The organism is Bifidobacterium choloepi, from assembly GCF_010667615.1.
Taxonomy (GTDB): domain Bacteria; phylum Actinomycetota; class Actinomycetes; order Actinomycetales; family Bifidobacteriaceae; genus Bifidobacterium; species Bifidobacterium choloepi.
Genome location: NZ_VYSG01000001.1, coordinates 859,649 through 917,319, shown reverse-complemented (window position 1 = coordinate 917,319; position 57,671 = coordinate 859,649). Strand labels below are relative to the sequence as shown.

Annotated in this window: 39 protein-coding genes and 2 tRNA genes; 36 read left to right on the top strand and 5 right to left on the bottom strand. The window is 65.6% G+C overall.

Annotation, left to right across the window (positions count from 1 at the left end; all coding sequences use genetic code 11):
- Positions 1 to 653: 653 nt before the first annotated feature.
- The 6 genes from F6S87_RS03765 (at position 654) to F6S87_RS03740 (ending at position 4,061) form a co-directional block, all read left to right on the top strand.
- Complete coding sequence (locus F6S87_RS03765) at positions 654 to 962, top strand: type II toxin-antitoxin system Phd/YefM family antitoxin (RefSeq protein WP_163227272.1); 309 nt, start codon at positions 654 to 656, stop codon at positions 960 to 962.
- Complete coding sequence (locus tag F6S87_RS03760; protein WP_163227271.1) at positions 962 to 1,282, top strand: type II toxin-antitoxin system RelE family toxin; 321 nt, start codon at positions 962 to 964, stop codon at positions 1,280 to 1,282. Before F6S87_RS03765 ends, F6S87_RS03760 begins: the two co-directional genes overlap by 1 nt.
- A gap of 99 nt (positions 1,283 to 1,381) precedes the next feature.
- Positions 1,382 to 1,573: a hypothetical protein gene (locus tag F6S87_RS03755; protein ID WP_163227270.1), complete on the top strand. Its 192-nt coding sequence runs from the start codon at positions 1,382 to 1,384 to the stop codon at positions 1,571 to 1,573.
- A complete protein-coding gene (locus F6S87_RS03750; protein ID WP_163227269.1) occupies positions 1,573 to 2,274 on the top strand; it encodes a thioredoxin family protein in 702 nt (233 codons plus the stop codon). Before F6S87_RS03755 ends, F6S87_RS03750 begins: the two co-directional genes overlap by 1 nt.
- Positions 2,275 to 2,930: 656 nt before the next feature.
- Positions 2,931 to 3,425 carry a helix-turn-helix domain-containing protein gene (locus tag F6S87_RS03745; RefSeq protein WP_163227268.1) on the top strand — a complete coding sequence of 165 codons (495 nt, stop codon included), beginning with the start codon at positions 2,931 to 2,933 and terminating at the stop codon, positions 3,423 to 3,425.
- A gap of 72 nt (positions 3,426 to 3,497) precedes the next feature.
- Positions 3,498 to 4,061 (top strand): PIN domain-containing protein, encoded by a 564-nt coding sequence (locus F6S87_RS03740; protein ID WP_163227267.1) that lies wholly within the window; start codon positions 3,498 to 3,500, stop codon positions 4,059 to 4,061.
- A 676-nt stretch (positions 4,062 to 4,737) separates the two neighbouring features.
- On the opposite strand, the gene F6S87_RS08835 is transcribed toward F6S87_RS03740, so the two are convergent.
- Positions 4,738 to 4,869: a hypothetical protein gene (locus F6S87_RS08835; protein ID WP_269202065.1), complete on the bottom strand. Its 132-nt coding sequence runs from the start codon at positions 4,867 to 4,869 to the stop codon at positions 4,738 to 4,740.
- Positions 4,870 to 5,193: 324 nt separating this feature from the next.
- Here F6S87_RS08835 and F6S87_RS03735 point away from each other — a divergent pair, with 324 nt between their 5' ends.
- The 6 genes from F6S87_RS03735 to F6S87_RS03710 all read left to right on the top strand — a co-directional run bounded on the left by F6S87_RS03735 (position 5,194) and on the right by F6S87_RS03710 (position 15,588).
- Positions 5,194 to 5,568, top strand: a complete 375-nt coding sequence (locus tag F6S87_RS03735; protein WP_163227266.1) for a helix-turn-helix domain-containing protein — start codon at positions 5,194 to 5,196, stop codon at positions 5,566 to 5,568.
- Entirely contained in the window at positions 5,565 to 6,863 is a 1,299-nt protein-coding gene (locus F6S87_RS03730) for a type II toxin-antitoxin system HipA family toxin (protein WP_163227265.1), read from the top strand. Before F6S87_RS03735 ends, F6S87_RS03730 begins: the two co-directional genes overlap by 4 nt.
- Before the next feature lie 675 nt (positions 6,864 to 7,538).
- Positions 7,539 to 10,595 (top strand): SpaA isopeptide-forming pilin-related protein, encoded by a 3,057-nt coding sequence (locus F6S87_RS03725; protein ID WP_163227264.1) that lies wholly within the window; start codon positions 7,539 to 7,541, stop codon positions 10,593 to 10,595.
- A 785-nt stretch (positions 10,596 to 11,380) separates the two neighbouring features.
- Positions 11,381 to 13,138 carry a SpaH/EbpB family LPXTG-anchored major pilin gene (locus F6S87_RS03720; protein WP_163227263.1) on the top strand — a complete coding sequence of 586 codons (1,758 nt, stop codon included), beginning with the start codon at positions 11,381 to 11,383 and terminating at the stop codon, positions 13,136 to 13,138.
- A 174-nt stretch (positions 13,139 to 13,312) separates the two neighbouring features.
- Positions 13,313 to 14,215 carry a class C sortase gene (locus F6S87_RS03715; protein WP_331270746.1) on the top strand — a complete coding sequence of 301 codons (903 nt, stop codon included), beginning with the start codon at positions 13,313 to 13,315 and terminating at the stop codon, positions 14,213 to 14,215.
- A gap of 137 nt (positions 14,216 to 14,352) precedes the next feature.
- Positions 14,353 to 15,588: a Cna B-type domain-containing protein gene (locus F6S87_RS03710; protein ID WP_163227262.1), complete on the top strand. Its 1,236-nt coding sequence runs from the start codon at positions 14,353 to 14,355 to the stop codon at positions 15,586 to 15,588.
- Positions 15,589 to 15,845: 257 nt separating this feature from the next.
- Here the strand turns inward: F6S87_RS03710 and F6S87_RS03705 are convergent, their stop codons facing one another.
- Positions 15,846 to 16,427, bottom strand: a complete 582-nt coding sequence (locus tag F6S87_RS03705; protein ID WP_163227261.1) for a hypothetical protein — start codon at positions 16,425 to 16,427, stop codon at positions 15,846 to 15,848.
- A 352-nt stretch (positions 16,428 to 16,779) separates the two neighbouring features.
- On the opposite strand from F6S87_RS03705, the gene rplU reads away from it, so the two are divergent.
- The 10 genes from rplU to rplA all read left to right on the top strand — a co-directional run bounded on the left by rplU (position 16,780) and on the right by rplA (position 25,577).
- Complete coding sequence (rplU, locus tag F6S87_RS03700; protein ID WP_163227260.1) at positions 16,780 to 17,088, top strand: 50S ribosomal protein L21; 309 nt, start codon at positions 16,780 to 16,782, stop codon at positions 17,086 to 17,088.
- A 152-nt stretch (positions 17,089 to 17,240) separates the two neighbouring features.
- The gene (gene rpmA, locus F6S87_RS03695; protein ID WP_163227259.1) at positions 17,241 to 17,504 is read left to right on the top strand and encodes a 50S ribosomal protein L27; all 264 of its coding nucleotides are present in this window, start codon (positions 17,241 to 17,243) and stop codon (positions 17,502 to 17,504) included.
- A gap of 339 nt (positions 17,505 to 17,843) precedes the next feature.
- Positions 17,844 to 19,619 carry a GTPase ObgE gene (obgE, locus tag F6S87_RS03690; protein ID WP_163227258.1) on the top strand — a complete coding sequence of 592 codons (1,776 nt, stop codon included), beginning with the start codon at positions 17,844 to 17,846 and terminating at the stop codon, positions 19,617 to 19,619.
- 79 nt (positions 19,620 to 19,698) lie between these two features.
- Complete coding sequence (locus tag F6S87_RS03685; protein ID WP_163227573.1) at positions 19,699 to 20,925, top strand: pyridoxal phosphate-dependent aminotransferase; 1,227 nt, start codon at positions 19,699 to 19,701, stop codon at positions 20,923 to 20,925.
- Positions 20,926 to 21,120: 195 nt separating this feature from the next.
- A tRNA-Trp gene (locus F6S87_RS03680) sits at positions 21,121 to 21,196 on the top strand.
- A 208-nt stretch (positions 21,197 to 21,404) separates the two neighbouring features.
- Entirely contained in the window at positions 21,405 to 21,635 is a 231-nt protein-coding gene (gene secE / locus F6S87_RS03675) for a preprotein translocase subunit SecE (RefSeq protein WP_163227257.1), read from the top strand.
- 279 nt (positions 21,636 to 21,914) lie between these two features.
- A complete protein-coding gene (gene proB, locus F6S87_RS03670; protein ID WP_163227256.1) occupies positions 21,915 to 23,066 on the top strand; it encodes a glutamate 5-kinase in 1,152 nt (383 codons plus the stop codon).
- Positions 23,067 to 23,252: 186 nt separating this feature from the next.
- On the top strand, positions 23,253 to 24,173 hold the full coding sequence (nusG, locus tag F6S87_RS03665; RefSeq protein WP_163227255.1) for a transcription termination/antitermination protein NusG: 921 nt from the start codon (positions 23,253 to 23,255) through the stop codon (positions 24,171 to 24,173).
- 261 nt (positions 24,174 to 24,434) lie between these two features.
- Positions 24,435 to 24,866, top strand: a complete 432-nt coding sequence (gene rplK / locus F6S87_RS03660) for a 50S ribosomal protein L11 (RefSeq protein ID WP_163227254.1) — start codon at positions 24,435 to 24,437, stop codon at positions 24,864 to 24,866.
- 21 nt (positions 24,867 to 24,887) lie between these two features.
- The gene (gene rplA, locus F6S87_RS03655) at positions 24,888 to 25,577 is read left to right on the top strand and encodes a 50S ribosomal protein L1 (RefSeq protein WP_163227253.1); all 690 of its coding nucleotides are present in this window, start codon (positions 24,888 to 24,890) and stop codon (positions 25,575 to 25,577) included.
- A gap of 370 nt (positions 25,578 to 25,947) precedes the next feature.
- Here the strand turns inward: rplA and F6S87_RS03650 are convergent, their stop codons facing one another.
- Entirely contained in the window at positions 25,948 to 26,736 is a 789-nt protein-coding gene (locus F6S87_RS03650) for a PucR family transcriptional regulator (protein ID WP_163227252.1), read from the bottom strand.
- Between the two features lie 135 nt (positions 26,737 to 26,871).
- On the opposite strand from F6S87_RS03650, the gene F6S87_RS08700 reads away from it, so the two are divergent.
- The 3 genes from F6S87_RS08700 (at position 26,872) to F6S87_RS03630 (ending at position 31,483) form a co-directional block, all read left to right on the top strand.
- Positions 26,872 to 29,214 carry a DUF6020 family protein gene (locus F6S87_RS08700; protein WP_231129317.1) on the top strand — a complete coding sequence of 781 codons (2,343 nt, stop codon included), beginning with the start codon at positions 26,872 to 26,874 and terminating at the stop codon, positions 29,212 to 29,214.
- Positions 29,215 to 29,348: 134 nt separating this feature from the next.
- Entirely contained in the window at positions 29,349 to 30,314 is a 966-nt protein-coding gene (locus F6S87_RS03635) for a biotin--[acetyl-CoA-carboxylase] ligase (RefSeq protein WP_163227251.1), read from the top strand.
- A gap of 11 nt (positions 30,315 to 30,325) precedes the next feature.
- Positions 30,326 to 31,483, top strand: a complete 1,158-nt coding sequence (locus F6S87_RS03630) for a biotin--[acetyl-CoA-carboxylase] ligase (protein WP_231129316.1) — start codon at positions 30,326 to 30,328, stop codon at positions 31,481 to 31,483.
- Between the two features lie 194 nt (positions 31,484 to 31,677).
- On the opposite strand, the gene F6S87_RS03625 is transcribed toward F6S87_RS03630, so the two are convergent.
- Complete coding sequence (locus tag F6S87_RS03625; protein WP_163227250.1) at positions 31,678 to 32,361, bottom strand: biotin transporter BioY; 684 nt, start codon at positions 32,359 to 32,361, stop codon at positions 31,678 to 31,680.
- A gap of 244 nt (positions 32,362 to 32,605) precedes the next feature.
- Between F6S87_RS03625 and F6S87_RS03620 the strand changes: the two genes are divergently transcribed.
- From F6S87_RS03620 to F6S87_RS03565, 11 genes are all read left to right on the top strand, one after another.
- Positions 32,606 to 34,570, top strand: coding sequence for an ATP-binding protein (locus F6S87_RS03620; RefSeq protein ID WP_163227249.1), 1,965 nt, complete (start codon positions 32,606 to 32,608; stop codon positions 34,568 to 34,570).
- A 35-nt stretch (positions 34,571 to 34,605) separates the two neighbouring features.
- Positions 34,606 to 36,198 (top strand): acyl-CoA carboxylase subunit beta, encoded by a 1,593-nt coding sequence (locus tag F6S87_RS03615; RefSeq protein ID WP_407925109.1) that lies wholly within the window; start codon positions 34,606 to 34,608, stop codon positions 36,196 to 36,198.
- Between the two features lie 85 nt (positions 36,199 to 36,283).
- Complete coding sequence (locus F6S87_RS08925; RefSeq protein WP_231129315.1) at positions 36,284 to 46,633, top strand: type I polyketide synthase; 10,350 nt, start codon at positions 36,284 to 36,286, stop codon at positions 46,631 to 46,633.
- A gap of 302 nt (positions 46,634 to 46,935) precedes the next feature.
- Entirely contained in the window at positions 46,936 to 47,397 is a 462-nt protein-coding gene (locus F6S87_RS03600; RefSeq protein ID WP_163227571.1) for a holo-ACP synthase, read from the top strand.
- A gap of 40 nt (positions 47,398 to 47,437) precedes the next feature.
- Positions 47,438 to 47,511: transfer RNA gene (locus tag F6S87_RS03595), tRNA-Gly, on the top strand.
- A gap of 224 nt (positions 47,512 to 47,735) precedes the next feature.
- On the top strand, positions 47,736 to 48,503 hold the full coding sequence (locus F6S87_RS03590; RefSeq protein ID WP_163227247.1) for a 3'-5' exonuclease: 768 nt from the start codon (positions 47,736 to 47,738) through the stop codon (positions 48,501 to 48,503).
- Between the two features lie 77 nt (positions 48,504 to 48,580).
- A complete protein-coding gene (locus tag F6S87_RS03585; RefSeq protein ID WP_231129314.1) occupies positions 48,581 to 49,258 on the top strand; it encodes a hypothetical protein in 678 nt (225 codons plus the stop codon).
- 142 nt (positions 49,259 to 49,400) lie between these two features.
- Positions 49,401 to 49,670, top strand: coding sequence for a 30S ribosomal protein S15 (gene rpsO / locus F6S87_RS03580; protein ID WP_163227246.1), 270 nt, complete (start codon positions 49,401 to 49,403; stop codon positions 49,668 to 49,670).
- A 323-nt stretch (positions 49,671 to 49,993) separates the two neighbouring features.
- Positions 49,994 to 52,753, top strand: a complete 2,760-nt coding sequence (locus F6S87_RS03575; RefSeq protein WP_163227245.1) for a polyribonucleotide nucleotidyltransferase — start codon at positions 49,994 to 49,996, stop codon at positions 52,751 to 52,753.
- A 259-nt stretch (positions 52,754 to 53,012) separates the two neighbouring features.
- Positions 53,013 to 53,582: a LemA family protein gene (locus F6S87_RS03570; RefSeq protein ID WP_163227244.1), complete on the top strand. Its 570-nt coding sequence runs from the start codon at positions 53,013 to 53,015 to the stop codon at positions 53,580 to 53,582.
- Between the two features lie 6 nt (positions 53,583 to 53,588).
- Positions 53,589 to 55,925, top strand: a complete 2,337-nt coding sequence (locus F6S87_RS03565) for a DUF2207 domain-containing protein (protein WP_163227243.1) — start codon at positions 53,589 to 53,591, stop codon at positions 55,923 to 55,925.
- Between the two features lie 7 nt (positions 55,926 to 55,932).
- On the opposite strand, the gene F6S87_RS03560 is transcribed toward F6S87_RS03565, so the two are convergent.
- Positions 55,933 to 57,495: a peptidase U32 family protein gene (locus F6S87_RS03560; protein WP_163227569.1), complete on the bottom strand. Its 1,563-nt coding sequence runs from the start codon at positions 57,493 to 57,495 to the stop codon at positions 55,933 to 55,935.
- Positions 57,496 to 57,671: the final 176 nt, after the last annotated feature.

Sequence of the window (57,671 nt, the reverse complement as noted above, 5' to 3'; positions counted from 1 at the left end):
CCTCGGAGGTGAGTTGGTCTGCCCATCTTGAGGGAGTGTGCGAAGTCGGGCAATTGAAGCAAGAAGGCATGTGGATGAGGGGGAGTGAGGGGCGACAACCATGACACGAATGTGGGCGATTAGACGCCTTTCCACATATTGACTTTTGACGGAACAGGAATGCTGCAATATTGAGGTTGAAGCCTGGGGCTGGCACGTCCGAAAGAGAGATGTGGCGGGACGCGCGGGAGGATGCACATGCCGGGCGAAACGAGGAAAATAGGGGGTAGGAACAAACTGGACGGATCGTCAATGGTGACGGTCCGATTCGCGACGTTCAATGAGCCGGGTTGGCCGGCGTCGCTGGAACCCCAACCGCCAGCGGCGACCGGACGGCCCGGGGACGCCGGCACGATCCCTCGCCAGCGCCAGGACAGGCGGCGCGGCGTCGGCTATCGGCGGCGACCGGCGGCGTGGCTCCGGAATCCCAGAGGGAATCGTGCGATGCTCCCTTCACCTCGCACCTCCCGCCCGGAGCCGCCGCCGGTTTTTCATGCGCGGGGCACTTCCTTCCTCTCTTTTCGCAAAACGCAAGCATGAAATGATACAAAATAATGATCATCAGGAGTATCATTATTCGTATTCACTCAAGCTCGCCAAGAAAGGAACCGGTCATGGCTGGAACGATTTCGCTGGACAACCTCGTCTCCGTCTCCGACTTGAGCCACGGAGGAGCCAGCAAGACGCTGAATCGTGTCGCCGACAACAATCCTGTCGTCGTCATGCGCAACAACCGGCCGGCCGCAGTCATGATCACGCCAGAGGACTACAAGCGATTCACCGAGGCACAGGAAGACTTCGCTCTCTACCTCGAAGCGCTCGAGCGCGACAAGAACGACGACGGCACGCTGCTCACTACCGACGAAGTCTTCGGCGAGAACTATCGGCCAGTCGATGACGGATTCGAGCCGGAGTTCGAGTAATGGAAGCGTGGGATGTTCGCTACACTCGCGAGGCGCAGAAGGACATTGCCAAGCTTCGCGAGCCTGCCAAGAGCCATGTGCATGTCATGCTGGAGCGCGTGCGGCAGAATCCACTGCCGGCCACCGAGGGCGGATACGGCAAGCCGCTAGGGCACAAGCGCGACGGCAACCTCACCGGCTACTGCAATGTCAAGCTGAAAGGCGACGGGTTGCGGGTGGTCTACCGACTCGAGCGTCGTGATCACGAGATGGTCGTTGTCGTCGTCTCCGTTCGCGACGACAACGTCGTCTACCGCGAAGCCGTTCGCCGGATTACCTGATTCCGCGCGGTGGCTGTCTTTTCTGGCGGCGAACATTCCTGTTCATGTGGACAGGCGTGACCCATTATGGCCAATGAACGATATCTGAAGGGGGTATCCATGGCAGATGACATCACGCCGGCCGCCGCGAAGGCCACCATGAACGCCGGCAGGAAGACCGCAGTACGCACGCCGTTCTGCTCCGCGCCCGCGGGGATCAAGCCGACGCATCTCAAGGCATCGCTTGACGAAGCACTCAGCGAAGGCGTCGGCACTGCCGCCGCGCACCTGGCGTCCAAGGAGGAACACTGATGGATGAAGACATGCTCACCGACGAACAAATACAGCAGCTGGAAACGCTATTCGCGTCCCTGACCGTCCCGGTCGAGTTGCGGCTCTCGCTGGACGGCGGCGAGGCGTCCGAACAGACGCACGCCCTGGCTAATCAGCTTGCGGACGCGTCGCGCGGCAAGCTGACCGTGCATGCCGAGGAAGTGTCGTCGGAAGACGGTGGCGGCGACATTTCCGACCCGACTGCGCCGTTGCCGCATGCGCTGCCGACGACGCGCGTGCTGGCGGCCGACCGTTCGGGCACGATGCGCGAGACGGGCATCGCGTTCCATGGCGTGCCTGGCGGCCGGCAGTTCGTCGCGCTGCTGGCCGGCATCCTGGACGCCGGCGGCAACGGACAAGGGGTCGCGTCCGACGAGTTGGCGCGTATCGACTCCCTCGAGCAGGATGTGGACATCCTGCTGCTCGTGTCGCTGACCTGCCCGTACTGCCAGGCCACCGTCGAGGCGTGCGACCGCATCGCCACGCTGACCGGCCACGTGCGCGCCGAGGCCTACGACATCGCCGAGTATCCGCAGCTGGCCGATGAATACCAGTCCGACGGTGTTCCCGTCGTCGTCGTGACGCCGCGGGCTGGTGCCGACGGTTCCGAACCCCTGATGGCTGTTGGCGGCCGAGACGTTTCCGGCATCCTCGACCTGATCGACCAGACCCTCGGCTGAGCCCGAGGCCCGGTTCCTCTGTGCCGATCATGCCGACCATGCCGGCCGTGCTGTCGACCGTGCTGCCGCCCGCGTGCGTGCGTTCGCGAAGAATGGCCGGCGCGGTTCTGTGTTTCCGCACGTCCGTGCCGATCGTGTGCGTGCGACTTCTGGGACGGGACCAGTGCTGTTCTTCGTTTTCGCACACCCTGCCTCCCGCGAGCGTGCGATTTCTGGGACGGCCCAGTCTGCGTTCCCTCCGAACGCACGCGGACTGGCCTGTTTGCGTGCGGAAGTTGGGAAGGGGTTGCGGGGCATCCCTTCAACTGCACGGAAATCGCCCCGCCCGCATGCGTTCAGTGGGAACCTGTGCTGCTGATCCCCGGAAAACGCACGCTGCCGTTCCTCTTTGCGTGCAGACGCCGAGAAGGAACGCTGATTATATGGAAGACCTCATCGGCAATGTTGATTATTTGCCACATTCCGTGATGTGGCAAATAATCAACAGCCATGAGATGTATTGCGGCCTCTGTTGCAAGCCCTGGCGGCGAGTTCGGGTTTGCTTTAGTGATGTCTGTTTTGTCCGTGCTGTCCGTTTTGTCGGTTTGTGATAGAATGGTTCGCATCGCAAATGACGATGGATGCTCAATGGCGAGCGCGGATGACGGGAGGCTGCGATGGCACTCAGGATTGTTGACGATTCGGCGCCGGTGCAATTTGCGCTGCGCGGGAACGGCATGACGTACGAGCTGGACGAGCGCGCCTATGAAGCGGCGTTGAAGGCAGCCGAGGAGGCGATGGCCGATGAGCTGGCTTCATCAGTCGAGGATCGGCTGACGCATGCGGTTACCGGAATTTCCGGGACTGCCGGTGTCGACGATGCTGCCCTGGAGCCTCATGTTGACGAGTCCGACAGGATGGTCACGACTGGAAAGGCGGCGAAGATCCTGCATGTTTCCACACGTACGGTCGCGCGGATGGTAGATGCGGGAAAGCTGGTGGCGTTCCGCTATGGCGAGACCGGGCATCGGCTGATTTCGCTCGAATCGTTGCTGGCCTATCGTGACGAACATCTGCGCCGGTGCGAACTGCTGTCGCAAGCCCGTGACCTCGCCGATGACGCTGGCCTGCATGACGATGATCCGGCATCGCTGCCGAAGAGGACAAGGTAGCACAAGACCGGGCCGCGGACGTGAAACATCGTTTGCGTTTCCGGGCTTGGTTTGCGGGACGGAATCGTGGCCATGGAAAAAGTTGTCATCGATGCCAACATCGTTGTCAGGACGTGGCTGTTGGATCCGCTGCTCTGCCTTGCGGAAGCATATTTCTTCGAGCCGAAGTGGTCGGATGCCATCATGAACGAAGCGTATCGGGCCATGATTGCCCATCGCCACCGGCAGGATGCCCGCGAGATTCATCAGTATATCGTGACGGTCGAGGCCGCTTTCCCTGACAGCATGGTGACCAACTGGCGCGGATACGGAAACACGGTAAGGCTGCCCGATCCCGACGACCAGCATGTCGTTGCTGTTGCCTTGGTTTCCGGTGCGTCGTCCATTGTCACCTACAATCTGGAGGATTTTCCGTCATCCGTACTCGAGCCGTACGGCATTCGCGCCATCCATCCCGATGAATTGCTGGTTCGTTGCTATGAAGAGGATTCCGAGTCCTTTGTTGAAATTCTTCGGGAAATGGTTGCCACCAAGAAACATCCGACTCGCACCGTTCGCGATCAGATCGAGTATTTTGCCGCGGCTGGCTGTAATGGTATTGCCGATAAGCTTGCCGCTTGTTTTCCGGGGTTGTAGAGCCAGTTGACGGCGGATCCGGAGAATGGCTGGCATCCTTCTCCGGGTCCGCACGTCCGTGCTGCCCGTGTGCGTGCGATTGCAGGGATGGCCCGCCCTGCATTCCCTCTGAACGCACGCGGAGTGGCCTGTTTGCGTGCGGAAGTTGGGAAGGGGTTGCGGGTCATCCCTGCAACTGCACGGAAATCGCGCCGCCCGCGTGCGCTTGGTGGGAACCCGTGCCGCGGCTTCCCGGATTCCGCACGCTGCCGCCCTCGTGCGCGTGCGTTTGTAGGGAACGGCCGGACTGCTTCCCGGATTCCGCACGCTGCCGCCCTCGTGCGCGTGCGTTTGTAGGGGAACGGCCGGACTGCTTCCCGGAAACCGCACGCTGGAGGTCGTGCGCAATACCGTGGTCCGGAGTGGCATTGCCTGATTCGCGTTTTTTGGAAGTCGTCTAGTGGCTGCCTTCCGAAATCCGTCCGATGGAACCAGTTCCCGCGGATTCCTGAAGGGCTGTACTGGGTCCCTCGCTAAGTCCACGCAACGGATCCTGTTCCCGCGGATTCCTGAAGGGCTGCGCCGGACCCCTTCCAAATTGCGCGCAGCAACCCCTGTTGTCGCGGATTATGGAAGGATTCGGCCGTGGCATGATAGGGGAGCGAAACCGCGAAACGTGCGCTTTGGACTTGATGGCCTACTCCTCTTCCAGCAGCCACTCCGGGGCGTACTCGATCCGGATGCCTTCGTCGGTGATGCCGGTGTCGTAGTGGTTCAGCGTCAGCACCTTGATCAGCCCGTTATCGCGATACTGCTCCAGATACGCCATCAATTTCGGTCGCTCGGTAAACATAATTTTCAGTATGCTGAAAATTTCGCACGATTCTCGCCAAAATTTTCAATATGTTGAAATTTTTATCTCGCTAGGCCTCTGTTTCTTCCGTCCATTTCCTCGCTTTCTGTTCCTCTCCTTTGATGATGTCACGGAGGCCGGGCTGCCGGCTCGGGCCTGCGACATCCAGACGAGAGTGAGGGGTGGATGGTTGCGCTTCTCCCGCTGTAGATTATTTGCTACATTACGTAATGTGTCATATAATCTACATTTATCGGGCGGCCACAGGGAAAGATGACGCAAGGAAAACGGAGGTAGGCCGTGACGGATTACGGGTGCGTGCCCAATCTGCTGCTCCTGGGGCAGATTGTGCGCGATGCGCGGAAACAAGAAGGACTTACGCAGCAACAGTTGGCCGACAAGATCGGAGCGGATCGTACCTGGATTAACCGTCTGGAGAAGGGATTGCTGATGAACCCCGGGATGAATCGTCTCTTCGACGTCTTCGAAACCCTCCACCTCGCGATGTTTCTCCGCCGCGACGACGCTGCCGGCATCCCCGCCGCCAACATGCCGGCCGCCGACCCTGCCGCGCCGCGGCCGTTGCTGCAGAATCTCACCTACGAAGAAGCCCGCGCCGCCATCCTCGCCGCGAAGGCTTCCGCCGGGGAAGTCGGGGAGGAGGGAGCGAAATGAGTGTCAAGGAACTGCATGTCTTCCTCTCTGGCGAGCATGTCGGCGTTCTGTCGGAAAACGCCGGCGGTCGGCATGAGCTTGAGTATGACGATGGCAGCGGTCCTGCACTGTCGGTGGCGCTGCCGCGCGGCAACCGGCATTGGTCGGGATTGCCGGTGGAAGCTTATATTGACGGGATCTTGCCCGACGATCCTGCGGTTCGTGCGCACATTGGCGCCATGCATGCCGTTAACCCGAGGAATCCTTTTGCGCTGCTGACGGCGGTTGGCCTGGACTGTGCCGGCGCCGTCCAGTTTCTGCCAGAGGATCGTCTGGGTGAGCTTGACCGCCCTGAGCTCCTGCAGCCCATCGACGAACAGCAGATTGCGGAACGACTCAGCCGTCCGGCGCATGCTGAAGGCGGCGTCTGGCAAACTGCCGAAGAGCGGTGGTCCCTCAACGGTGCCCAGGACAAGATAGCGTTGCGGCTTGATCCGTTCACGGCGCAATGGCAGGAAGCGCTGGGGGCCGCGGCGACCACGCACATCTTGAAGCCCGGAGTGACCAGTGTCGCCGAACATGCGTTCAACGAGACCGTGTGCATGAATGTCGCTGGCAGGCTTGGGCTTGAATCCGCCGCGACGACGTATCGTGTGTTTGTCGGCGTGCCGGCCATCGTGAGCGAACGCTGGGACAGAAGTTATGGGCTGGGCCCCGACGGGCTGATCGTGCAGCGAATTCATCAGGAAGACATGTGCCAGGCATTGTCCGTCATGACCGACAACAAATATCAGTCCGACGGCGGTCCGGGAACCGACAGGATTCTCGCGCTGCTTGCGTCCATTCGAGCCGGCGAGGAGAGTGAGCGATTGTTCCTGCAGGCGCTCGCCTTCAACTACTTGATCGGCGGCACCGATGCCCATGCCAAGAACTACGCGCTGCTCGAGCCCGGAGATGGTTCCGTCAGACTGGCGCCGCTATATGACATCGCCTCGATTTTCCCGTATGGTCCGCAACGTCGTGACCGTCGCATGGCGATGAGCATCGGCAAGCAATACCGATGGGATTGTCTGGAAGAATGTCACTGGCGTCGTCTTGTGGATGGCCATGCGCAGTATGTTGACGGAGACGAGATGCTGCGGATGCTTCACGACATGGCCGAGCGACTCCCGGATGTGTTGTCGCAAGTGCTTGATGAACAGCTGGCTGCGCTCGCTCATGCTAGAGTTTCGGAAGATTCTCTGAGCGACAAGCGTCATCTGGGTGATCTCATGGTGGAGGGCGCTATTGCGCAATGCAGGGCGATCGCTGGGTGATATCTCTTGGTGCGTTGATTCCTGATATGCGTGGATTTCGGAAGGGGCCTAGTGGTGGCCTTCCGGAATCCGCAATCAGGGGCTGGTTTTCGTGGATTCTGGAAGGGCTGTACCGGGTTCCTTCCGGATTGCTCGCAACGGATCGTGTTTCCGTGGATTCTGGAAGGTTCCCGCTGGGTTCCTCTGGAAATCTACGCAGCGGCGGAGGTGGGGAATGAGTCATTCGCGGCGCTGATGTGTGATTGCGTATCGGTGATGGCGAATTTTTTATGTGACTATTTCATATGTTATGCCACTCGAAAATCTCTTTTTATTTATGCATGAATTTAATTTTTGGCGAGTGAATTATTTTTTAATTTGTGCATAATTAAAACCTGAGAGAAGAGATTTATGCGCAGGGATGCGCGATAGAGGGGAATGACGATGAAGCATGCGAGTCGCCGTGGGGAAGTGTATCCATCAAGCCCAGTATCCGTGCGGAAAATTCATGGTATCCATGACGACTCGCAAATAATCGGATCATTAAACTCTCAAATAACGGAGCAAATTCCCGATAAAAAATGTCTTCCGCGCGTTCCTTTCCGCCCGCTCCTCCGTACTTTCTGTACTTTCCGTGCTTCCCGTGCTTCCGGTCACGCCGCGGCCTGGTCCCGCCTGACCGGCGCCGTCGTCGTCATGCTGCTGACCGTGGCGGCGCTGCTGGTCTCGCCGCTCGCCGCCGACGCCGAGCAGGCCACCGGTTCCAGTTCCGCGAGCTCCGGCTCGACGTCCGGCTCGACGGCCGACTCCGAAACCGGACTGGCCGCCGGCGCGTTGTGCTCGCCGTCGTCGGTGACGATCGGCGACGGCACGGACACGTCGGTGCCGGACTACGGCGTGGCGACGTGGGTCGGCGGCGACATGTACGTCGGCGCGCCGAGCACGGCGAGCGACGGCACCGTCAACACGGCATACGGCAAGGACGCCGCGACGCCGGTCAGCTCGTACGCCGTCGAGGCCGAGGGCCTGACGCTCGTGCAGGGCAAGCTGGCGATCAAGAGCGTCAAGAATTCGTGGAGCAACCGCGGCTTCCGCTTCGGCATCGTCGGCTTCGGCGCGCAGTACCGCGGCGAGGAAGGCAGCGACACGCTCGTCGTCGCCGGCCTGTCCAGCGCCAGCAAGATCACGCTCGCCGACTACGACGGCAACGACGTGAACGCCCTCGGCTACGGAGCCACCGGCCGCGGCTGGATCGGCAAGGATCCGACATACGGCGACAATGCCTACTACAATGCGCAGATCGCCGGTACCAGGAGCCGCGCGATGGGCACGGACGGATGGAGCAAGCAGGTCGAGTCCGTCTACAACTACACCGGCGACGGCACCGTGACGTGGACCGGCAGCAATGCCAATCCGCTGACTGGCGTGCGCATCGTCAAGAACGGCACGGCGACGACGAGCGACCTGTCCGGCTACGGGCAGACGGTGGCCAGCCAGTCGGCAACGCTCGCCGCCGTGGCCGCGAACGGCACGGTGACCGAAAGCGCCGCGCCCGACGATGCCGCCTACTGGCGCTACAAGTACAACAGCAACACGATCAACTACCAGTTCGTCTTCGACTCCTCGAACCGCGAGAAACTGCTGACATTCACCGGTGACGGCAGCAGCGTGCTGCAGGTCTTCGACGTGCCGGCATCCTACCTGAGCGACACCGGCCAGGACGGCACCGTCTATCGCGGCGTCGATTTCGACTTCGAGAACATCCCGTCCGGCGCGTCGGTCGTCGTCAACGTCGTCGCCGACACGACGGGCAGTTCCACGGGAAACATCAGCTTCCATAGCGGCTGGCGCTTCTGGTGGAACGGCAACGAGATCGGCGACGGCTACGTGGACGCCGGCATCGGCGACGGCACGGTGACCGACGAGGACCGCGCCGACTACAGCACCGCCGCAAAGTCGATCATGTGGAACTTCGCCGGCCTCGCCTCGTCGGAAACGCTGACGATCTACGGTGGCCAGTACAACTCGGGCAAGTCCGGCGACGATCCGGCCGCAGCCATGCTCGGCTCGATCATGGTGCCGTACGGATCGTTCGACGACCATGTCACGACGAACGGCCGCGTCTGGGTCGGCGGCGACTTCATGATGGACAACCCGACCGTCGCCGCGACGTTCGGCAAGGGCGTCGGCGAGGGCGATTCAGCGTCCGTCATCGACATGGACCAGGAACGGCACAACTTCCCGTGGTCCGGCTCCGTCAGCACGTCCTGCTCGTCGATCGGCTGGAGCAAGACCGGCAGCGACGGCACCGTGCCGGAAGGCACGAAGTGGGCTGTCTACGGCACGCTCGACGACGCGAAGTCGTCGACGAACGCCATCCTCACCGTGACCGACAACGTCGTCTCGTCGGGCGACTGGAACACGGCGACCGGCGAACTCGAGCTGCACAACCTCGCGCAGGGCGCCGCCTACTACATCCGCGAGGTCGCGACGGCCGACGGCTACGACCTGAACACGAACATCTACCGGATCGAGACCGGCGCCGACAGCGGCACTGTCGTCACGCGGATCGCGGCCATCTACACGACGGATTCGTCGAACGATTCATCCGCCAGTTCGGCCACGAGAATCTGGGCAGCCAGCGATTCATCAGGCACGTTCACCTATCCGGCCGACGACGAGGCCGCGCTGATCGACTCCGACGGACGGATCGTCAACAAGCTGTCGACCGGCGGCATCTCCTGGACGAAGGTCGACGCGACGAACCAGCAGGCGATCGCCGGCGCGACGTTCGCCGTCCAGCAGTTCGCCGACGGCGCCTACGCCGACGTCGACGCGACGATCACCGCCGACGGCGGTCAGTACCAGGTCGCCGGATTGCCGGCGGGGCACTGGTACCGGATCGTCGAGACGGCCGCGCCGGACGGCTATCAGGCCGACGTCGACAGCGCCTACTACTTCTATGTCGGCGCCGGCACGGCATCCGGAACGGCTTCAGTGTCGGTGACGGTCGGCTCCGCGACCTACGCCGCCGGGACGTTCTACCATGACACGACCGCGAACTTCGACGCGCAGACCGGCGCCCCGGTCACGACGACGGCGATGGAGTCCAACACGATCGCGAACGACCGCGTGCCCGGGTCGGTCAGCTGGACGAAGATCTCGTCCGATCGTGCCGACACCGCGCCGCTCGCCGGTTCGGAGTGGACGATCACCTATTACTCCTACAACGGCGAGGGCACCGACGACTACGCCTACAACGGCAAGTCGTACACGATCACCGACTGCACGGCCGACGGCAGCTGCACGTTCGCGGACGTCGACGGCGAGACGCCGTATCCGGCGTGGGCGAAGGACGTCGATGCGACGACCGGCAAGTTCTCGTTGACCGGCCTGGCGTGGGGCAAGTACGTCGTCGCCGAGAAGACGGCGCCGACCGGCTACGCGAAGACCGACCAGACGTGGACGTTCCTGATCGGCGGCGACGCCGTGAAGACTGCGATGGGCGACAGTGGCTCTACGGACTCGGCAGGCGAGGCCAGTTCAACCAGTACGTCCGCTTCCGCCGACTCGACGTTCGCCGAGCAGTCCGACTCCTTCACCGTCGATCTCGGCGACATCGAGAACACTCCCGGCATCGTGCTGCCGTCCGCCGGCGGCTCCGGCAACGCCCGGCTCGTCGTCATCGCCGGCGTGGGCATCACGCTGCTCGCCCTCCTCGGCCTGGCCTTCCTCCTCAGGCGCCGGAACTGAGCCGGGCCTGATTCATACCCGTACCATCTCCCTCCTGAACCGCAGCCCCGCCACGGGCGATCGGTGAAATCCCGATGGGATTCCTCGCCGACCATCCGTGGCGGGGCTGTCTTGCGTGCGGGTGGTGAGGACGAATCGTTCGTGTTCAAGTAGCAGCGCACAATGAAGAAAAATTTAGTCATATTACTGAAGAATGCGTCAAAAAATTGCCGGGAATAGTCGCGACAAATTCATGGTTATGTCTGCTGAATTGCAAATGGCGCCACGATGGGGGTATTGGCGGGGTGCCGGACGAAGGACGTGTGGAGATGGTGAAAAGATTGGTAAATATTGGGTTTGCTTAGTGGACACGGGTTGCCCTCGCTGCATAACTACCATAAAATCGTAACCAAAGCCGACGGTTCCGCCACTGGTGGAGTTTCGCTGACGGCTAATAAGTAAAGAGGATGAGCGGTCGCCGCCCGGCGATCCGCGAATGTGCTTCCTGTAGGGGTGACTGAAGGGGAGCAGGGTCCGCCCGGACCGGATCGTTCGGCAAGAGATGATGAACGATCCTTCCATCATCGGACTTGACGGTTGCATCGACGGAGATGCGGCAGGCCAAGCCTACGCAGCGATTCAGCCGTCGGAAGATGATGACCGGGAAGACCTGCGCGATGGGAAACGCGCCTCCGACCTAAGAACGATTCTTTTCCTCAATTCTCCCAGGAATCGTCCATCACAGGGGAATGGCCAAGGGAGGGCCGGATTTTCCACAAGTGAATAAGGGAAGTGCAAGGAGAATCATGAAAAAGCTTGGAAGGGCGATAGTCGCCCTGATTTCAGTAGTAGCCATGGCTGCCACCGGCCTAGTCGGCGTCTCGTCCGCCTATGCCGACGATGACACTTATACCATTACTATCGATAGTCAGGTCTCTGGCCATACCTATGAGGCGTATCAGATCTTTGCCGGTACTGTTGCCGATTTCGGCGATGTCGATGATGACGGTGATATTGATTGGCGACTGTCCCAGATCATCTGGGGTGCTGCGGTTCAGGACACCACTGTTCAGAACGCCATCATTGCCTGGGTAAATGAAAAGATCAAGGCCGACGCCGATGAAAGCGCTTCGGATGAAGAGGTTAATGCTCTTCTGGTGGACGACGCCGCTGGTGTTGCCGAATGGCTGTCCGAGAACTCTTCGTATGCCGAGGAATTTGCGAAGATGGTTGCCGAAAAGGTGACGGTTACGTCCGGTACCATGACGGAAAACAAGGCTGACGGTGCGACCACCAATTACACCATTTCGGGTCTGCAGCCGGGCTACTATCTCGTCAAGGACCAGGACAATTCGATTGCCGCTGATGCGAATGACGCCTACACTGCTTACATCCTTCAGGTTGTCGGCAATGTTGAAGTGACGCCGAAGTCCACTCTGCCGACCGTTGACAAGGACGTGGAGGATACTGATGGATCCTACGCTGATGTTGCCGACCATACGATTGGCGAGTCCTTCAACTTCAAGCTGACTGCCACGCTTCCGGCCGATAAGGACGGCGAGCAGGATCGCGCAGTCTATTCCTCGTACACGCTGGTGTTCAAGGATACGATTTCTACTGGTATCACCTTTGAGGAGATCGTTTCCGTGACGATTAACCCGGATACCGATGACATCGAGGTTCCGCTGTATGAGGCTGCTGCCGAGGATGGCAGCACTGATGAGACCAAGGGCTACACCACGACTGCTGTCGATGGTACTGACGGTGAAGCAACTTGGACGCTGACGATTGCTGATCTGTATGACTTCATGGATGATATTTCCGGTGCCATTGAGATCGAAGTTGTCTACGCTGCCCACCTCAACTCGGATGCGACTGTGACGACCAACACCGGTGACGACACCTCTGCCGCTATCGCGAACAACAACAAGGTCACTCTCCAGTACTCGAACAACCCCTATGCCACCAGCATGGGTACGACTCTCGAGGACGTCGTCTACGTCGCCACCTTCAAGGTCAACACCAAGAAGACTGCGGAAACTGCTACTGGCGATGCCCTTGAGGGTGCGGAATTCTCCGTGAAGAATGAGGCTGGCCAGTACCTGGTCTTCAGCAGCACCTATGACACGACGAATGGTGGCTACAAGGTGACCGGCGCTGCCGTGTACAACGCGACGGCTGACAAGTACTACCTGGTCGATGCGGATGGCAACGCCACTACTACTGAGGTTGATGCGACTGACGTCACTATTGCCTCTCGGAATGATGGTAACTTCAACATCCTCGGCCTCGGCTCCGGTACCTACACGCTTGTCGAAACGAAGGCTCCGGACGGCTACAATCTGGCTGCCGACTCCACCTTCACGGTCACCGCTGATTATGGCGACGACGAGAGCACTGTGATCTACAACCAGGCTACTGTCGTCGTTGTCAACCAGAAGGGCTCCACCCTTCCGGAGACCGGTGGCATGGGCACCACTCTCCTCTACATCATCGGCGGACTCATCGTGCTGATGGCTGCGGTGGGTATTGCGGTGGCGATGCGTCGTCGTCGCAACGCCTGAGGGCAATAACTGAAGAGAGCTACCGATCTAATGGTCTCTTCTGGATGCCCATTGGCGAGGTGACTTGACAAGGCGGGCATTCCGTTCGGGCTGCACGGCCCGGGCGGCTGTCCGCCTTGTTCGTATTACGCATCACAACCAACAGGCATCACAAGAAGGGATCAGAAGAGCGCAGTGAACCAGCAGAACAAACCCGTCAAGAAGAAGGGCAACCTCGGCTTCAACCTGTTGATCGGCTTCTTCTCGGTGCTGCTGCTCGCCGGCGTCGGGCTGCTGTGCTATCCGACGTTCTCCGACTGGTGGAACCGGATGCATCAGTCCAGGGCCGTCGCCGGATACGTCGAGGCCGTCGACAACCTGTCGGCCGAACAGAAGGCCGACATGCTCGCGAAGGCGCACCAGTACAACACCGACCTGCTGAGCGTGCCCGACCGCTGGCACCTGTCCGACGACCAGCTCGACTACTACAACGAGACGCTCGACGTGACCGGTACCGGCATCATGGGCTACGTTTCGGTCCCCTCGATCGACGTGCGGCTGCCGATCTACCACGGCACCGACGAGACGGTGCTGCAGATCGCACTGGGTCACCTCACCGGGTCGTCGCTGCCAGTCGGCGGAGACACGACGCATGCCGTCGTCTCCGGCCACACCGGCTTGCCGTCCGCGCGACTGCTCACCGGACTCGACCGCGTCGAAGTCGGCGACCAGTTCTACGTGACGGTGCTCGACGACGAATACTGGTACGAAGTCGACCAGATCAACGTCGTGCTGCCGAACGAGATGGACGACCTGGCCATCGCCGACGGCGAGGACTATGTCACGCTGGTCACCTGCACGCCGTACGGCGTCAACTCGCACCGGCTGCTCGTGCGCGGTCACCGCATCGAGGCTCCGGCTACCGGCGACAACACGAAGTACGACGATCCGAACCTGATGATGGCGATCACGGTCGCCGCGATCGCGCTGCTGTTCCTGCTGCTCGTGCTGCTGGCCGTCTGGCTGGCACGACGGTCGGCGAAGCGTCGGCGAGGGGAATTGAAGCCTCGCAGCCGGCACGCTCACGGCGGACAGTGAGCCGGGAGCAACGCAGTTCCGGCGGGGGACTGGAACTGACGGAAGAATCGTGCAAATTTCAACGATTCTCCAACGAAAACTTGAGATGAAGAATACGCCGGGCGGGCGGTGGTCCGCTCGCAACGAAGGGAGAGAGCATGGGCCGCTTGACCAAGCTTTGCACCGCGGTCGCCGCGTCGCTCGCGCTCGCGGGGGTGGCCGTCGGGCCGGCGTTCGCGGGCGAGTCGTCCGGCGGATCGTCGACAACGACGTCGACCATCGACGCCGGCAACGGCACCATTACCGTCGACTATCACTACACGTACACGTCGTCCGCCGGCGAGCAGACGCAGTTCCCGGTCAAGGGCGCGAACGTCATGCTCTACAAGGCCGCCGGATGGAACGATTCTGGCGACCTGGTGCTGACCGGCGACTTCGCCGCGCTGTGCGAAGGGGCGTCGCTGGACTGCTCGGCGATCACCGATACCGGCCGCCTGGCCGACAACGACACGCAGCGCGACCTCGCGACGTCGCTGCTGACGGCGCTGGCGACGAGCGACATCGCGTTCGATACGCAGGACGCCGTCATCGTCTCCGACGGCACGGCGCGCTATGTCGACGCCGATGGCGAGGCGACTGACGACGTCGCGTTCACCGGGCTCGGCGACGCGCTGTATTTCATTCGCGTCGGCGGCCAGATCCTCGATGCCGATGCGTATAGCCACCTGATGTACTGCAACGAGACGGCGATGTTCATCGACCTGAAGTCGGCGGTCTCCGGCGACGATGTCGCCGGCACCGTGAGCCGCACGGTGTCCCTCGAGCCGAAGGCGTCCTGCACGCTCGGCCCCGACCCGATCCACGTGACGAAGGTGTGGGACGACGGCGACTCGACGGCGCGACCGTCGTCGGTCGACGTGACGCTGTACGGACGGTATACCGACATCGAAGGCAACGAGGTCGTCGAGACGATTGAGACGCAGACGCTGTCCGCCGACAACGACTGGACGTATGTCTGGAGCGGCCTGCCGGACGACTATTACGAGTACTTCGTGCAGGAAGTCGACGTGCCCGACGGATACACGGTGAGCTACTCGAGGACCGACGTGACCGAGGAATCGGCGACGTGGACGGTGACGAACACGTCCGAGTCCGAATCCAGTACTCCGGGCGACTCCGAGACGCCGGGCACGTCCGATTCCGACGACGGCACGACTCCGGGAACCTCCGGTTCCACCGGCTCGACGAGCGCCTCCGCCTCGGCCACCGCGACGTCGACGACGCCCGCGCAGACTGGTGCGAACATCGCCCTCGTCGCCCTCGTCGCCGTCTCCGCGCTGATGCTCGGCGTCCTGCTAATCGTCGAGATCCGCAGGGCCTCGAAGAAGGCGTGAGCCGGTACGTGAAACTTACCCCTCCTTGTACACCAGCGGGAGGTTGGCTTTCTCCAGGGCTTGCCTCCCGCTTTCTCACGGAGCGGGCACCTATCTAAAGAGCTAACAAGAGCTCCCTGGAAGGGAGCTGCCGGCGAAGCCGACTGAGGGTCGACTTACGGCGCGCAACCAGTTACGTTCCGTAAGTCGACCCTCAGCCTCGCTACGCTCGGCAGCTCCCTTCCAGGGAGCTTCTTGCTTAGGGCCAAAAGGAACGGTCAGGCCGTATGGAAGCGGAGGTGGTGATGGGGGCGCGTGAGGCGGCGCAGCTTCGGCAGGTGGATGCCGGAGGCGAGGGCGATGCCGAAGATGCTCATCGCGCACATCAGCGCGACGATCATCAGCGCCATCCACCATGTCGCCGTGTTGTCGTTCCAGGCGAGGCTGCTGTCGGTGGTGTCGGACAGCGTGCCGCCCGCCGTCTCGCCGGTGGTTTCATCGATGGTCGCGTCGAAGGCGGCTTCGTCGGTGGCTTCGGGAGTGAGCTCCACGGCGCTCGTGGCCGGGGCGCCGATGCCGTCGACCGATTCGGCCGAGTCGGCAAGGACGGCGGCGAAGTCGGTGTCGGTCAGGACGTGCGTCGCGCCGGAGATCGTGCCTTCGGCATCGGTGCCGGAGTAGTCGATCGTGACCGGGGCCGGCTGCGCGACGGACGAATCGTCCGAAATCAGGATGGTGTCGCCGACCGATGCGCTGGCAGCCGGCCGCGCGATCTCTCCGGCGGCGAAACTCGTCACGATCGCGAACAGCACGATGACGAGTGTTGTCACGGCCACTCTCAGGTTCTTGTTCCAGTTCATGATCACGCCTTTGTGTTCGACAACTGACATTCTCTCTGTCTAAAATAATAGGCTCGCTTGCTGTGCATACGGTGAACGATTCGCTTATGGCGGTGGGATTCCCGGCCGCTGCTGGCGAGTCGGGGGAGTCTTCTTGTCCGTGTCGCAAGCCCGGGCCGCGAGCTCCGGTTCATGGCGCGAACAAGGGCAGTCCGGACAGGGCGAATCGTCAAAATTGACAACGCGAGCCATGACACGCCGGGCGACGGGTTGATTATGTACACGGGTGTATGTAGATTTGATTGCTGGTGTCTGGCCGCGAGGCTCGAACGTGCCGGGCAGTAAGCTTTCCAAGTAAATAAAGGAATAGATTATGTACGCGATTGTGAAGGCCGGCGGCCATCAGGAAAAGGTCGAGGTCGGCGACGTCATCCTCGTCAACCGTCTCAACGCCAAGAACGGCGAAACCGTGGAGTTCCCGGTCGCCCTCGTCGTCGACGGCGCCAACGTCACGCTGGGTGCCCAGGATCTGGCGAAGGTCTCCGTCAAGGCCGAGGTCGTTGACGACGACGCCAAGGGTCCGAAGATCAACATCCAGAAGTTCAAGAACAAGACCGGCGTTGCCCGCCGCAAGGGTCACCGCCAGAAGCTGACCGCCGTGAAGATCACGGCCATCGCCTGATTATTCGGTGGATCGTTCAGATCAGCAGATAGATCAGTAGATCGGCACAGATCGGCAGATCAAAACTCAACAAGAAATTACCCCGGCGGAAATCGGTAGAATAGTGAATACTGTCCGGCCGCAAGGGGGAGAGTAACCGAAAGGAACAGACAATGGCACATAAGAAGGGTGCGTCCAGCTCGCGCAACGGTCGCGATTCAAATCCGCAGTACCTCGGTGTGAAGAAGTTCGGTGGCGAGGCTGTCGTCGCCGGCAACATCCTGGTCCGCCAGCGTGGAACCAAGTTCCACCCGGGCATGAACGTCGGCATGGGCAAGGATCACACGCTGTTCGCCCTCGTCGATGGCAACGTCAAGTTCGGTGAGCGCCGCGATCGCAAGGTCGTCGACGTCGTCGCCGCCGAGACTGCCGAGTGAGCTGACTCGTCAAAGATTTTTTGAACAGGCCACGATTCTTCCGGATCGTGGCCTGTTTGCATGTTCGGGTTTTCCAAATCCCCTGGAAGGGGATCGCTGAGGCGAAGCCGAAGCGAGGGGTCGACTTACGGAACGCCACCGGTTGCGGCGCGTGAGTTGCGCTGGGACATTATCTTGTGCTCCAGCGCGCGCTCGCTGCCTTCGGCAGCATCGGCGGTCGACCCTCAGCCTCGCTCCGCTCGGCAGCTCCCTTCCAGGGAGCTTCATCCAAAAACGCACGAATCGTTATCGTTTGCCAATACTGTCCAAACTGTTGGTGTTCAAGTAAAGTTGGGTTTCATGAGTGATTTTGTTGACCGCGTGAGCGTACACGTGAAGGGCGGCGACGGCGGCAACGGGTCGGCCGGCATCCGCCGCGAGAAGTACAAGCCGATGGCGGGGCCGAACGGCGGCAACGGCGGACGCGGCGGCTCGGTGATCTTCGTCGCCGATCCGAACGCCAACTCGCTGCTCGATTACCGCTTCATGCCACACCGCACGGCCGGCAACGGCACGATGGGTCTCGGCGACACGAAGGACGGCTCGCAGGGCGAGGACCTGCGGCTGCCGGTGCCGGTCGGCACCGTGATCTTCGAGGCCGTCGGCGGCGTCGGCGAGTCGAAGAAGCCGGGCACGCTGCTTGCCGACCTGCGGCATGCCGGCGACGAGTTCGTCGCGGCGGCCGGCGGCGCCGGCGGCCTGGGCAACGCGGCGCTGGCGAACAAGACGCGCCGTGCGCCGGGCTTCGCGCTGCTCGGCGAGCCGGGCGACGAACGCGACGTCATCCTCGAGCTCAAGTCGATCGCCGACGTCGCGCTCGTCGGCTTCCCGTCGGCCGGCAAGTCGTCGCTGATCGCCGCGATGAGCGCCGCGAAGCCGAAGATCGCCGACTATCCGTTCACGACGCTGGTGCCGAACCTCGGTGTCGTGCAGGCCGGCGACGTGCGCTACACGATCGCCGACGTGCCGGGCCTGATCCCCGGCGCCTCGCAGGGCAAGGGCCTCGGCCTCGAATTCCTGCGGCACATCGAGCGCACCGAGATCATTGCGCACGTCATCGATTGCGCGACGCTGGAGCCGGACCGCGACCCGCTGAGCGACTATTACGCGCTGGAAAAGGAGCTCGGCGAGTACGCTTCCGAGCTCGAACTGCCGCTCGGCGCGATCCCGATTCCGGAGCGTCCGCGCGTGATCATTCTGAACAAGGTCGACATGCCGGAGGCCAAGGAGCTCGCCGAGTTCGTTCGTCCTGAATTCGAGAAGCTCGACCTGCCGGTCTACGTCATCTCGACGGCGTCGCACGAGGGCCTCAAGGAACTCAACTTCGCGCTGGCGAAGCTCGTCTCGCAGATGCGCGAGGACGTGCGCGCCCGCGAAGCCGCCGCCGAGGAGGAGCGCGTCGTCATCAACCCGCTCGACCCGACGATGGGTCGCCAGCAGCCGGCCGGCAAGAAGGGCTTCGTCGCCGGCGTTCACGGGAACGATTCGTCCGCGTACGGCGCAGGTGCCGGTCGCATGGCTGGTGGCCGCGGCGGCGCAATGCCGGAGTTCACGATCGAGCGCGAGGACGACGGCCACGGCAACTTCTGGTGGTCCGTGCGGGGCCGCAAGCCGGAACGCTGGGTGATGCAGACGAACTTCGACAACGACGAGGCCGTCGGCTACCTCGCCGATCGGCTTGCCCGACTCGGCGTCGAGGACGCATTGCGCGCCGCCGGCGCTCATCCGGGCGACGAAATCCAGATCGGCCGGGGCGACCGCGCCGTCGCGTTCGACTGGGATCCGACGATCGCCGCCGGTGCCGAGATGCTCGACGGCACGCAGCTGGGCCAGCGCGGCTCGGACCTGCGACTCGAGGAAGAATCGGGCCGCGGACGCCGCCGCACGAACGCCGAGCGCCGCCGCGAATACCACGAGATGATGGACGCCCGCGCCGCCGTCCGCGCCGCGATGGCCGCCGAACGCCAGGCCGGCCACTGGGCCGACCCCACCGTCGACGACGACCGCCACGACGAAACTTCCCTCTTCGGCCGCGGCGACCCGGAAGAGTACGAGTCGGACGAGTCCGGCGAGTAAGTCTTTCCGGAAGAAGCTCCCTTCCAGGGAGCTTCTTCCCGTGACATCCCATTGTGTTGCTAGCATGGGGGCCATGACTATGGCTCAATGGCAGGCTCTTTCCGAGCGAATTGACAAGGTGTCCCCGAGCGCGACGCTGGCCGTCGACTCGAAGGCGAAGGCAATGAAGGCCGAAGGGATCGACGTGATCGGCTTCGGCGCGGGCGAACCGAACTTCGCCACCCCGGCGCCGATCGTCGAGGCGGCGGCGCTCGCCGTCCGCGACGTGCGCAACTACCGCTACACGCCGACGGCCGGCCTGCCGGAGCTGCGGCAGGCGATCGCCGACAAGACGCTGCGCGACTCGGGCTACGCCGTCGAGGCCGACCAGGTCGTCGTGACGAACGGCGGCAAGCAGGCGGTGTACGAATCGTTCCAGATCCTGCTCAACGACGGCGACGAAGTCATCATCCCGACGCCGTACTGGACGAGCTATCCGGAGGCGGTCAAGCTCGCCGGCGGCGTGCCGGTCGAGGTGTTCGCCGGCGCCGACGCCGACGGCGGCGCGTTCGAGCCGTCGATCGAGGCGATCGAGGCCGCGCGATCCCCGCGCACGAAGGCGATCATTGTCACGTCGCCGAACAACCCGACCGGCGCCGTCTGGTCGGAGCAGACGATCAGGGCGATCGGCGAGTGGGCCATCGAGCACCATGTCTGGGTCATCTCCGACGAAATCTACGAACACCTCAACTACGACGGCGCCCGCACCACCTACGTCGGCGCCGTGGTGCCGGAAGTGCGCGACCAGCTGATCGTCCTCAACGGCGTCGCGAAGACGTACGCGATGCCGGGCTGGCGCGTCGGCTGGATGGTGGCGCCCGCGCCGGTGGCCGCCGCCGCGTCCAAGCTGCAGGGCCACATGACGTCGAACGTCAACAACATCGCGCAGCGCGCCGCGCTCGAGGCAGTGTCGGGAACGCTGGAAGCCGTCGAGGACATGCGGCAGGCGTTCGACGCGCGCCGCAAGACGATCGTCCGGATGCTCAACGAGATCGACGGGGTGTCCTGCCCGACGCCGACCGGCGCGTTCTACGCGTTCCCGGACGTGCGCGGCCTGCTCGGCAAGCCGCTCGGCGCCAGCGGCACCGTCTGCGAGAGCTCGTCGGCGCTCGCGGCGCTATTGCTCGACGAAGCCCATGTCGCCGCCGTCCCCGGCGAGGCGTTCGGTGCCCCCGGCTACCTGCGCTTCTCCTACGCCGTCGCCGACGACGACATCGTCGAGGGCATCACCCGCTTCCAGCGCTGGGTCGCCGACTCGAAGCGGTGAGTTTTCTTCTTGCCTGCGCCGTTTTGTATGTCACCAACCCGGGCTGCAAGCTTGGGCTTGTGACATCCAAAACGCAATGGCAACACGCCGGACGGCAGGATTTTTCCGGAAGAATTGGACGAAGTCGGCTTCTCGGGTTATAGTTCTGTCTTGGCGGTTTTCGCCGGTCGGCTTCGGCTGGCCCGGAAATCCCGTAGGGATGTGGCGCAATTGGTAGCGCAACGGTCTCCAAAACCGTAGGTTGTGGGTTCGAGTCCCGCCGTCCCTGCCAGTCAAGGCCCGCGAGCGATCGCGGGCCTTTGCTTTTTCCTTGGGTGCTGACATGATGACGAGAGCATCGTTTCCGGAAATATGTCGAGAAACGGCGAATTCCAGTCACCGTGTGGACAAATATCGATCCCCGCGAGGTAGAGTGGAGCGAGTGTGCGACGGGGCCGCGCGACCGGCGCCGGCGACAAGGACTGATTACTGGAGGGAACATGGCTCGCAAAAAGATCGACGGCGAAGTCGCCGTGAAGCCGAACGTGTTCATGCGCATTGGCATGTTCATCAAGCAGATCATCACGGAACTCCGCAAGGTCGTCACGCCGACCCGCAAGCAGCTGTTCTTCTGGTCGCTCGGCGTGTTCATCTTCGTCGTCATCCTGATGATCGCCGTCACCGCGATGGACTTCGGCCTCGGCAACCTCGCGTTCCTGATCTTCGGCTGATTTTTGCACGATTCGCGCGAATCTATCTTTTTCACGTCACAAACCCGAGCCCCGCGCTCGGGTTTGCGACGTCTTGGGGGAATAATCCCCTGGAAGGGGATCGCTGAGGCGAAGCCGAAGCGAGGGGTCGACTTACGGGACGGAAGGTTGCGTTCCAGCGCGCTCTCGTCGCCTTCGGCGACGTCGGCGGTCGACCCTCAGGCTCGCTACGCTCGCCAGCTCCCTTCCAGGGAGCCGAGTTCCTTTTTGTGGCAGCCAAAACTTACAATGGTCGCGAAGATGTCGAGAGAGCAAAGGATTCGAACAGTGGATGAGCATAGCGTACGCGCGGCGGTGGCCGCGGCCCGGACCGTCGTCGTGAAGGTCGGCTCGAGTTCGCTCACGCTGCCGTCCGGCCATCTCGACCCGGAGAAACTCGAGGCGCTCGTCGGCGCGATCGCGCAGGTGCGGCTGCTCGGCGGGCGCGTTGTCCTCGTGTCCTCCGGCGCCATCGCCGCCGGCTTCGGCCCGCTCGGCTTCGAGTCGCGGCCGACCGACATCGCCGTCCAGCAGGCCTGCGCCTCCGTCGGCCAGGGACTGCTGATGATGAAGTACGAGACGGCCTTCGCGCGGTACGGCGTCAAGGTCGGGCAGCTGCTGATCACGGCGGAAGACACGATTCGTTCCCAGCAGTACCGCAGCGCGCGACGGACGATGGAGACGATGCTCGACCTCGGCATCGTGCCGATCGTCAACGAGAACGACGCGCTGGCCAGCAACGAGATCCGCTTCGGCGACAACGACCGGCTGTCGGCGCTCGTCGCGAACATGGTGCGCGCCGACGCGCTCGTGCTGCTCACCGACGTCGACGGGCTGTACACGGCGCCGCCGAGCGAGCCGGGCGCGCAGCGCGTCTCCTACGTCGAGAACGTCGCCGACATGATCGACTCGATCAAGGTCGGCGGGTCGGACAGCGGCGTCGGCACCGGCGGCATGGTGACGAAGCTGGAGGCCGCACGCATGGCGTCCGTCTCCGGCATTCCGGCGATCCTGACGTCGGCGCCGACCGCCGGTCCGGCGCTGATGGGCGATCCGGTCGGCACGGCGTTCGCGCCGGTGCGCCGCCGCGGCAACTCGAAGCGGCTGTGGATCAAGTTCGCGTCGTACCCGAAGGGCACGCTGATCGCCGATGCCGGCGCCGCGAAGGCCGTGCGCGGCGGCCGCGCGTCGCTGCTGTCCGCCGGCGTGCTGGAGGCGCGCGGCGAGTTCTCCGCCGGCGACGCCGTCTGGATCGACAACGAAGCCGGCGAGCACCTCGCCCGCGGCCTCGTCGCCTTCGATTCCGAGGAAGTCCCGCACATGCTCGGCCGCACCACGTCCCAGCTCCACCGCCTGCTCGGCGAGGAATACGCGCACCCGCTCGTGCACCGGGACAACCTCGTGCTGGTGTGAATCAGGCGAATCGTTCCAAATAAAGCTCCCTGGCGTCCGCCGCTGAAATATGCAAACGCGAGCTGGCGAGCGTTTGCGGCGCTTCCGGGAGCTATGTCCCCGATGTCAAGAAAGACTCGTATGCTGGAAGGTCGGAATACCGTACTTTCATTGTTCACATCCTGACTGCCGACGTAAGGTGATTGCATGACTGAAGAAAATCTTGAGAACGCGGCTGTCGCCGCCGCCGAAGCCGAAGCCGAGACGGCTGCCGACGCCGCCGAGCGCGAGGCCGAGACCGTCGAGGCCGGCGAGGACGTCATCGACCAGATCGAGGCCGAATCGCTCAGCGAGGACGTCGCCGAGGGCGAGGCGTACGACGAAGTCAAGGAACGCCAGGACGAGCAGGATCTCGACGCGATCGCCGAGGGTGCCGCCGAGGCCGCCGTCTCCGCCGAGGAGGCCGAGTCGGGCGAGGAGGACACCGACGCCGAGGCCGCCGTCGAGCTCGATGCCGGCGAGCAGGCCGTCAAGGACTTCTCGCAGTCGCTGCGCACGCTCGAGGGCAAGTGGTACGTGCTGCACACGTACTCCGGCTACGAGAAGCGCGTGAAGAGCAACATCGAGTCGCGCGTGGCCTCGTTCGGTCTCGAGGACCAGATCTTCCAGGTCGAGGTCCCGATGGAGGAAGTCGAGAAGCACACCGAGAAGGGCAAGAAGGTCGTCACCCGCGTGCGCGTGCCGGGCTACGTGCTCATCCGCATGTGGCCGGACGAGAACGCCCGCCGCATTGTCCGCGAGACCGAGGGCGTGACCGGCTTTGTCGGCCCGTCCCGCGAGCCGGCGCCGCTGAGCCGCAAGGAAGTCGTCCAGATGATGGCGCCGATGATCGCGTCGCAGGCACTCAAGCAGGCCGGCGACAAGCCGGCGGCCGCCAAGAAGCGCACGCTGGAAGTCTCCTACAAGGTCGGTGACCAGGTCACCGTCACCGACGGCCCGTTCGCGTCGATGGCCGCCGTCGTCTCCGACGTCGAGCCGACCACGCAGAAGCTCACCGTCCTCGTCTCGATCTTCGGCCGCGACACGCCGGTCGAGCTCGGCTTCGACCAGGTCGAGCAGCTCGACTGAGGTATCTGGAACGATTCATCCGTTCCTGTTGATGCCTTGTTGATGTCGCAAACCCGGGCTACCGGCCCGGGTTTGCGACATCTTTTTGGTTGTTGCGGTATGTCGGGAAGGGGTGGCATACTGGGGAAGTTGTGTCTGGAGGAGATTCGGACGTGAGCATCGTCCGGAAGTCCGCTGGAACAGCCAACGAAATATCCGAAGCGGAAGGTCGGCGCGCGACGCAGGCCGCTTGTACCGCTGGAAAGAAAGAAGAACCATACTATGGCTCCCAAGAAGAAAGTCTCGGCGCTGATCAAGCTCCAGATTGAAGCTGGCAAGGCCAACCCGGCCCCGCCGCTGGGCCCGGCCCTGGGCTCGCACGGCGTGAACATCATGGACTTCTGCAAGGCGTACAACGCCCAGACGCAGGACAAGATGGGCCAGGTCATCCCGGTCGAGATCACCGTCTACGAAGACCGCTCCTTCACCTTCATCCTCAAGACCCCGCCGGCCGCCGACCTGCTGAAGAAGGCCGCCGGAATCAAGAAGGGCACCGACAACCCGCTGACCCACAAGGTCGGTTCGGTCACCAAGGCCCAGGTCCGTGAGATCGCCGAAACCAAGATGGCCGATCTGTCCGCCCGCGACATCGAAGCCGGCATGAAGATCATCGAGGGCACCGCGCGCTCGATGGGTATCACGGTTACCGAGTGAGCTTGAGAGGATAGAAGACAAATGGCTAAGCACTCCAAGAAGTATCGCGAAGCGGCCGAGCGCATCGACCGTAACAACCTGTACACGCCGGAAGAGGCCATCGCGCTGCTGAAGACGCTGCCGACGTTCAACTTCGACCAGTCGGTCGAGGCCGTCCTGCGCCTCAACGTCGACCCGCGCAAGGCCGACCAGCTCATCCGTGGCTCGGTCAACCTGCCGAACGGTACCGGCAAGACCGCCAAGGTCCTCGTCTTCGCCCGTGGCCCGAAGGCCACCGAGGCCCTCGAGGCCGGCGCCGACATCGTCGGTGACGACGATCTCGTCCAGAAGGTCGCCGACGGCTTCCTCGACTTCGACGCCGTCGTCGCCACCCCGGACATGATGGGCAAGGTCGGTCGTCTCGGCCGCGTCCTCGGTCCGCGTGGCCTGATGCCGAACCCGAAGACCGGCACGGTGACCATGGACGTCACCAAGGCCGTCAAGGACATCAAGGGCGGCAAGGTCGACTTCCGCGTCGACAAGAACGGCAACCTGAGCTTCCTGTTCGGCAAGCTCTCGTTCACTGCCGAAGCTCTCGACGAGAACTTCCGCGCCGTTGCCGACGAGATCAAGCGCCTGAAGCCGTCGACGGTCAAGGGTCGCTACATCACGAAGGCCACGATCACCGCCACGATGGAGCCGGGCATCCCGGTCGACACCGCCGCCATCTGATCGCCGGCTTGATGCTGGCTACCGATTGATGCCGCGTCCCCCTGCGCGCCCTCGCTTCCTTAAGATGCGGAACGCCGCCCGCCTCATGGTTTCTGGGCCCGCGGTCAATACGCTTCTGGGCGAACCGGCGCGGAGTGCGAACGGCATATAATCGGTGGCGTAAGTGGCTTCGGCTACTTCATGCACACATCGCTTCCGGCCCCGCAGGGTTTCCTGCGGGGCCGGAAGTTTTTTCGTTGGTGTTGTTTTTGGGCAAGATTGCGTTCCAGCGCGCTCTCGTCGCCTTCGGCGACGTCGGCGGTCGACCCTCAGCCTCGCTACGCTCGGCAGCTCCCTTCCAGGGCGCTCCTTGCCGTGATGTTACGTGATGTTACCGGTCCCGCATGCGGCCGATGGCGATGGCGGTGGCGAGGACGAAGGCGTCCCGCGGATCGGTGGCGTCCCAGCCGATCGTCTCGGCGGCGCGCTTCAGGCGATAGCGGACCGTGTTCGGGTGGACGTTGAGGTCGCGGGCGGTCGCCTCGAGCGAGCCGCCGTGGTTGAGAAACGTGGAGACGGTCAGGTAGGTCGGATCGTCGTCCGACTCGCCGCGCAGGACCGCGTAGACGTTGTAGTAGAGCTCCTCGCGGGCGTAATCGTCGCCGAGCAGCGCGCGCTCCGGCAGCAGCTCGTCGCCGCGGATCGGGCGCTCGGGGGACGGCAGCGCCGGCGCGGCCTGCAGCGAGAACAATGTCTCGCGGACGGCCTGGACGGCGCCGGGGACGTTCGAGCGCATCGTCGACAGGTAGACGGGCGACGCGTCGGCGAAGACGCCGGCGTCCAGCAGCGCCGCGCAGGTCGCTTCCGGCGTGACGGTGGCGTTCGCGCGGATGGCGGCGATGACGAACGTGCCGTACACGCCGAACACGACGCGGCGACCGCCGAGATCGGCGACGACGCGGCGGAGGGCGGCGAGCGCGGCGGCCGGATTGCCGCCGGCCGGCTCGCCGCCGACGGCGAAGCAGTCGAAGTCGCCGAGCCAGCCGAGGATGTTCATCAGCGACACGATGCGGTCGTCGGCCAGCCCGTGCACGAGGCACTCGAACGCCAGCCGCTCGATCGTCGCATCGTCGGTGCGGCCGCCGAGCAAGTCCAGAACGTCACCTTGATCAGAATCCATGCGCCCAGTCTATCCAGCTTCCTTGAGAAGGAGGAAGTACGGAAGCGTAGGTTTTGTGGGGGTTGGCGACGGCAAAAAGATTCGTGACATCGGGCGAGGACAGCTCATTCGGCGCTCCGGCTAGAATCGCTTCCTATGACTAGTTCCCCCAGCTCTTCCGACAACCGTGCCTCCATGTCCGGCGACAGCGCAGCGGCCTCGGCGCCGGTGCACCGCGGGCGCGAGCGCGCCGGGTCGGTGTTTCGCTGGGGCGTGGCGGTGCTCGCATGCCTGTGGATCTCGTGGTGCACGTGCATCGGCCCGATCATGCGCTCGGACGTCGGTCTCGCGGCATTCGGCGTCAAGAACGTGCTGATCTTCATCGCGGCGTTCGCCGTGACGTTCGGGATCGTGCTCGGGCTGCGCTGGCTGGGCTTGCGGCCGGCACGACGGATGGCCGACAGGACCGGGGGAGCGGTCACTGCGGACGCCGCGGACAGCGCCGGCAACGCCGGGAAGGCCGGGAAGGCGTCCGGCCGGGCGAATCGTGCCGAATATGTGCGCAAGCTGCTGTCCGGCAAGCTCAGGATGCCGGCGAAGCTCGCGCAGCCGCACCCCCGGCTGCGCAAGTTCGCGGCGGCGTGCGCGAGGATCGTGACGAAGGCGACCGACCGGTGGTGGAAGCTGTGGCTGATTTTCCTGATCGGCTGGCTGTGGGTGCCGGCGACGCTGCTGACGGCGTACGGCGCCGACATCAACTCGCAGGCGCGCGAGTTCAGCTGGGCATGGAACCAGTGGATCGGGATCAAGGAGCCGTACATCGGGTTCTTCTCGTTCGTCCCGATGGACATCTATCCGACGGCGCACTACCTGTGGCCGAGCACGACGACCTACCTGACCGACCAGCACAACATCGTGCTGACGGTGTTCTACGGCGCCGTCGCCGCGATTTCCCGCTACTTCACCGGCTCGAACGACGCCGGCTACGTCACGCTGTCGGCGCTGCAGTGGCTGTTCGCGACGTTCGCCGTCGCGTCGTGCGCGAACCGGTTCTTCAACGTGCCGTGGGTGCGCCGAAAAGCATTGAACGATTCGCACGATTCGCGCGGTACCTGTGTTTCACGTGACCGATTCCGCCGGCCCGAGCTCGGCGCCGGCTGGACGCAGGTCGACTTCGCGCACCCGGAGCGGGGCGTGCGGATGGCGACCGGCACGGGCGCTTGCGCGGCGGCCTGCGCAACGGGAGCCGCCGACCGCGGCAACCGGCCCGCGAAGGCGATCGCGCGATTCCTCATCGTGCTGTTCTTCCTGACGTGCCCGCTCGTGCTGTTCTCGACGATCTCGATCACGAAGAGCCCGCTGTTCGCGTTCGGCTTCGTGTGGTGGTTCGGCTGCCTGTACGAGATGTACATGACGACGAAACCCAAGCGGAAGCGGGACAGGACTGGTTACTCCCCCCGAAACCGCTCCGCGGTTTCGACCCCCTCTGAAGAGGGGGTCGCCGAGCCGATGACGAAGCGGGGGGAGTCCCCGGAGCGGGTGCGCAGGTCGACCGTCGTTGCGATGGTGCTGTCGGTGTGCGTCATGCTCATTTCGGCGAAATACGCGTGGTACATTCTCGTCGCGCAGATCGTGCTCGCCATCCTCGCCGACCGTCGCCGCTGGAAGTTCTACCTGGCGACAATGCTGCTGCCCGTCATCGTCATCCACGGCGGCACGATGGCGCTCGTCGCGACCGGCAAGATCATCGACGGCGACCCGATCGAGAGCAAGGGCGTGCAGATCCAGATGATCGCGCGCGTGGCGAAGTACGATCCGGAATCCATCCCGCAGTCCGCCCGCGACAAGCTCGAGCCGATCTTCAACCTCGACCAGATGGCCGAGGCGTACTCGCGACAGGACGCCGATCCGGTCAAGTCGTCCGGCATCCAGTCGAAGAAGGTGAGCTACAAGTGGCGCACCGTCACGGCCGAGGACATGAAGCAGTTCAACTCGGCGTGGCTCGAGATCGTCGAGGCGAGCCCGCGCGTCGCCATCGACGCGTTCTTCATGGAATGCTACGGCTACTTCGACATCTTCGATCCGCCGTACGTCGAGATGACCTACTACGTCAACAACGACTACGTGCAGGGGTCGAGCACGTGGATCAAGGACTACAACCACGAGTGGCGCGACACGGTCGCCGGCTCGGTGTTCAGCTGGAGCAGGATTCCGGTGCTCGGATGGTACGTGCACGGCAACTTCTACGTGACGCTGACGTTGCTCGTCGGTGCCGCCGAGCTCGTCCTGCGCCGCTGGAGGACGCTCGCCTGGCACATGCCACTGCTGATCCTGATGGGTGTCATGGTGATGGCCCCGGCCAACAACTTCGAGCGCCACATGCTCCCGCTCGTCTTCGTCTTCGGCTTCCTGCTGCTGCAGTTCTACCGCGACAGCCACCGCTACGCGCGGCGCGATGAGGAAAAGCGCCCTGGAAGGGAGCCGAAAAAGACGGTGTAAGCCGATGGTGAAAAACCTTTGACCACTATGTAGTCGCATGCCTAGTCGAATTAGACTGTTCTCGCTAGACTGTCGAAGCGTGCCACCGGCTATGGGAGCGGGCCGGCACCTCTGGACCTATCGAGAGGGAAGCGATGAAGCTGCAGAACTTGATGGCGTTGCGGGCGATGGAGCCCCGCCTTGCCGAAAGCGGCGCGGTCGCGCGGTTCGTCCGCGTGCTCGACGCCGTGGATTCCACCGACCGCGAAGCCAGGCGCCTGCTGGCGGACGAATCGTTCGTCAGGTCGCTGGCGTACGACGGCGATTCCTGCGGCGAACTCGGCACCATTACCGACCCGCGGCAGCTTGACGACGCGACGATCACGGCGAACTCCGGCCACGGCATCGGCGCCGTCGTCGCCGACTTCGAGCTCGAGCCGCACGGCCGTTTCGGCCGCCGGTGGGTGAGCATTCCCGGCCAGTCGCTGTCGATGACGCTCGTCACGCTCGTGCCGACGGCGCTCGTCGACGACGCGGCGCTGCGTGGCTGGCTCGCGCCGGTCGGCTGCCTCGCCCTGATCGACGCAATTCGCGGCGTCGTCGGCGCGAGCGGCGCGGCGAGCGCCGACGGGCTGCGCGGCCTGACGCTGAAGTGGCCGAACGACATCTATCTCAACGGGTTGCGGCTCGGCAGCGTCAACGTCGACGCCGTGCCGGTCGACGGCGTGCCCGGCCATACGGCGATCGTCTATTCGTTCGGCGCGAACCTGACCGTCCGCGCCGACTACCTGCCGACGCCGCAGGCGACGTCGCTGCGCATGCACGTCGGCAAGCTACCGGCGTTCGAGCGGCTGCGCGACGAAATCGTCGCCGAGACGATGCGTGCGCTCAACGTCCGGCTCATCGAGCTGTCGGCCGAGCCGAGCTTCGCGCGCGTGCGCTTCCACGACGAGGCGCAACGGCTGTGCCCGATGCGCGGCCGCGTCGTCACGTTCCAGCTCGACGACGGCAGCCGCCTCGGCGGCCGGATCGTCGCGCTGAACGACGACGCGTCGATCACGATGGAAACGTCCGACGGCCCGCACGTCCTGCGCACCGTCGACGTCGGCATCATGGCGTAAGTATTCCTGACATGACTGTTTCCCGGACGCCCGAGCCGTTGCCATTGACCCGCGAAGTGGCGGGGGACGTGCGGTGGCTGGCGTCGGTCGACTCGACGAACCGGCTGGCCGCGCAGCTCGCGGCGAGCGGCGAGCTCAACAGGGTCCTGCCGGGAAAGTACGCCGGAAACCTGAACGATTCGCGCGTGGAGGCGGGGCCCGACGATGCGGCCGGACGCCGGCCCGTGGCCGTCATTGCCGCCGGCGAACAGACGGCGGGGCGCGGCAGGCTCGATCACAAGTGGGAGAGCCGGCCGGGAGAATCGTTCATTGTCTCGTTCGTCACCGCCGTGCCGCGACGGCTGGCGACCGACCCGGGCGTCGCCGGCTGGCTCCAGATGATCGCCGGTCTCGCCACCGTGGACGCGTTGCGGGAAGTATTGCGTGTGTTCCCGCCCCAACCACGCTCGTCCTCCCCTTCCTCCTCTTTCTCTTCCTCTTCCGGATGTCACGAGCCGGTTCCCGGGGAACCGACTCGTGACATCGAACAGGGAATGCGACTGAAGCTCAAGTGGCCGAACGACATCTTTGCCGTCGAGACCGTCGGCAACGGTGCCAGTGAAGGTCGCAAGCTCGGCGGCATTCTCGCGCAGATGGTGTCGCTCGACGGCGTGGCTGCCGCGGGCAACGCGGCGGATGGCGAGCCGATGGTCGCGATCGTGTTCGGCATCGGTCTCAACCTGGCCATTCCGGCCGACCGGCTGCCGACGCCGCAGTCGACGTCGCTACAGCTCATCGCGCCGGCCGTCGCCAAATTCCTGGAGGCTTCGTCCGCCAGTCACGACTCCGCGGCAGCGACCGCGGAACTGACCGACCGGATTGCGGCCGGAATCGTGACCCGTCTGGACGACCTGCTGCACGAGTTCCGCCGGGATACGCCGGGCACGGTCACGCGCCTGCTGCGGAGAATGACGGGGGAAGGAGCAGCCGCGAGCCGGGATGGCGTGGCGGAAGATGCCATGACGGCCGGCGAATGCTGGACGATCGGGCGCGAAGTCGAGGTCCATTACGTCGACGGCTCGGCGGAGCGCGGCACGGCTGTCGGCCTCAACGCGGATGCGTCGTTGCAATTCCGCACGGCCGACGGCCAACTCAAGCCCGTCACCACCGCCGACGTCGGCGTGCTGTAAGCGGCGCAATCCCGTAAACGCGTGGTTTGGAAGGACTGTGCTGGATTCCTTCCGGAATGCGCGGAATCATGGGGGTTTGCGTGTGAAATGGAAGGACTGTGCTGGATTCCTTCCGGAATGCGCGGAATCATGGGGGTTTGCGTGTGAAATGGAAGGACTGGAATTAGGTCCTTCCAAAAACCACGCAAGCGATATTAACGACGTGTCAGCTTCAGGATGCCGGCAGCGGACAGCGAGGCGATGACGGCCTTGAGCAGGTCGCCGGGCACGAAGGTCATCGAGGCGGCGAACACGGTGGTCAGTGGCAGGCGGGTGAGCCAGGCCTGGACGAGGATGCCGAACACGTAGTCGACGACAATGCAGCCGGCGATGGCGGCCACCAGGTAGCGCGTGACCGTGAGCACCGTGCGCAGGGCGCGGCCGGACTGGACGGACTGGATGGACTGGCCCGACTGGACGGACTGACCGGACTGGGCAGCCGGCCGGCGGCCCTTGAGGGCGGCCGTCACCAGCACGGCGGGCAGGAAGCCGAACAGGAAGCCGGCACTGGGACCGACCAGCGACAGCGTCGAGCCGCCGTTGGCGAAGACCGGCAGTCCCGCGGCGCCCATTGACAGGTACAGCACGACGGCGCCGGCGGCTTGACGCCAGTCAAGCGTCAGCGCGGCGAGCATGACGACGAACGTCTGCAGCGTGATCGGGACCGGGCTGCCGGGGATCGGGATCGTGCCGGCGGCCGTCGCCAGCCACAGCAGGCCGGCGAAGACGACGGACGGCACGGCCTTCGGCAGCAGTCGCGCGGCGAGCGTGCGGGCGGAAACGATTCGGGAATCCGTCTGGACAGATGTTGTCTCGACATGGGAATTGTGCGTGGGCATGGATGCTCCTTGGACCGCGAGCGCATCTCGCGGAAACGGCAATCTGACTGGAAAACGGTGCCGGCGGCGACGGACGAATCGTGCCGAGGAAGACGAGAGAAACGGCACGGCGATCGCCGCCGGACGTTCGCCAGCTTAGCGGGCGGCGCCAGTCGCCCGGTTTGTGACGTTGGACAAAAGCGAGACGGAAGTTTTGTGATTTCCGAGTCGGCGGGAGCGGCGGATCCGGAGAACAGTGGGAACCATGCCTAATCATGTCACCAAACTGCTGGTCGCCAACCGCGGGGAAATAGCCCTGCGCGTGGTGCGCACCGCGAAGGAGATGGGAATCCCGACCGTCGTCGTCTACGCCGAGCAGGATCGCCACGCGCAGTATGTCGCGATGGCCGACGAAGCCTACCTGCTGAGCGGCGACACCTACGCGGAGACCTATCTCAACGAAGACAAGCTCATCGACATCCTCGGCCGCAGCGGCGCCGACGCCGTCCACCCCGGCTACGGATTCCTGTCGGAAGTCGCGAGCTTCGCGCGGCGGGTCGCGGCGGCCGGGGCGACATGGGTCGGGCCGAGCCCGAAGGCGCTCACCGACCTCGGCGACAAGATTTCCGCCCGCAAGGTCGCCGTCTACGCGAAGGTGCCGCCGGTCCCCGGCATTTCCCACTCGCTGACCGACATGCGCGTGCTGCTCGACTTCGCGCACACGCACGGCTATCCGCTGATGCTCAAGCGCACCGACGGTGGCGGCGGTCGCGGCATCACGCTCGTCAAGTCCGACGACGAACTGCGCGGCTTCTACATGAGCCACGACGCGCTGCAGGGCGGCGACCTCGACGAGTACTTCGTCGAACGGTTCATCGACCATGGCCGCCACGTCGAGACGCAGTGCGGCCGCGACTCCCACGGCAACTTCACCGTCTATTCGACGCGCGACTGCTCGGTCCAGCGGCGCAACCAGAAACTCATCGAGGAGGCGCCGGCGCCATTCCTGAACGATTCGACCGTGCAGACCCTGCACGAATACTCGCAGCGACTGTTCGAGGCCGTCGGGTACGTGGGCCTCGGCACCTGCGAGTTCATGGTCACGGAGACCGGGAAGGTCTACTTCCTCGAGGTCAATCCGCGCCTGCAAGTCGAGCACACCGTCTCCGAGGAAGTGTGCGGACTGGATCTCGTGCGCGAGCAGCTGACGATTGCCGCCGGCGGCGAGCTGACGCCGGCCCCCGCGTCGCGCGGCCACAGCTTCGAGCTGCGCATCACGTCGGAGGATCCGGCGACGAACCTCGTGCCGTCGGCCGGCACGATCACGAGGATCGTCTGGCCGTCCGGGCCGGGCGTGCGCGTCGACTCCGGCGTCGTCGAGGGCGACACGATCTCCCCGAAGTTCGATTCGATGATGGGCAAGCTCATCGTCACGGCGCAGGACCGCCCGACCGCGATCGCACGGGCGCGGCGCGCGCTCGCGGAACTCAGGATCGAGGGCGTGCCGACGCCGTGCCCGCTGTACGAAACGATCTTCAACGATCCCGACTTCACGGCGGGCGCCGACGAGAACGGCATCGTGCACGACTACGCCGTCTCGACGAAGTGGCTCGAACGCAAGTACCTGAACCGCGAACCGAAGTCCGGCGCCGCCGGACAGCCGGCGTCGCTGGCCGGCGCCGGCGCGGCGGCGCTCGCGGGCGGTGCCGCGGCCGCCGCCGGTACTGCCGGTGCCGCCGGGAGCGCCACCGGACTGGTGGCCGCCGGGAAGCCGTCGTCCGAGGAGTTCGTCATCGAGATGAACGGCCGGCGCGTGGCGCTGACGATCCCGACCGACGTCGTCGAGACACTGACCGGCGCCGCCCGCGCGCGGCATGCGACGGCGGTCCGGCAGCCGCTGCGTGGCCAGGGCCTGCACCATGTCGACCGGGGCCGCGGCGCCGGCGCCGACCATGACGAGCGCTCCGGCGTCATCGCGTCGCCGATGCAGGCGCTCGTCACCCGCATCACCGTCGCCGAAGGCCAGGAAGTCTCGAAGGGGGACCTGCTGGTGGTGCTGGAGTCCATGAAGATGGAGAACTACGTCTACGCCCCGGTCAACGGCACCGTCCGCAAGATCTCCGTCTCCCCGGCCACCGGCGTCGAGGCCGGCCAGACGCTGCTCACGCTCGACGTGGACGGCGCTTCTCACGGGAAGTCCAATGACAAGCACGAGGGGGAAGCCAAGTGACGGACATCATTTCTTCACCGGCAGTGTCCACCGTCATCGACCACGGGCCGGACGGGACGGACGAATCGCTCGAGGACAACAATCGCCAGCCGATCCGCGCGAACGTCATCCAGGCGGCGAAGCTCGCGCGCGACGCCGAGACGAAGGCGCGCGACAAGCAGCATGTCAAGGGCAAGCTGACGGCGCGCGAGCGGCTCGACCTGCTGCTGGACACCGGATCGTTCGAGGAAATCGGGAGGTTCAGCGGCGGCAACATCAACGGAAACGTCGCCGGCGCCGCCGTCATCACCGGCTTCGGCGAAGTGTACGGCCGCAAGGTCGCCGTCTACGCGCAGGACTTCTCGGTCAAGGGCGGCACGCTCGGCGTGGCGGAAGGCAAGAAGATCTGCCGGCTGATGGACGCCGCGATCGAGCTGAAAATCCCGGTCGTCGCGCTGATCGACTCCGGCGGCGCGCGCATCCAGGAAGGCGTCGCCGCGCTGACGCAGTACGGCCACCTGTTCCGGAAGACGTGCGACGCGAGCGGCTTCATTCCGCAGATCTCGCTGATCCTCGGCCCGTGCGCCGGCGGCGCCGTCTACTGCCCGGCGCTGACCGACCTCATCATCATGACGCGCGAGAATTCCAACATGTTCGTCACCGGCCCCGACGTCATCAAGTCCACCACCGGCGAGTCGATCTCGATGGAGGACCTCGGCGGCGGCACCGTCCACAACACGACGAGCGGCGTGGCCCACTACCTCGGCGAGGACGAGGCCGACGCGATCGACTACGCGCGCACCGTGCTCTCCTACCTGCCGAGCAACGCCGGCGAACAGCCGCCGACCTACTCCTACATGGCCACGCGCGCCGACCGCGAAGTCGCCGCCAGGCTCGCGACGATCGTGCCGGACAACGACCGGCAGCCGTACGACATGACCGACGTCATTCGCTGCGTCGTCGACTACGGCGAGTTCGTCCAGGTGCACGAGCTGTTCGCCGGCTCGGTCGTCGTCGGGTTCGCCTGCATCGACGGCCATCCGGTCGGCGTCGTCGGCAACCAGCCGCTCGTCAACGCCGGCTCGCTCGACGTCGACGCGTCGGAGAAACTGGCACGATTCGTCCGCCTCTGCGACTGCTTCAACCTGCCGGTCGTCACGCTGGTCGACACGCCCGGATACAAGCCGGGCGCCGAACAGGAGCACGCCGGCATCATCCGGCGCGGCGCCAAGGTCATCTACGCGTACGCCAACGCGCAGGTGCCGCTCGTCACCGTCATCGTGCGCAAGGCGTTCGGCGGCGCGTACATCGTCATGGGCTCGAAGGCGATCGGCGCCGACCTCAACTACGCGTGGCCGTCGTCGCAGATCGCCGTGCTGGGCGCGACCGGCGCCGTCAACATCATCCACCGGCGCGACATCCAGAAGGCCAAGGACGCCGGAAAGGACGTCGACGCCGTCCGTGCCGAATACGCCGCCGAATACGAACGCACGACCGTCAACGCCAACCTGTCGATGGAAACCGGCGAGATCGACGCGATGATCGACCCCGAGCAGACGCGCGAAGTCCTCGAGCAGGCCCTGCGTCTGCTCGCCTCCAAGCGGAGGGTGAAGCGCACCGGCAAGCACCACGGCAACCAGCCGCTGTAGGGACCCAAAGACCCGGAAACCATCCGGAAACCGAAGAATCGTTCAAATCCAACTACCGAAGCAATACGAAGTGAGGAAAATTCACATGGCTCAGCCAAAGTTCTTTTTCGACTCGCTGGCACAGCGTCCGCATGCGCTGATGTTCGCGGGACAGTCGACGCCGTGGACGACGGCGCTCGCCGACGAACTGCAGGATCCGCTGGTCGCCGACCAGCTGCACTCGTACGCGGATGCCGCCCGCGCGCTGCTCACGCCGGTCGCCGGCGACCTGCTCGCGACGACCGGCCGCGCCGTCGACCTGTTCGGCTTCGCGCCGAATCCGGCCCGACTGGGCGCGGCCGCCGACGCGACCGTCTCCGTCGGGGGCATCGCGCTCGCCCAGCTCGGCGCGCTGCTCGAAGCCCGCGAGCTCGGCTACGACATCGCCGCGGCCAGGCCGGCCGCGCTACTCGGCCACTCCCAGGGCATCCTCGGCGTCCACATGGCGCAGGAACTGATCGACGCCTCCCAGACCCCCTCTTCAGAGGAGGTCGCTGAGACGAGCGAAGCGAAGTCGAAGCGGGGGGAGTCTCCGCTGGAAGGTGACGGTACCAGCGTGGCCGGGGACTCCCCCCGGCTCGCCTCCGGCTCGCCGACCCCCTCTGAAGAGGGGGTCGAGAGGATCGCCGACATCCTCGCGATCGCGCAGCTCATCGGCGCGGCCGGCACGCGCGAGGCGCGCAATCTCGGCCTCGTCGCGAAGGTCGGCGACGCCACGCCGATGCTCTCCGTCAAGGGCGCCACGCCGGCGCAGGTCGCCGCGCTGATCGACCGTGTCGACAAGCCGCGCGGCCCGATCTCGGTTGCCGTCGTCAACTCGCCGACGCACGTCGTGCTGTCCGGCTACCCGCAGGACCTCGCCGCGTTCGCCGTCGAGGCCACGAAGGAACACAAGCACCAGGCCCAGCTGCGCGCCGACAAGGTCCGCGGCGGCTCGGTCTTCGACCCGACGCTCGAATACCTCGAGGTCACGCTGCCGTTCCACAGCCCGCTGATGGAACCGGCCGTCGAGCAGACCGTCATGTGGGCCGCCGCCTGCGGCCTCGACACCGACCGCGCCCGCGTCCTCGCCTCCGAAGTCCTCGTCAACCAGGTCGACTGGGACGCCCAGGTGCGCTCGCTGCTCGCCGACGTCGAGAAGTCGGACGATTCGTCCGGCAACGCCGCGTCCTCGCCGCTGGGCGACCTCTGGCTCGTCGACCTCGGCCCGTCCGCCACGCTCTCCAAGCTCGTATCGACGGTCGCCGAAGGCACCGGCATCGGCCTCGCCGATGCCACGACGAGCAAGAACCGCGCCGCGCTCGCGGTCGCCACCGAGCCGGCGAACACCGCCGCCAACTTCGAGTCGCGCGCGCACTATTCCACCCCTTCTTCAGAGGGGGTCGGCGAAGCGAAGCCGAGCCGGGGGGAGTCCCCGCTGGAAGGCGACATTACCGACAAAGCCGTTTCCGCGGCTGGCGCCGCGGACTCCCCCCGAAATTCCTTCGGAATTTCGACCCCCTCTGAAGAGGGAGTCGGGGCGAAGCAGCTCACCAAGCTGCAGGACTGGTCGCGGTTCGCGCCGCGCGTCATCGAGACGCCGGCGGGACGCAAGCTGGACACCAAGTTCACGCGCCTGACCGGCAAGCCGCCGGTGCTGCTGGCGGGCATGACGCCGACGACGGTCGAGCCGGAGCTCGTCGCCGCGGCGGCCAACGCCGGCTACTGGGCCGAGCTGGCCGGAGGCGGCCAGGTCACGGCCGACGTGTTCGACCGTCACATGGACGCGCTCGAGGAGCAGCTGGAAGAAGGCCGCACGATCGAGTTCAACGCGATGTTCATGGATCGCTACCTGTGGAACCTGCAGTTCGGCTCGCAACGGATCGTGTCGAAGAAGCGCGAGTCCGGCGCGCCGATCGACGGCGTCGTCGTCTCCGCCGGCATCCCCGAGCTCGACGAGGCCCGGGATCTCATCAGGCAGCTCAACGACGACGGCTTCCCGTACGTCGCGTTCAAGCCCGGCACCGTCGAGCAGATCCGGCAGGTCGTCCGGATCGCCAGGGCCGTCGCGCCGACGACGATCCTGATGCAGGTCGAGGGCGGCTCCGCCGGCGGCCACCACAGCTGGGAGTCGCTCGACGACCTGCTGCTGACGACGTACGCCGACGTGCGCGAGCAGGACAACCTCGTCCTCGTCGCCGGCGGCGGCATCGGCACGCCGGAACGCGCGGCCGACTACATCTCCGGCGAGTGGGCGCGCGCCTACGACCGTCCGGCGATGCCGGTCGACGGCGTCCTCGTCGGCACCGCCGTCATGACGGCGAAGGAAGCGCACACGTCGCCGGAAGTCAAGCAGCTCCTCGTCGAGACGCAGGGCTTCGGCTCGGACGCGGCTGGCGCCGCGAACTCCCCCCGAAACCGCTCCGCGGTTTCGACCCCCTCTGAAGAAGGGGTCGAGGAAGTCGACGTCTTCGCGCCGCTCGGCGAGCGCTGGGTGCCGGCGCTCGGTTCCGTCGGCGGCGTCGCGTCCGGCCTGTCGCACCTGCACGCCGACATCTACGAACTCGAGAACTCGTCGGCTCGCTGCGGCCGCCTGCTCGTCCACGTCATGAAGCATCCGGAAGAACTCGAGGCGCGCCGCGACGAGATCATCGAGGCCCTGAACGCCACCGCGAAGCCGTACTTCGGCGACCTCGCCGACATGACGTACGGCCAGTGGGCCGACCGGTTCGCCGAGCTCGCGTTCCCGTGGGTCGACGAGACGTACGCCGATCGCTTCCTGCACCTGCTGCAGCGCATCGAGGCTCGCGTCGTCGACCAGGAGTCGGGCGAGTTCACGCCGCTGTTCGGCCGTCGCGAGGACGTCGAGCACGATCCGTCCGCCGCGATCGCTCTCCTGCGCGCGACGTATCCCGTCGTGGACGAGCTGAAGATCGTCCCGGTCGACGAGGCGTGGTTCACGACGCTCGTCCGCGAATACCCGAAGCCGATGCCGTTCGTCCCGGCCATCGACCACGACCTGCTGCGCTGGTGGGGCCAGGACCAGCTCTGGCAGTCCGAGGATCCCCGCTATTCCGCCGATTCCGTCCGCATCATCCCCGGCCCGATCTCCGTCGCCGGCATCACGACCGTCGACGAGCCCGTCGCCGACATCCTCGGCCGGTTCGAGGCCGCGATGGTGAATCGCGCCTCCCTGACCCCCTCTTCAGAGGGGGTCGGCGAAGCGAAGCCGAGCCGGGGGGAGTCCCCGCTGGAAGGTGACGCTTCTGACCAGGCCGGTTCCGCGGCTGTCGCCACGGACTCCCCCCGAAACCGCTCCGCGGTTTCGACCCCCTCTGAAGAGGGGGTCAGGGAAGTTGCGTTCGCCATGCTCGGCGACGCGAAGGACCCGGCCGACTTCATCCGCAAGTCGCCGCATATTTCGTGGGTGGGGCACCTGATGGACAACCCGGCCTACGGTTCCGGGGACGACGAGACGAACTACGAGCTCAAGACCGTCGACGACGATCCGCTCAAGTTCGACCTCGACATCCATCTCGACACATTCTGGGACAACGATCCGGACGGCGGCACGTCGAAGCACGCCGTGCGCGACATCGTCATTCCGCTCAATGTCGCGGAAGACCCGACCGGATTCGTGCCGGTCGTCGACCGCGAGCGCCTGCCCGAACACGTCTGCCGCATGCTGGCGGACACGGCCGGCATCGGCAACACGGCCATCACCGGCGACAAGCTGACGGCGATGCCGGAAATCGACCTGACGGGCGACACCGAAGCGTTCCCGTTCGGCGTGGCGCATGCATCGTACACGCTGTCCGCCAACCTCGGCGCCGACCACGAAGCCGCGACCGGCCGCGCGATCTCGCAGGTCGCGAAGAACGGCGAGCTCATCGACGCGCGCATCGTGCCCGACGCCCTCGTCGGCCCGGCATGGCCGGCGATCTACGCGGCGCTCGGCTCCGTGTACGTCGACGGCTATCCGGTCATCGAGGGACTGCTCAACGCCGTCCACCTCGACCACCTGATCGAGCTGGAAGTCGACGACGACGAGCTGCTCGCCCACGTCGGCGAGACCGTCGCCCTGACGAGTTGGGCCGAACCGTACTTCGAGTCGGCTTCCGGACGAGTCGTCACGATTCACGTGGAACACCGCGCCGCCGACGGCACGCTGCTGGCCCGCGAGACCGAACGCTTCGCGATCCGCGGCCGCGCGTACTCGAAGGAACTTCCGGCGCCGGCCGCCGACTACGGCGACGTCGTCGAATTCAAGCGGGAAGCCGGCGAGCCGGTCGAGATCGTCTCGACGCCGCGCCGCCTCATCCGCCGTGTCCGCGTCGCCGCGCCGCACGAGATGACGGCGTTCGCCCGCACGTCCGGCGACTTCAATCCGATCCACACGTCGGCCCGCGGCGCCGCGATTTCCGGCCTGTTCCAGCCGCTCGTCCACGGCATGTGGCTGTCCGCCACCGCCCAGCACGCCGTGCAGGCGATGGACGACAAGGGCATGCACTACGAGATCGAAGGCTGGACCTACAACATGTACGGCATGGTGCAGCTCGACGACGTCGTGGACATCTCGGTCGAGCGCATCGGCCGCGTGGCCCACGGCGGACTGGTGCTCGAGGTCACCTGCCGCATCGACGGCAACATCGTGTCCCGTGCAACAGCGATCACCCGCGCCCCCATCTCCGCGTTCGTCTACCCGGGCCAGGGCATCCAGCAGCAGGGCATGGTGCTGGACGAGCGCGCCCAGTCGCCGGCCGCCCGCGACGTGTGGGAGCGCGCCGACAAGCTCACCCGCGACAAGCTCGGCTTCTCCATCCTCGCCGTCGTCCGCGATAACCCGACCGAACTGACTGCCAACGGCGTGACCTACCGCCACCCGGAAGGCCTGCTCAACCTGACGCAGTTCACGCAGGTGGCGCTCGCGACGGTCGCGTTCGCGCAGACCGCCCGCCTGCGCGAAGCCGGCGCCGACATCACGCCGGCCTACTTCGCCGGCCACTCGCTCGGCGAATACAACGCGCTGAGCTCGTTCGGCCGCGTCATTCCGCTCGAGACGGTGCTGGAGCTCGTCTTCCACCGTGGCTCGACGATGCACCACCTCATCGACCGCGACGAGCAGGGCCGTTCGAACTACCGCATGGGCGCCCTCCGTCCGAACCAGTTCGGCGTCGACGACGCGCACGTCAAGGAGTACGTCGCGTCGGTGGCCGAGGCGTCCGGCGAGTTCCTCGAGATCGTCAACTACAACCTCGCCGGCCAGCAGTACGCCATCGCCGGCACGATCGCCGGCCTCAAGGCGCTCGCCGCCGACTCCGACCGCCGCGTTGCCGAATACGGCGGCAAGAAGGCGTTCATGCTTGTGCCGGGCATCGACGTGCCGTTCCACTCGACGCTGCTGCGCAAGGGCGTCGAGGAGTTCCGCGACAAGCTCGACGCGCTGCTGCCGCAGTACATCGACTACCGCGGCGCGCTGGAGGGACGCTACATTCCGAACCTCGTCGCCGTGCCGTTCGAGATGACGAAAGAATTCGCGCGGAAGATTCTCGACGTCGTGCCGTCGCGCAGGATCTCCGAAGCGCTGAACGATTCGTCCGTCTGGGACGCCTACGCCGCCGATGACCAGAAGCTCGGCCGCCTGCTGCTCACCGAGCTGCTGTCGTGGCAGTTCGCCTCGCCGGTCCGCTGGATCGAGACGCAGGCGCTGCTGTTCGGCGACCGCGCCCAGGGCGGCCTCGGCGTCGAGGAATACGTCGAGGTCGGCCTCGGCAACAGCCCGACCCTGGCGAACCTCGGCACGAAGACGCTGCGCCTGCCGGAATTCGCCGGCCGCAACGTGACCGTCTACAACGTCGGCCGCGACGAAGCCCGCGTCTACATGACCGACTCCGACTCGCTGGTGGACGAGGACGACTTTGAGGAAACCGAAGTCGTGCCAACCCCCTCTTCAGAGGGGGTCGCTGAGCCGCAGGCGAAGCGGGGGGAGTCCCCGCTGGAAGGTGACGGTTCCAACAAGGCTGGTTCCGCGGCTGGCGCCGCGGACTCCCCCCGAAACCGCTCCGCGGTTTCGACCCCCTCTGAAGAGGGGGTGGGTACACAGGCTGCCGCTGCTCCGACTTCCGGCGCTCCCGCCGGCGACTTGCCGTTCAAGGCCCACGACGCCATCGCCATGCTGCTGGCGTATGCGGCCAAGGTCCGTCCGGACCAGATCGGCGGCCAGGACACGACGGACACGCTGACCAACGGCGTCTCGTCGCGGCGCAACCAGCTGCTGATGGACATCTCGTCCGAGCTCGGCGTGGCCAGCGTCGACGGCGCGGCCGACGCGTCGATCGACGCGCTGTCCGCCCTCGTCGACAAGGTCGCCCCGAACTACAAGGCGTTCGGCCCGGTCCTGTCCGACATCGTCCGCGACCGCGTGCGCGGCATGTTCGGCGCCGCCGGCGTCAAGCTGCCGGCCATCGAGAAGCGCGTGACGGAAACCTGGGGCCTGTCGGTCGACTGGGCCCACCACGTCGTCGCGGCCCTGGTACTCGGCACCCGCGAGGACGCATCCGGCCGCGGCGGCGACCTGCAGACGCTGCCGGCGACGAGCGCGTCGAACGCCTCCGCCGCCAACGAGCTGATCGACGCCGCCGTCCAGCAGGTGGCCGCCGCCAACGGGGTCGCCGTCTCGATGGCCTCCGCGGGTGGCGCCGCAGGCGGTGCCGTCGTCGACTCGGCCGCGCTCGACGCGTTCGCGGCGCAGGTCACCGGCGAAACCGGCATCCTCGCCAACACGGCCAAGTACATCCTCGGCCAGCTCGGCGTCGCCGCGCCGGTCGTGGCCGATGACGAGGACGAATCGTCCGCCATTGTCGCCGCCGTCGAGGCCGAACTCGGCTCCGACTGGCCGCAGCAGGTGGCGCCTCGTTTCGACGCCGCCAAGGCGATCCTGTTCGACGACCGCTGGGCCACCGCCCGCGAGGACCTCGCTCGCGCCTACTTCAACGGCGACCTCGCCGCCCTCGGCGGCAGCTTCGCCGGCGCCGGTTCCGCCGTCGCTGCCCAGGCGAAGTACTACGCCGGCTTGGCCGCGAAGAATGGCGAGGAAGCTCTGGCCGCCCGCTTCGAGGACATCGCCCGCGAAGCAGCTGGTCCGCTGGCGGCGGCTGACGCCGCCGCGTCGACCCTCAGTCAGCCTTCGGCTGACAGCTCCCTTCCAGGGAGCTCGGACGGTAACGCGAGCGGTTCGGCGAACGCAACCGGAAACAAGCTCCCTGGAAGGGAGCTGGCGAGCGAAGCGAGCCTGAGGGTCGACGCGCCCGCGGCAGCGGGCGCCAATGGATCAGCTGACTTCCGCGGCGTGGTCGCGGTGGTCACCGGCGTGGCGCCGAACTCCATTGCGGCGCAGGTGGTCTGCGGACTGCTTGCGGGCGGCGCGACCGTCATCGCGACGTCGCATTCGTTCAAGCCGTCGATGAAGCGGTGGGCGCAGCAGGCGTACCGCACGCACGCGACGGCCGACGCCAGGCTGTGGCTCGTGCCGGCGAACCTGTCGAGCTACCGCGATGTCGACGCGCTTGTCGAGTGGGTCGGATCGGAACAGAAGAAGACGTCCGGCGCGACGACGACGGTGCTCAAGCCGGCGTACGAGCCGACGCTGTTCTTCCCGTTCGCCGCGCCGCCGGTCCACGGCACGATGGCCGACTCCGGCGAGCTGTTCGAGTCGCAGGCGCGCCTGATGCTCTGGGGCGTCGAGCGCGCGATCGCCGGCCTTGCGAAGATCGGCGAGAACACGCACGTCCAGCACCGGCTGCACGTCGTGCTGCCGGGCTCGCCGAACCGCGGCATCTTCGGCGGCGACGGCGCGTACGGCGAAGTCAAGTCGGCGTTCGACGCGATCGTCAACCGCGCCCACGCCGAGAAGGACTGGTCGGATCGCGTCACGTTCGCCCACCCGAGGATCGGCTGGGTGCGCGGCACCGGCCTGATGGGCGGCAACGATCCGCTCGTCGAGGTCGTCGAACGCCACGGCCTGCGCACGTACTCCACCGAGGAGATCGCGGCCGAGCTGCTCAAGCTCGCCACCGAGGACGCACGCCGCCAGGCCGCCGAGCACGGTCCGATCGACGCAGACCTTACCGGCGGACTGGGCGATTCCCCGATCGACATCAAGGCCCTCCGTGCGGAGGCGGAAGCGGACGCCGCCGCGGCCTCCCTGACCCCTTCCTTGGAGGGGGTCGCTGAGCCGCAGGCGAAGCGGGGGGAGTTCGCCACCGGGCTGGAAGGTGAGGGTACGTCGCGTACCAGCGGCCTTGCGAACTCCCACCGGCTCGGCTTCGCCTCGCCGATCCCTGAAGAAGAGGGAGTTACGGAGGCGTCCGCGGCACGCGCGGCACACGCCGATGTCGCCATCAAGGCGCTGCCTACGCCGCATGTGCCGGCGCAGGCGGCCGTGAACCTCGATGAGTGGACCGGCGTCACCGCCCGTCCGGAGGACGAGATCGTCATCGTCTCGATCGGCGAGCTCGGACCGTGGGGCTCGGGTCGCACCCGCTTCGAGGCCGAGCTGGGCATCGAACCGGACGGATCGTGCAAGCTGTCTGCCGGCGCCGTGCTGGAACTCGCGTGGAACATGGGACTGGTCACCTGGCAGGATTCTCCGAAGCCGGGCTGGTACGACGTTGACGGCAACCTGGTGCCGGAAGAAGACATCGCCGAGCGCTACCACGACGACGTCGTGGCCCGCTCCGGCGTCCGGCCGTTCGAAACCGGCATGGGATCCGACTACCGCGACGGCACCGACGAGGAGGAAGCCGAAGTCTATCTCGACCACGACGTCACCTTCTCCGTCCCGACGAAGGCCGCCGCCGATGAATACGTCATGATGGACGAGGAGCACACTTCCGTCGCGGAGGATACGGAAACCGGCGAGTGGCTCGTCACCCGTCACGCCGGCTCGATGATCCGCGTGCCGCGCCGTGCCGCGATGACCCGCACCGTCGGCGGCCAGTTCCCCGACGGCTTCGACCCGACCCGCTGGGGTATCCCGGCGTCGATGGTCGGCGACGTCGACGAAATCGCGCTGTGGAACATCGTGACGACCGTCGACGCGTACCTGTCCGCGGGCTTCACGCCGGCGGAGATCCTGGAGGCCGTCCACCCGTCGATGGTCGCGTCGACGCAGGGCACCGGCTTCGGCGGCATGTCGTCGATGCGCAAGCTGTACCTCGACCGGTTCCTCAACCACGAGATCCCGACCGACATTCTGCAGGAGGCGCTGCCGAACGTCGTCGCCGCGCACGTCATGCAGAGCTACATCGGCGGCTACGGCAACATGATCCAGCCGGTGTCCGCCTGCGCGACCGCCGCCGTCTCGCTCGAGGAAGGCGTCGACAAGATTGCGCTCGGCAAGGCCGACTTCGTCGTCACCGGCGCGATCGACGACATTGGCGTGGAATCGGTGATCGGCTTCGGCAACATGAACGCCACCGCCAACTCCGAGGAGATGTACGGCAAGGGCATCGACGCGCGGTTCTTCTCGCGCGCCAACGACCGTCGCCGCGGCGGCTTCGTCGAGTCGCAGGGCGGCGGCACCGTCCTGCTGACGCGCGGCGACATCGCGCTGAAGATGGGCCTGCCGGTCGCCGGCGTCGTCGGCTTCGTGCACTCGTACGCCGACGGTGCGCACACGTCGATCCCGGCTCCGGGACTCGGCGCGCTCGCGGCCGGCATGGGCGGCAAGTCGTCGAAGCTGGTTCGCGACCTGGCCCGGCTCGGCGTTTCGGCCGACGATATCGCCGTCGTCTCCAAGCACGACACGTCCACGAACGCCAACGATCCGAACGAATCCGAGCTGCACAACACGCTCGCCCACGCGATCGGGCGCTCCGACGGCAACCCGCTGTTCGTCATCTCGCAGAAGACGCTGACCGGCCACGCGAAGGGCGGCGCCGCGATCTTCCAGGTCAACGGCATCACGCAGCTGTTCAAGAGCGGCGTGGTTCCGGCCAACGCGTCGCTCGAATGCGTCGACCCGAAGCTCGCCGGTGACGACCTGATGGTCTGGCTGCGCAAGCCGCTCGACCTGGGCGCCCGCGGCACCGTCAAGGCCGCGCTGGCGACCTCGCTCGGCTTCGGCCACGTCTCCGGCTTCGTCGCCCTCGTGCATCCCGGCGCCTTCGAGGCCGCCGTCGCCGCGACCGAGAGTCCGGACGCGCTGGAGGAATGGCGCTCGCGGGCCAACGAGCGACTCGCCGCGGGCCAGCGCCACCTGCAGGAAGGCATGATGGGCCGCGCCGCGCTGTACGAGCCGATCGACAACCGTCGCTTCCGCGAGGACCGTCACGGCTACAACGCCCACGAGGTGGAGAAGGCGATGCTCCTCGACCCGGATGCCCGCCTGGGAGCGAGCGGCTACTTCGAGATGTAGCATAAAAGCTCCCTGGAAGGGAGCTGCCGAGCGAAGCGAGGCTGAGGGTCGACCGGCCGTCGTCGCGAAGCGACGCGGACGCGCTGGAAGGCGGCCGAATCGTCAAACTTGAGTTCTACGGATTCACCCGCCTTCCAGCGCGCTCTCGCTGCCTGGCGGCAGCATCGGCGGTCGACCCTCAGGCGGCTACGCCGCCAGCTCCCGGAAAGGAAGCAAACGCTCGCTCGCTCGCGTTTGCATATTTCCGCGGTGTACGCCAGGGAGCTTTGTCCGTACGTGCCTTTGAGGAGGTATCCACTGTGATTCTTGGTCTCGGCCACGATATCGTTGCACTCGACGACTTTGCGGAGGACCTCGCTATGCCGGTCCGGCAATGCGGACTTCGCCGTCTCTTTTCGACGCGCGAGTGGACGCAGGCTGCGCAGCGCGCCGAGCTCAAGGCCGACGGCCTCGCCGTCCATCTTGCCGCAAAGTGGGCAGGCAAGGAATCGGTCATCAAGGCGTGGTGCGAGGCCGCGGCGCAGGAATCGTTCGAACCTCCCTACACCGTTGACAACACGCCCTGGGCGGCGATCGAGATCCTCGACGACAGCAGGGGAGTCCCGCACGTCGTGTTGTCAGGCGAGACCGAGATGACGCTGCGCGAATCGTTGCAACTTCCCGACGTCAGCTGGCACCTGTCCCTCTCCCACGACGGCCCCGTCGCCTCCGCCGTCGCGATCCTGACGTCACCGACTGGACGGCGGACGTGTCGCTGTGTATAATGGCACACGTTGTCTTGCGGCCCCGGCCGCGGGGACAGTCGCGAATGTAGCTCAATGGTAGAGCCTCTGCCTTCCAAGCAGATTACGCGGGTTCGATTCCCGTCATTCGCTCCATTTTCCTTTTTCCTGGTACTCCTTTACCTTTGCTTCTTCCTTGCTTCCGTTCCCCGCATTGTGCTGTCCGTATCTTTCATTTCCCCGGGTGTCGCAACTCGGGCCACGAGCCCGGGTTCGCGACGCCTGGGAACGTTCTCTGGCAGCGTCTTTGCCTACGAAATAACGTCGGGGATTCTCACGCAGTCGCTTCCTATGATGGCTGGCAACATTGGAGGCAAATCATGAAGAAGCGCACGCTGTGGTATGTCCTGGCGTTGATTTTCGCATTGACGGCATTGTGGGGATTCGGCTCGATCGGGGAGTCGGTCAGCTATTTCGTCTGGTGGTTCGTCTGCTGGGGCGTGCTCGCGCTGATCTTCTTCACGATCGGCGCCCGCACGAATCCGGACGCCCGCTTCGGCAAGCAGACGAATGCCGCCGAACTGCCCGATAACTACACCGCCATCGACCTCGTGACGACCGGCGACGATCCGAACCTCGCGTCCATCCTCGAATTCGGTGCCGTCCGCGTGCGCGACGGCCAGCAGGTCGACAAGGTGAGCCTGCTCGTCAACCCCGGCGCGGCCGTCATGGACGACATCCCCGACGATCTCGCCGCATCGACCGGCCTCGACGAGAAGACGCTGGCCGACCAGCCGGCCGTCGACGTCGCGCTGCACAAGTTCCTCGATTTCGTCGGCGACGATACGCTCGTCGCGCCGAACGTCGGCAAGGAACAGACGTTCCTGGAGATCAACGCGCAGCGCGCCGGCGTCAGGCTGCCGATGAACTCGACCGTCGATCCGCTCGCGATCGACCACGAAATCTTCCCGTCCGACAGTGCCCACACCGAAGAGGACCTGCTGCGGCGCGCCGGCGCCGGCAAGCAGCCGGCCGCCCGGGCGCTTGCGAACGCCGAGCAGACCGTCAAGTGCTACGAATGGCTCTCCGACTATGTTGCCGAGCATGGCATCCAGCTCAAGGAACCGGTCGACCTCGTCGGCGACTGAGCTCCACCGGAGATATACCGCTGGCCGATTAGACTTGACGTGATCAATACGCAATCACGGAGAGCCAGAAGGTGAACATGACAGGCGCGAGCGCAAACGACGGGAAGCTGACGGCCCCGGGCGTCGATCCGGACGCGAAGGAAGTCTCGAAGCATCCGGACGCGTCGATCCCCGAATCCGACCTGTCGCTGGCCGAGATCGAGAAGCGCCGGTCGCATCCGGTGCGCTGGATCGTCATGATCGCGATCGTGCTGCTCGGCGTCGTGCTGCCGTACTGGTTCGGTCGCCGGCTCGCCGTCAACCACACCACTGACCTGATGACGCTGTTCTCGCACCTCGACCCGCGCTCCGTCGCGATGCTGTCGTGGGAAGTCACGATCGTCGGCTTCGTCGGCATCGCGATGATGATCGTCGACCGCGCGAAGACGTTCTGGTTCGGCGTGTTCGTCGTCGGACTGGTCTGCGAGCAGTTCCTCGCCGGCCTGTCGCTGCTCAAGCTCGACTTCTGGAACTCGACGTACGTGATGTACGGCGCGGAGGCGCGCGTCGCGAACGCCGCGAACCTCGGCATCATCGGCGCGGCGATGGGGCTCGCCGTCTTCGCCGTCGTCTGGATCGGCCTGCTCGTCGTCATCAAGAAGACGTCGCCGCTCAACATCCTGACGAACAGCTGGGTGTCGTTCGCGCTGTTCATCGCCGTCGAGGTCATCGCGATCTGCATCGTCGACTTCGGCGGCCTCGTCACCGCCGTGTAGCGGTTCGTGACATGCGGGGAGAGATTCGTGACAGTTTGTTGGGGGTTCGCTGTATAGTTGCGACTTGGCGTGTTTCGCCCGCGGATTGAGAGCGCCCCGGTACAAGGCCGGGTGCACCGCGCAGCAACGAATGGAGGAAGCCGTGGCACTTACGGCTGAAGAAAAGCAGCAGATTATCGCCGAGTACGCAACGCACGAGGGTGACACCGGTTCCCCGGAGGTCCAGGTTGCCCTGCTGAGCAAGCGCATCGCCGACCTGACCGAGCACCTCAAGGAGCACAAGCACGACCACCACTCCCGTCGTGGCCTGCTGCTGATGGTCGGCCACCGCCGCCGTCTGCTCGACTACCTGAAGGGCGTCGACATCAACCGCTACCGCTCGCTGATCGAGCGCCTGGGTCTGCGCCGATAGTCCAAGCTTGACGCCCGAGTCTCCGCTGGGAGCTCGGGCTCTTTGCTTAGGGGCGTCGGGAACGATTCGCACGGGGGAATCGTGCACGATTCTTCCGGCAAGGCGAAGCCGCGACCGACGGGGCGATCCCGCCGCGACATGGCTCTCCGCTGAGAGGGCAGCATTGGGCGGCGCGGAAACTACAATCGTTGCTGGTGGAAAGATAACTGAACAGCGGCCAGGCAGGCCGCAGCCGGGCATGGCGAGGAATCAACGATCATTGACGAGCAATCAAGTCCCGGTGCATGTTGGAAGTTAGGTAAAGAGAACTAAGGAGGAACCCTATGGAGGGTCCCGAAATCAAGGCCGTGGAGGCCATCATCGACAATGGATCGTTCGGCAGGCGCACGGTGCGCTTCGAGACTGGTCGTCTCGCCCAGCAGGCGGATGGTGCCGTGGCCGCCTACCTCGATGACGACACGATGGTGCTGTCGACGACGACGGCCGGCAACAGCCCGAAGGAGAACTACGACTTCTTCCCGCTGACCGTGGACGTCGAGGAGAAGATGTACGCCGCCGGCAAGATCCCCGGCTCGTTCTTCCGTCGCGAGGGCCGCCCGAGCTCCGAGGCCATCCTGGCCTGCCGCATCATCGACCGCCCGCTGCGCCCGCTGTTCCCGCACACGCTGCGCAACGAGGTGCAGGTCGTCGAGACGATTCTCGCCGTCAATCCGGAAGACGCGTACGACGTGCTGGCGCTCAACGCCGCGTCCGCCTCGACGCTGATCTCCGGCCTGCCGTTCCAGGGCCCGGTCGGCGGCGTACGCCTGGCGCTCGTCGACGGCCAGTGGGTCGCGTTCCCGACGTGGAGCGAGCGTGACCGCGCCGTCTTCGAGATCGTCGTGGCCGGCCGCGTCATCGAGAACGGCGACGTCGCGATCGCCATGATCGAGGCCGGCGCCGGCAAGAACGCCTGGTCGCTGATCTACGACGAGGGCCAGGCCAAGCCGGACGAGGAAGTCGTCGCCGGCGGCCTCGAGGCCGCCAAGCCGTTCATCAAGGTCCTGTGCGAGGCGCAGGACGAGCTCAAGCGCGTCGCCGCCAAGGAAACCAAGGACTTCCAGCTCTTCCCGGAGTTCACGAAGGACCTGTACGACCGCATCGACGAGATCGCGCACGCCGACCTCGACGAGGCGCTGTCCATCGCCGAGAAGCTGCCGCGCCAGGACCGCATCCGCGAGATCAAGGAGCGCGTCAAGGAGACGCTGTCCGTCGAGTTCACCGACATGGACGAGGCCGAGAAGGACAAGGAAATCGGCAACGCGTTCAAGGAACTCCAGCGCCAGATTGTGCGCCGCCGCATCCTGACCGAGGACTACCGCATCGACGGCCGCGGCCTGCGCGACATCCGCACGCTGTCCGCCGAGATCGGCATCGTGCCGCGCGTCCACGGCTCCGCGCTGTTCCAGCGCGGCGAGACGCAGATCCTCGGCGTCACCACGCTCAACATGCTCAAGATGGAGCAGCAGATCGACGCGCTGTCCGGCCCGCAGACCAAGCGCTACATGCACAACTACGAGATGCCGCCGTACTCCACCGGCGAGACCGGCCGCGTCGGCTCCCCGAAGCGCCGCGAGATCGGCCACGGCGCGCTCGCCGAGAAGGCCATCGTCCCGGTCCTGCCGAGCCGCGAGGAGTTCCCGTACGCCATCCGCCAGGTCTCCGAGGCCATCGGCTCCAACGGCTCGACGTCGATGGGCTCCGTCTGCGCCTCGACGCTGTCGCTGCTCGACGCCGGCGTGCCGCTGAAGGCTCCGGTCGCGGGCATCGCGATGGGCCTGGTCTCCGGCGACGTCGACGGCCAGCACATCTACAAGACGCTGACCGACATCCTCGGCGCCGAGGACGCGTTCGGCGACATGGACTTCAAGGTCGCCGGCACCGCCGACTTCATCACGGCCCTGCAGCTGGACACCAAGCTCGACGGCATTCCGGCCGACGTGCTCGCCGGCGCCCTCAAGCAGGCCCACGAGGCCCGCGCCACCATCCTCGAGGTCATCAACGAGTGCATCGACGGCCCGGCCGAGATGTCCGAGTTCGCGCCGCGCATCATCACGACCACCGTCCCGGTCGACAAGATCGGCGAGGTCATCGGCCCGAAGGGCAAGATGATCAACCAGATCCAGGAGGACACCGGCGCCGAGATCACGATCGAGGACGACGGCACCGTCTACATCTCCTCCGAGGGCGGCGAGGCCGCCGAGGCCGCGCGGAAGATCATCGACCAGATCGCCAACCCGCACGTGCCGGAAGCCGGCGAGACGTACAACGGCAAGGTCGTCAAGACCACGTCGTTCGGCGCCTTCGTCAACCTGACGCCGGGCACCGACGGCCTGCTGCACATCTCGCAGATCCGCAACCTCGCCGACGGCGAGCGCATCGACGCCGTCGAGGACGTCCTCAAGGAAGGCGACGAAGTCGAGGTCGTCGTCCAGTCCGTCGACGACCGCGGCAAGATCTCGCTGGCCATCCCGGGCTTCGAGGAGTCGAACGATTCGCCCGCCGGCCGCGCCCCGCGCGGCCACGATCGCGAGGATCGTGGCGAGCGCCGCGCGCCGCGCCACGACCATGACGACCGTGGCGGCCGCCGCCGTTCCGACCGCGACCACGAGGAGCGCGAGGATCGTCGCCGTCGCGACGACGACCGTCCGCGCCGCTCGCGTCGCGACGACGACGAGTACGACGAGCGTCCGGCCCGTCGTTCCCGCCGCTCTCGCGACGATTACGACGACGAGTATGACGACCGTCCGCGCCGCCGCGCCCCGCGCCACGACGATCTCGACGACCGCGACTACGACGAGCGTCCGGCTCGCCGTTCGCGCCGCGACGACCGCGATGACGACCGTGACGATTCCCGTTCCGGCCGCGGTGGCCGTGGCCGCCGTTCCGACCGCGATGACCGTCCGCGCCGTTCGCGCCGCGACGACCGCAACCCGCGCTACGCCGCCGACGAGAACTACGACGAGTACCGCGCCGACCGCGAGGAGCGCACCGAGCGTCCGCGCCGCCGCATCCGCCGCGACTTCGATCCGTACGACGACTGATCGGCGCCGCCACGAAGGTCTCCGTCCCTAGGAGGACGTCCCCCGGGATGTCCTACTAGGATGTGACAAACCCGAGCTTCCGGCTCGGGTTTGTTGCGTCGGGACAGGAATGAAAGCTCCCTTTCGGGAGCTTTTTTGTTGTTCGTGAGACGGACCGGCGACCGACACCGGCGGTATGGAAGGATGGAACTCGTTGGGGTCCGGCGGCCGCAAAAGGGGGCGGCGTTGCCGGCAATCGTCGAGGGGAAGAAGCCGCATCATGTGGATAGCCATCATCGTCATAGCCATCGTCGTCATCCTGCTGATATGGGCGATCAGCGCCTACAACGGGCTCGTCGCGCTGCATAACCGCACGTCGAACGGGTGGGCGCAGATCGACGTCGTGCTGCGCCAGCGCGCCGACCTCGTGCCGAATCTCGTCGAGACGGTCAAGGGGTATGCCACGCACGAGCAGTCGGTATTCGACGAGGTGACGGCCGCCCGCGCCGGCGTGCTGCAGGCCATGGCCGCGCAGGACGCGTCGGTCGACGAGCGCGTCGCCGCCGAGAATCGCCTGTCGAACGCGCTCATCTCGCTGCGCGCGACGGCCGAGGCCTACCCGAATCTCAAGGCCAACGAGAACTTCATGTCGCTGCAGAACCGGCTCGCCTCGCTCGAGGAGAAGATCGCGTACGCCCGCCAGTTCTACAACGACGTCGTCTACAAGTACGACACGAAGCTTCAGTCCTTCCCGGACAACCTGATCGCCGGCATGTTCCATTTCGAGCCGGCCGACTACTTCCGCACCGAGGAGGACGCCCGCGCCGTCCCGCAGGTCAGCTTCAGGTAACAGGCCATGGCGAAGAAGGACAAGCGGGCGTCGCTGGGACGCAGGGCACTTGTCGCGGCAATCGTGGCCGCCGTCGTCGGGCCGCTGCTGTTTCTCATCATGTGGCCGTTTGGCCACACCGGCAGCTCCAGTAGCATGCGCTACAACTCATTCGACGTCCAGGCGACGGTCCAGCCCAACGGCGACCTGAAGCTCGTCGAGACGATCGACTACAAGCTCGACCGGCGCACCTACGGCGACGACGATGACGACGCCAACCCGTGGCACCAGCTCTATTTCGATTACGAGCTCGACTCGAACCAGCTGACGAACATCACGGACATCGCCGTCACCAACCTCACGACGGGCGAATCGTACAGTCAGGTCAGTCCGCGCAATCCCGACGAGGTCACCGAGGAAACGTGGAATTCGACGTACGCCAACCACTGGTACATCGCCGACGTCGACTCGGGCACCTACGATCCGCAGCCGTACGATACCGCCGGCCTGGCGTCGACGGCCAACGCCAGCGATCCCGAGCGCAAGACCGTCGAGGTCGGCTGGAACATTCCGTCGACCGAATCGGCCGACTCGCTGAAATTCAAGGTGGAAATGACGTTCGCCGGCGTCGTCACCGACTACGACGACGTCGCCACGTTCATGTGGGAGCCGTTCAGCAGCGCCAACACCGTGCCGGCGACCGTCTTCACCGGCTCGCTCGCGTTCCCGGACGGCGTGACGTCGGACGATTCCTACGCGTGGCTGCATTACGAGGGCAACGCGACGACGAGCCGCGACGCCGACGGCACGCTGCACTGGACGGCGAAGAACTTCAGCGGCGGCATGTATTTCGACATTGTCGGCATGTTCGACTCGTCGGCGACGAGCGGCGTCGTGCGGCACGTCTCCGGCGACGAGAAGGAAAAGATGCTCGCCGAGCAGGACGCCGAGGAGACGGCGTGGAACACGCAGCGACGGCAGGTCGCGACCAGGCGACTCCTCGTCTGGGGCATCGCGATCATCGTCGAGCTGCTGCTCATCGCCTGGGCCCTCTGGCTCGCCGTGCGCTCGCGCCGCCGCGCCGACTACCACGGCACGCTCGAGTACTGGCGCGAGCCTCCCGACATGAGCCCCGCGGCGGCGGCCGCGCTCTACGACATCGTGTCCGCCGAGGGGGCGTCGGATAAGAAGCTGTCGAACCGCAAGCTCGCCGCGACCATGCTCTCGCTCGTCTCGAAGCACGCGATCGCGATCTATCCGGGCGAGGCGCGGCTGTATCGCGGCATCGACCTGTCGCAGCCCGACGTCGCGTCGCTGGCGAGGATGATCGGCGCGAATCCGGACAACGCCCGGTCGGTGCGGAAGACGTCGACGATCGTGCTGCTGCCGGCCGTCTACGACTTGCCGACCGATGCCGACAGCCGCGCCGCCCTCGGCCTGTCGGCATCCGAGAACGCGCTGCTCGACATGCTGCTCGCGGTGTCGAGGCGGCTCGGCATGACGCCGGTCTTCGATCTCGCGATGATGAACGAGACGGCGAAGGACTGGCGGGACGGTTTCCAGTACATCGCGAAGTTCAAGGCGGCCTGCTATGGCGAACTCAATCAGACGGGCACCGTCACGCACGGCGGCGACTGGCGCTGGCTGCCGTCGATCGCGCTCTACGCGCTGACGTTCGGCTTCGCCTTCTACGTCGCGATCACGATGCCCGGCGCATGGGTGCTCGGCGTGCTGATGCTGATCGTGGGCTGGTTCGCCGCGATGTTCGCGGAGGTCTACGGCGCGTCGATGGCGCTGACCGACCGCGGCCAGCAGGAGGGCGGCAAGGTGCTCGGGCTCGCCCGGTACCTCGAGGATTTCTCCGATTTCTCCGACCGCGGGCCGCTCGACCTCGTCATGTGGGACCGCTATCTCGTCTACGCGACGGCGTTCGGCCTGTCGGGTCGTGCCGTCCGGCAGCTCGTCGTCGCCTATCCGCAGCTCGCCGACGCCGAATGGCTCGACGACAACGCCGTCGCGTTCGGCCTCATCTACTGGTCGATCCGCAGCGACCTGCTGTTCGGCGGCCCCGGGCCGGGCGCTCCGGGCACGGGACCGGACTTCGGACCGGGCGGTCCCGGCGGCCCCGGCTTCACGTCGGCCGACGCCGGCCCGCTGTCGGGCTTCGGTCTCGACAGCAACGGCGGCTTCGCGGGCTTCGGCGGTCTCGGCGACCTCGGCAGCCAGATCGGCGACAGCTTCACGTCGATCCAGTCGACGATCACGGCCGCCTCGTCGTCCGGCTCGTCCGGCGGAGGCTTCTCGGGCGGCGGCTTCGGCGGCTCCTCCGGCGGTTCCGGCGGCGGCGTCGGTGGCGGCCGGTAATTCCGAATCACTCCGCCTTGAGCGTCTTCTGCCTCGTCCGCGAGCGCATCGCCGCGTTGACCGGCACCTCGGTGGGCATCGGCAGCGAGAAGACGTGGGCGGGGTTGTTGACGAGGGCGACCGGGTTGCCGTCGGCGTCGCGGATGCCGTCGGCCGGCACCGTGTACTCGAGCGGCGCCTCGCCGGGCAGCAGGAACTCGACAAGCTGGCCGGGCTCGATCTTGTTGCGGCTCATGATCGTCACGCGGCCGCCGTCCTCCGGCGACCAGTCCAGCACCTCGCCGACGACGAGCCAGTCGCGGAAGTACGCGGACCGGTCGGTGTTCTGCCGCACCTTGTGTTCCGGATAGTAGAAGCCGGTCGAGTAGTCGCGGTGGGCCACCTTGCAGGGTTCCTCGAGCAGCCAGTCGGGCAGCTCGACTCGCGGCTGCGGGTGGACTGCCGCATGGTGGAACGATTCTTCCGTCGCCTCGATGCCGGACGATTCATCCGCCACGGCCCCGGTCGTGTCCGTGGCCGCGACCCCGGCGGAAGAATCGTGCCGCCCATCGCCGGCCTCCGGCACGTCGCGGGCCTCTTCCTGCCAGTCCATGTCCGGCATGCCGGCGAACGCGCGATCGGCGTCGAGCATGACCGAGTCGACGCGGTTGAAGTCGTAGTCGTCGGGCGTGCGCACCACCTGGTCGTGGAACGGCCGGAGCACCGTGCCGTCCGGCGTCTCGAAGCCGCGCTGGACCATGTACTCGTCGACGGCGGTCTTGTAGGCGTTCGTCATCGCCGCGATATAGTAGGCCGACTTCGCGCGGCCCTCGATCTTCAGCGACGTCGCGCCGCTGTCGATGAGCTCGTCGAGATGCTCCATCATGCACATGTCCTGCGAATTGAACAGGTAGGTGCCGCCGGCCGTCTCCTCGACCGGGAACACCTGGCCGGGCCGCTTCTCCTCGACCAGCGAGTACTTCCAGCGGCACGGCTGGGCGCACTCGCCGTGGTTGCCGTCGCGGCCGGTCAGGTAGTTCGAGATCAGGCAGCGGCCGGAGAACGCCATGCACATCGAGCCGTGGACGAACACCTCGACGTCGAGATCGTCGGGAATGTTCGCGCGGATGTCGCGCACGGCCTGCAGGTCCATCTCGCGGGCGAGCACCACGCGGCGCGCGCCGAGTTCGTACAGCGCGTTCGCGGCGAGATAGTTCGTCACGCCGGCCTGCGTGGAGACATGGAGCTCCAGTTCCGGCACGATCCGCCGCGCCATCATGAGGACGCCAATATCGGTCACGATCAGCGCGTCCACGCCGGTGTCGCGCAGGTCGCCGAGATACCGCTCGATCGCCTTGACCTCGTTGTTGCGCGGCAGGATGTTGCAGGTCACGTAGACGCGGGCGCCGCGCTCGTGGGCATACTTCGCGCCCTCCTCGAACTCCTCGAGGGAGAGGTTCTTCGGCGCCGACCGCATGCCGAACGCCTTGCCGCCGCAGTAGACGGCATCCGCCCCGTAGTCGACGGCTGTCTTCAGGCCCCGCAGGTTTCCGGCGGGCGCCAACACTTCCGGCTTGCGTCGCCGGCTCATTCGCGTATTCACGTCGCCATTCTACTTCGAGAGGAAGTCCGTCCTTCCGGAGGCGGCCGGCTCCCTTCCCGGTGTGGGGGGGGGGCGCGGGGGGGGGGGGGGGGGGGGGCCCGCGGGGGGGGGGGGGGGGGGGGGCGGTAGCCCACGAAAGGGCGACGCGGAGGGGGGGGCACGCG

What these genes read in the sequence shown, in the direction of transcription:
- F6S87_RS03620 (WP_163227249.1), top strand. Translation starts at nt 32,606, where the DNA reads ATGCCTAATCATGTCACCAAACTGCTGGTCGCCAACCGCGGGGAAATA.
- F6S87_RS08700 (WP_231129317.1), top strand. Translation starts at nt 26,872, where the DNA reads ATGACTAGTTCCCCCAGCTCTTCCGACAACCGTGCCTCCATGTCCGGC.
- F6S87_RS03710 (WP_163227262.1), top strand. Translation starts at nt 14,353, where the DNA reads ATGGGCCGCTTGACCAAGCTTTGCACCGCGGTCGCCGCGTCGCTCGCG.
- obgE (WP_163227258.1), top strand. Translation starts at nt 17,844, where the DNA reads ATGAGTGATTTTGTTGACCGCGTGAGCGTACACGTGAAGGGCGGCGAC.
- F6S87_RS08925 (WP_231129315.1), top strand. Translation starts at nt 36,284, where the DNA reads ATGGCTCAGCCAAAGTTCTTTTTCGACTCGCTGGCACAGCGTCCGCAT.
- F6S87_RS08835 (WP_269202065.1), bottom strand. Translation starts at nt 4,869, where the DNA reads ATGGCGTATCTGGAGCAGTATCGCGATAACGGGCTGATCAAGGTGCTG.
- rplA (WP_163227253.1), top strand. Translation starts at nt 24,888, where the DNA reads ATGGCTAAGCACTCCAAGAAGTATCGCGAAGCGGCCGAGCGCATCGAC.
- F6S87_RS03585 (WP_231129314.1), top strand. Translation starts at nt 48,581, where the DNA reads ATGACAGGCGCGAGCGCAAACGACGGGAAGCTGACGGCCCCGGGCGTC.
- proB (WP_163227256.1), top strand. Translation starts at nt 21,915, where the DNA reads ATGTCGAGAGAGCAAAGGATTCGAACAGTGGATGAGCATAGCGTACGC.
- F6S87_RS03650 (WP_163227252.1), bottom strand. Translation starts at nt 26,736, where the DNA reads ATGGATTCTGATCAAGGTGACGTTCTGGACTTGCTCGGCGGCCGCACC.
- F6S87_RS03560 (WP_163227569.1), bottom strand. Translation starts at nt 57,495, where the DNA reads ATGAGCCGGCGACGCAAGCCGGAAGTGTTGGCGCCCGCCGGAAACCTG.
- secE (WP_163227257.1), top strand. Translation starts at nt 21,405, where the DNA reads ATGGCTCGCAAAAAGATCGACGGCGAAGTCGCCGTGAAGCCGAACGTG.
- F6S87_RS03755 (WP_163227270.1), top strand. Translation starts at nt 1,382, where the DNA reads ATGGCAGATGACATCACGCCGGCCGCCGCGAAGGCCACCATGAACGCC.
- F6S87_RS03630 (WP_231129316.1), top strand. Translation starts at nt 30,326, where the DNA reads ATGACTGTTTCCCGGACGCCCGAGCCGTTGCCATTGACCCGCGAAGTG.
- F6S87_RS03720 (WP_163227263.1), top strand. Translation starts at nt 11,381, where the DNA reads ATGAAAAAGCTTGGAAGGGCGATAGTCGCCCTGATTTCAGTAGTAGCC.
- F6S87_RS03725 (WP_163227264.1), top strand. Translation starts at nt 7,539, where the DNA reads ATGCTGCTGACCGTGGCGGCGCTGCTGGTCTCGCCGCTCGCCGCCGAC.
- F6S87_RS03745 (WP_163227268.1), top strand. Translation starts at nt 2,931, where the DNA reads ATGGCACTCAGGATTGTTGACGATTCGGCGCCGGTGCAATTTGCGCTG.
- rpmA (WP_163227259.1), top strand. Translation starts at nt 17,241, where the DNA reads ATGGCACATAAGAAGGGTGCGTCCAGCTCGCGCAACGGTCGCGATTCA.
- F6S87_RS03705 (WP_163227261.1), bottom strand. Translation starts at nt 16,427, where the DNA reads ATGAACTGGAACAAGAACCTGAGAGTGGCCGTGACAACACTCGTCATC.
- rplU (WP_163227260.1), top strand. Translation starts at nt 16,780, where the DNA reads ATGTACGCGATTGTGAAGGCCGGCGGCCATCAGGAAAAGGTCGAGGTC.
- F6S87_RS03570 (WP_163227244.1), top strand. Translation starts at nt 53,013, where the DNA reads ATGTGGATAGCCATCATCGTCATAGCCATCGTCGTCATCCTGCTGATA.
- F6S87_RS03750 (WP_163227269.1), top strand. Translation starts at nt 1,573, where the DNA reads ATGGATGAAGACATGCTCACCGACGAACAAATACAGCAGCTGGAAACG.
- F6S87_RS03760 (WP_163227271.1), top strand. Translation starts at nt 962, where the DNA reads ATGGAAGCGTGGGATGTTCGCTACACTCGCGAGGCGCAGAAGGACATT.
- F6S87_RS03635 (WP_163227251.1), top strand. Translation starts at nt 29,349, where the DNA reads ATGAAGCTGCAGAACTTGATGGCGTTGCGGGCGATGGAGCCCCGCCTT.
- F6S87_RS03740 (WP_163227267.1), top strand. Translation starts at nt 3,498, where the DNA reads ATGGAAAAAGTTGTCATCGATGCCAACATCGTTGTCAGGACGTGGCTG.
- F6S87_RS03730 (WP_163227265.1), top strand. Translation starts at nt 5,565, where the DNA reads ATGAGTGTCAAGGAACTGCATGTCTTCCTCTCTGGCGAGCATGTCGGC.
- F6S87_RS03590 (WP_163227247.1), top strand. Translation starts at nt 47,736, where the DNA reads ATGAAGAAGCGCACGCTGTGGTATGTCCTGGCGTTGATTTTCGCATTG.
- F6S87_RS03685 (WP_163227573.1), top strand. Translation starts at nt 19,699, where the DNA reads ATGGCTCAATGGCAGGCTCTTTCCGAGCGAATTGACAAGGTGTCCCCG.
- nusG (WP_163227255.1), top strand. Translation starts at nt 23,253, where the DNA reads ATGACTGAAGAAAATCTTGAGAACGCGGCTGTCGCCGCCGCCGAAGCC.
- F6S87_RS03765 (WP_163227272.1), top strand. Translation starts at nt 654, where the DNA reads ATGGCTGGAACGATTTCGCTGGACAACCTCGTCTCCGTCTCCGACTTG.
- rplK (WP_163227254.1), top strand. Translation starts at nt 24,435, where the DNA reads ATGGCTCCCAAGAAGAAAGTCTCGGCGCTGATCAAGCTCCAGATTGAA.
- F6S87_RS03575 (WP_163227245.1), top strand. Translation starts at nt 49,994, where the DNA reads ATGGAGGGTCCCGAAATCAAGGCCGTGGAGGCCATCATCGACAATGGA.
- F6S87_RS03625 (WP_163227250.1), bottom strand. Translation starts at nt 32,361, where the DNA reads ATGCCCACGCACAATTCCCATGTCGAGACAACATCTGTCCAGACGGAT.
- F6S87_RS03565 (WP_163227243.1), top strand. Translation starts at nt 53,589, where the DNA reads ATGGCGAAGAAGGACAAGCGGGCGTCGCTGGGACGCAGGGCACTTGTC.